Raw genomic sequence first — 52,385 nt, forward strand, 5'->3', positions numbered from 1 at the left:
ACGCCCTTCATCCCCCACCACCCGTCCGGTCGTCCCGAAGGGCAGTCTGCAAGAGCAAGCTTCAGGGGGTCAGAATTGGACGCCGATCCCCCACCTCAGGGGGTCAAAGTTGCACGCCGAAACACAGAAAGGAGAGCGGGTGTTCTTCGTTAAGCCGAAGGATCAGAGCGGCCTGCGCTTCCAGACGCTGCGAGTTGCGGTCGCCGCCCATGGGCCTGGGCGCGATCTTACCGTCCTGTCGAAAGCGCTCATGCCAACGGACTGCGCTGGCCGCCCCAACACCGAAGCGTTTGGCCGCCTGACGCCGCGAGGCGCCCGCCTCAATCGCGGCGATCACACGCTCGCGCAGATCGACCGACAGGGCTGAAGGCATGGCGCTCCTCCATCACAAGCCCATCCAGCGAATCACACGCCAGCCAGATCGCCAACCCCAACCGATTCAACCCGCCAGGGCACGGCTCTAGCCCGGCAGCCGAACTGCAGGAACGAGCTATTAAGGCGGCGCTTGTCTCAGCATCCATCAGAGCGAGGCAGTGATGCGCGTGTTTCAGATCCGTCAGAAGGCGACGGGTGCGATCCTCTGGACGGGCTCTGCATCAGGGCCGATTGCCGCCTTGGACGCCATGGCGCACGAGGCGGGCTACTATGATCACGGCGACCTGCCAGAACACATCAGGGCGGGTGGCTTACACGCCGAAGAAGTCAAAGTCTGACAGACCGCGTCTCGGCCGAACAATGAAGGGACGGAGCACTCGGCTCAGCCCGCGCCGTATCCGCCCTTCCGGTTGTCTGACGACGGGACAGCTGGCCGGTTGTCGTAGCCGCCGCTTTCGGGACCCTGATCATTCTCACCCTCTGGACTACCAGGGGACGTAGGCCCTGCAGCTGCCGTGTCGTCTGAAAGCTTCTCCTGACCCAACGGCTTTCCCGGCGGGACCATTCCGAAGGCCTCCCGTGCCGCGTCGGTGTCCGTTCCCATGCTGGCTCTCCGCGTATCTCGCAGAGACCAAGGCAGTGGATGCAAACGAGGTTCCTAGCGAGCATCCGGCAGGCAGCTAAGACGGACGGCCAGATGCCGACCCAATCGGCGCCTCACCACTGAGATGCTTATGCTGCGCAGATGCCTTATTGCTCAGCTTCACGGCTAGCCATCGCATCATCCCGCCATGCCGATCCGGCGCGAGCACCGCTTCTTCTACCCCATCGACTGGCCGCAGCTGTCGGCAGTGATCCGCTTTCGCCGCGCCAAGGGCCGTTGTGAGAGCTGCGGGCGACCGCATGGGCAGACCGTCTGGCATCTTGGCGATGGCCGCTGGTGGGACGCGCAGGCCGCTTCCTGGCGCGACGGCGTGGGCCGTGTCATCTGCCTCGCGGTCGGGGAGGACGACGTCCTTGGCTCCGTCCGGACGACGCGCGTGGTTCTGGCGGCAGCTCACCGCAATCACGACACGGCCGACAATCGTGACGTGAACCTCATGGCGGTCTGCCAGCGGTGCCACATGAACCACGACCGGCCGGAGCATCAGCGGCGGCGGTGGCGAACCCTGTTTCGGCGGAAAGCGCTCGGTGACCTTTTCAATGGGGTCTACCCACCTTCATCAAGCTCCTGATTGGTTTTGTTGCTCCAATTCCACAATATTCTGGAGAGCTTGCAAAGCATATCGGCGCCCTTCCTCCGTTGTAAGCTCTGCCCAAAGGCGCTGACACTCGTCAGTGCTCGCACATCTTATTTGTGATTGCTCTTTGGAGAAGAACTTCTCTACTGGCATGTTGAGCGCTTCCGCGACTCGCCGAAGCATTGCGTATTCCTCAGAGATAGCTCCCTCCTCCGGTATCGTTGATGGGGCATTGAGTGCTACTCGCGTTCAGCACCTGCATGACTTTGGGTCAAATCAGGCCCCGCGCACAAGTTACAATTCAACCACCTTTCAGGTCCTGCTTCGTACTCTACGTATGGGAATATCTCATGCTGAGTGCCGCGCAGACCAGAATGGTTTCTAAGATGATTTTTGTCACGGATGCCAATGGCGAAGTCACATATGTGAGCCCGGAATGGTGTGCATTCACTGGCCGAGATGCAGCTTCAGCAATAAATGATGGATGGTTGAGCGCCGTACATCCCGATGATCGTGAGATAGCTATTGAGTTTCTTCGTGTTGCTCGCGAAAATCGAAGCGAATATAGCTTCCGTCATCGACTTCGCCGAGAGAATGGTGACTATGCTTGGGTTGCAGGAGGCGCGATCCCATCATTTGGTCCACCTGACCATACTTTCTTGGGTTATCTAGGCTCGCTTACAGAGTTTAGCCCAAGCGGTTCAGAGCCGTTGACTGCCTATGGCAACGTTGGACGCTTCATCCCGCCGCCGGCAAACTCAATGCAATCTGGATCCGCCCTCGAACTCGTCGCCGACCATCTGTTAATGGCCCACGGGCTTATCGAAGAGGATGGCGCCAAAGAGATGTTGCCGGTCTTACGTGAGGCGCTGATGGTTGCTGGCTTGCTGCTCGCACGCAGCATGGTTTCACGAGATCCAGGAGATCGCTTTCACTAAAAAATTGTATCAGCCTCCATACATCCAAAGATCAGTTCCTGCGGTTTCCGACCCTTCTACGACACAATTCGCCACGCGATTATTTTTGTAGGTCAATTCTGTAGTACGGCGTGCAATTTGGCGAAATCTGAGGCACTTATGCGATCAGCGTCGGCCTCTTGGCGAGAGATTGATCGTCAACGCTCGCCGATCTCGGTTGGGTTTGGCTCGGTGACCTCCTCGGCGGGAACGGCAGATACTTCCCCAGCATCAGGCTCCGCCCTCATTCTCCGCTCAGCTTCGAGTTCACGCTTGGCCATGAGCCAGAACTGCGCTTCGAAGCCCTCTGGGCGATGATGCCGTTCCCAAATGTCGTAGGCGCGTTCACGGATCTGGTCATCCGACAGTGCCAACCCGGCATCGCAGTTTGGAACGTGATCCTGGCTCATGTGCTGGTCTTGTTTAATGCGGCCTGCGTCGAGAGCATGAGGGCGTCGTTGCCGACTTCGCCACCCGTATACCCGAGGAGGTGAACCAGTTCGTTGCGTGCACGCCAGACACGGCTTTTCACGGTACCCACTTGGCATTCCATGATCGCGGCGGCAGCGTCATAGCTCAATCCCTCAACGGTTACGAGTATCAGAGCTTCACGCATCGCCGGAGTGAGTTGAGCGAGAGCTGTCTTCACGTCCTGAAGATCGAGGTGCCCGGCTTGCTCAGGTAGCGAGATCAGCCGTGCGGCGTGGACGCCTTCTTCATCCTGCACTTCACGATGCTTGCGATGGTCGCTGTAAAACTGGTTGCGCAGGATGGTGAAGATCCATGCTTCGAAATTCGTCCCTCGCTCAAAGCGTATCCGATGCGTCCATGCCCGGAGAAGAGACGCCTGTACGAGGTCGTCTGCTGTCGTAGGATTGTGGGTCAATGACACAGCAAACCGACGCAAAGCTGGCATCACAGCTAGAATATTTTCGCGGAACTCAGTATCGTTGCGATCTTGGGCTTGACCAAGTGCAGCATCAAGCTTGAATATAAGATCGGCGAAGCGCGCGGTAGTATCAGACTCGATGCTTTCGTTTGAATAGACCCCTGCAAGAAGCGCCCCAATGTGTCGTTGCACTTGTCCGGGAAGAACGGGATCTACACGATCCAGTTCGCCATCAGTAGCATTAGAGGGTTCAGCGGGTTCCGTGGTCATCGTGGAAGCCAAGTAAGATCGTGCGACACAACCGAGGTTTCATCGCGGAGATAAATCGGTTCAGGCGCTCACATACCCGTATGGCGAAGCTACGCCAGTGCGACGAGTCGTGACAGATCTCGGATGGGCACGTGGGCTATTGTACCACGCTGCCTCTCGGCAGTCCTTCAATCCCCATCAGCGTGAGGCCGTCGCGTCGCCTTCCATAGCACAGCGACGGCCTCATGCGCCTGCATTCCGCGCGCCTGCCCGTGAAGGCGAAATCGGGATTGCGGCTCCTCTTTTCGGTACCTGCCGCGTCCCCGTTTTTCCCTGTTCTAAGATCTGAGTAGGAGTCCGGTGCAAGGATTTGCACCCACCCCTGCGATTGCCATGGGCCTTTCCAATTTTGGGGACACCCTTCCGTGCCAGCCGCAGCCACGCCGTCCATTCGGGGCTTACGATCCGCAGCACGTTGGTATCGTTCCGATAGCCCGTGACCCGTCTCTCCTCGACGGTCAGCAGTCCAAGCTTCCTCGCCTCGCGGATTGTGTTCTGGACCGTGCGCTCGGCCACACCCGTCACGGCGGCGAGATGCGGAACGGATAGGCGGCAGTCGCCCTCGCGAGCCGTCTCAGCCGCGACGAGGGACAAGACGGCCTGTTCCGCGACGGTGAAGCGCGCGGCGAGGGCCGGCGGGAGCCGTCCAGAAGCCGCCCAGCGGCGTCTGCGCTCAAGGCTGGCATCGGTGCGCGGCCGGGAGCCCGTGCCCGTCCTGGGCCTGTTCTGGCGATCCAGCGGGGCATCTGTCACGCAAGCGGCAGGGGTTCCCGTTGGGTTCGGGCTCTGTCCGCCGCTGTGTGCGGCCCTCGACAATCGCCGCGCTTCGATCAAGGCGGACAGTGCCTCGGCCTCAGTCTCGGATAGGTGCCCTTCCCCGAACGCCTTCCACATCGCAGACGCGATAGCAGGCAACGCGGCGCGTGGGGCCGCCTCCGCTTGTCGGCGGATCTCCTCAACGAACATCGGTCACGAACCCTCACGGGCCGCGTCTAGGGTCCAGGCACGACTTCCCCGATGCCGGAATTGCCGTTCCGGCTTGACTCCCGAGGGGGAGCTATGGCTTGTGAGGGGTAGTGACACGCTCCTCACAGAGCCCCAGGTTTTCGACAGCCTCGACCTTGCCGGGTCGGGGCTGTTGTCGTTTCAGGGTCTATCTCGCGGCGATGGTCTCCTGATCCGGCTCACGACTCGCCAAGGCGAGCGCAGCCATGACCGCCCATGTCGGCCGGGCGGTGTGGTTAAGTCAACGTTGAGGAGGTGGCCATGACCCCTGCTGAGTACGTCGATGAAATCGTGGTCCCCACCATCGTAGAGTTTTTGCACGAGCCAGCGTCTAGGCGGCGGGCGTATCTTGCGTGCATAGTGACCAATCATGTGAGGGATCACCTATTCACCGCCGGAAAACGCAACGTTGATGACGTGATGCGCGCCAATGCATATCCGCACTTTGCAGTAGTCAAAGCTGTTTGCAATGGAATTAAGCACGTTAAGAGAGATAGATCTTCGCCAATTAAATTTGGCGTCGGCGAAGATGTTGATCCGAGAGAAGTGGCTCTGTCAGACGAGAATGGAAACGTTCTTACTGACGAGAATGGCGATACTCTTACTATATTCAACAGAGGTAGAGGCGTTGAGAATGATGATAGTCACTTCATTCTGACCGATGCAGTTACTCAATCAATAAGAGTATTCAAAGAACAATACCAAGACCTTCTTGTGGCATGTGACTTAACCACCATCGATGCCGCAGGCTGAACAAGTGCGGCCGGGCGCCAACGCGAGGGTGCCAGTCGCGTCAGTCCCGGCCGCGTCCGACCCCTGCCAGAGGGACGGATCTCGAAATCAGGTGCGCTCAGTCAGGAAGCCCAACACGGCGCGCACCTGCTTGACATGGGGCGGCTCGGGGACGCCGGGCAGTAGGGCTCTGATCCGCTCATGCACGGCGAGCCAGCGCCGCACGAGGCGCAACAGGGTCGGCCCGTGAGGCTCGCGGCCTCGCCGCTCGGTGCCGCTGTAGAGCGCGGACAAGCGGAGATCCAAAAGGCGGACCTCGGCCACGAGGAATAGGAACCGGACGGTCTCGCCCAACGACAGGCGGCGCACGGGGCGGGCGGTACTGGTGGGGAGTGTGGTCGGCATCACGCGCGCATCCCGACGAGGGCCAGGACCGCGCAACCGGCAGCGGCCACGACATTGCCAGCGCCGCCCCATGCCAGGGGCGGGAACAGTTGGCGGACCTCTGCCGTCGCGGCGGGTGCGGACTCGGCTTGGGCCTTTTCTTGCGGCGCCTCAATCACGGCGGGGGCTTCCTCGCACGGGCGCGCGATACTGGTTGCAAAACCCTCCGCGTCGTCCGCTTCGCTCTCGGGCGCCAGGGCGGTTTCGGGCTCTGGCAAGGGGATGGTGGGGGCTTCCTCGCGCGCGGCGCGCGGGCGCGGGATAGCGGTTCGAAAATCCCCTAGGTCGCCCAGGCGGACGATCTGCGCGAGCGATGCGGAGGAGTCGGCCGGGCGCGGGGCCGAAGCGGTCTCGATCCCCTGCGGGGTGTCCGAACCGTCGATCCTGTCCAAGGCGGCGATGATCTTGTCCGCCGCATCAAGGGCGGTCTGTGCCGCGTCCTCAAGGTGAGCGCGGAGGGCGAGGCCGGCGAGCGGCGCCGGGGAGGCTGGTTCGGGCGGGCGGGAGCGAGGCGTGAAGGCGACGACGTTGGACATCGGGATATCTCGGAAGGGGAAAGGGGCGCCTGGTCGTGCTGGCCGGGCGAGAGGTTGGGCGAGGCGCGGGCGCTACGGCTCAACCATCGCTAGAAGCTCGCGGGCGAACGCAGCGGTCTGCACGGGGTCGCCGTTGTCGATGGTCAGGCGCGCGAGGGTCACGGCCCGCAGTTCCTGTTCCGATGCATCCGTGAGCGTGCGGCGGCGAAGCTCTCCGGCGGCGGCTTCTAGGGCCGTGTGCAAGGCGAAGGCGGTGTTCTCGACAAGGCGACCGGCGCCGTTGAAGTCCCCGTTGGTCATCTGCCTAGGCTGGCAGGTGAGCGCGGACGCTACAGCGCTGAGAGTGTCGGCCACGTCGTAGATCGCGCACAGTTCAGGGACCGGCAGGGCTTCGAGAGAGATGCCAGCGGCAGCAAGAAGGTCGGCCGGGTGAGGGTCAGGCGCGGCGAACGGGGTGAGGGCGCCGGCCATGGTCGCTTCCACGAGTTGCGCGCCGACGCGCTCCCATGGGTCCATCCCGTCCGTGTTTCCATCCGCCGGGGTGTTCCAACCCGCGAGGCCGATAGGCGCGAGGCACTTAAGGGCCATGCCGAGAAGGGTCTTGGGCTCGGTAGCTTCAAGCTTGTCCATCAACGCGACGGTGCGCCGATAGTAGGGGGTCCATTCCGCCTCAGGCATGTCGCCGGCCATGTGCTCGCGGTCGGCCCTGTTGTTGGCGGCGTAGGCTTCGCAGAACTCGGCCGCCAGTTCGGCAATGTGCGCGTCGGGTCCGAAGTCGATACCGCTGGCCGGGGCAGGCGCAGCCTCGGCGCGGAAGGCTGCGACCTCGTGCAGGACGGTATGCACGATGCGCGTGCCGTCATCGATGTCTCGATGTGGCGTGACCTGGAACCGCTCGAAGTCGTCCAACGCGAGCGCGGCCTTGGCGACGATCTCGGCTAGATGCGTGGACGGCTCGTTGATCGCGCGGGTGATGACGGCGTTCGTCTTTCCGGTTTCGGCGTCGAACTTCTCATCGGACCAGTCCGTCGCCTCCAAGGATCTATCGACCCATGCGCGATGCCGAAGTGCCCAACGGCAGGCGTTAGCAAGGCCGGTCGGCGCAGGGGCGAAGGTGTCCTCGGCGGGAGCGGCCGGGCCGGCGCTCGCGGGTTCGGCTGTGGCCTCACTCTCCGCGTCCGCTTCGAGGCAGGCGGCCGAGGCGGCGACGAGGTAGCGGGTTCGGGCTACGCTAAGTAGCTTGCCCCAACCCTCAAGCGTCTCCTGCGAGGCGTCGAGGTTGCGGAACATGATCTCAGGCGTCGCCGCGTCGGTCTCGCCGGCCTTGCGAATGAAGGCGATCAGTTCGGGTTTCGTCATGCGCAGGGTGCGGTCGGCAACATGCATTGCCATCGCGGGCGAATTGAACCTGTCGGCCCATTCGGTCGGGGTCTTGAGCGGGTCGTCCAGTGCGTAGGCGGGGAAATCGAGGGTGGCGGCGCCCTCAAGGCTAACCGTGTCCTCCGGTTCTGCGGCGGGCACGGCAGCCGGTTCCGGCTTGCGGGTCGTGCTGGCCAGGCGGGCGGACAGGTCGGCGGCGCGGTCGCGGAGGGTGGGGGTAGCGGTCTCAGTCTGGCGACGGAACGGGTTGCGCATGGTAGCGGCCTCGGATCGGTGAGGATGAGAGGCGCGGCAGGACTGACCGCCGCGCAGGTGGCGGCGTCAGGCGTTGGCGGCGTCCTCGGCCTCGATCTCCGCGACAGCCCAGGCGGGCACGGCGCTGTGCCGCTGGTTCATCGAGGCTTGCTCGCGCTCGCTGAAGTCTGGCTCGTCCCCGAAGCCGACAAAGCCGGGCGGGAGCGGGGTGCCGGTGACGGCGAGCGAGGCGCGGATCAGCCCTACGGCGGCGCATTCGTTCATGTCCTTTCCGCCGCACAGCGCGAACTCATGGATGATCGCGGCGGCGAGTGCGGTCGCGCGCAGCCCGTCCAGGGTCTTCGGGGCGGGGAGGTCCGTAACCGCCCTAGCGGTATCCCAAAGCCGGGAGGCGACCAGTTCGGCGGCGCGCTCGGTCTCCGGGTTGTCCCGTGCCGGCCGGGCGTTGTGATCCTCGGCGTAGAGCGTGAGCAGGCGGTCGTAGAGGTCGACGCGCTCGACGGGGACGGGCGCGGCCATGGCGGGCAGGGGCGCGGCGGCAGCGACGACGGCGCCGAGCGCAACGTCGCGACGGCTCAGACTGGCGCGAAGGGTGTCAGCGCGCTCGTGGAGCGACGGGGCGGCTTCGACAGAGTGGCGGAAGAGATTGCGCATTAGAAAGGCCTCACGGTCTCAGGGGTGAGAAGGAGGCGCGGCGGGGTGAGCGCCGCGCGGTGGCGACGGCTCAGACGGTCGGGATGAAGCCGTAGGCGGCGATCCCGCCCACGATGATGAGGACGGCCGTCAGGGCCTCGCCCGTGGCGTTCAGGAAGCGCAGGGCGACGCTGTGCGGGGTGTCGGGACGGACGGGGGCGACGGCCTCCCAAGGCTCGATGGTGCCGGGGGCGTCTTCCTGCGGCAGGGTGAGATACCGGCTGATGGGCTCGTGCCGCTGCGCAGCCTCGCGAGGCGGCAGAGGGCGGCTGAAATCGGGGATGCTGCGGACATGAGTCATCGGTCGCGCTCCGTGATGGGCTCGTGGCGGTGGTCTTGGTGGCGGTCAGAAGGGGCGGGTCGGCGTGCCTACGATGGGTGCCACGGCTGGTGTGGCCGACCCGCTACCGGCTCGCGCTGGATCTTCGTGGCTAGGAAGGCGGATCGGGCAGGGGGTGAACCATGCCGGCCGCGAGCGCCCAACGGGGGTGATCGCCGTCAGGGCCGTAGAGGTCGGGGAACAGGGTCCACAGCCGGTCGTCCATCCGGTTGAGGATGTCGTGCTCAACCTCGCTGGCGGCCTCGCGCAGGGCGTCGTCGCGGAAGCAATCGGCCTCGGCCATCGAGTCGCCGTGGATGTACTGCGCGAGCGCCATCCCGATCACGGCAGCGCCAATCTCGGATTGCGTGGCGGGGGAGAGCAGGTGCCACGCCTCGGCAGGGGTGAACGGCAGGGGCAGGTGCGCCCAGAGCGCGGCGTGGTCGGGCAGGCGGGCGGTATCGTCACCGCGAAGGGTCGGCACGGTATGCCGGTCCTTGGCAACGACGGGCGCCGAAGCGGCAGCGGCGAGCGCGGCGAGAGCAACGCGGCAGGATACGGCGTTCACGCGACCTCTCCCTTGAAGGCGGCGGGGACGACGGCGCCGGGGCGACGGAACACCTTCCGCAGGCGACGCTGGGCGGCGTGGTGGGCCGTGGCAGGCTCGCCGGAGGTCGCGGCGCGGTGGTGGTAGTAGGCAATCAGGGCGGCGGCGGCGGCCTCGGCCGTCGAGGGCGTCAGGGCGTGAAGCTCGAACCGGGCGGCGCTGCGGGCCTGCCGCAGGCCGGCGCGGTAGGGCTTCCAGCCTGCGGGGAAGGGGCGCCCGGCGCGGAGCATGGCGTGAGCGAGGCGCCCGGCCTCACGGTCGGCGGCGTCGGCAGCCTCGGCGCGGCGGATAGCGGCGTAGATCGGCGCGGCGGTCACGGGGACGGCGCGGTAGGTGATGAGCGCGACAGCGGCGGCGAGCGCGGAGCGGCGGGTGAGCGCGGCGGGCATCAGGCGAACTCCCTCGAAAGCAGGTGCGGGAAGCGGGTGCGAAGCTTGCGGGCCTGTCCGAGCGCCCAGGCGTGTCGGTCGCGCATCGAGGCGTCACCGGTCGAAAGCTGGCGGCGATACCAAGCGGCAAGCCGGAGGCACCGGGCGTGATCCTGCCGGGCGTCGAGGAGCTGGCGGGCAGGGGTACGGATGAGGGGATGGGCCATGGCGGGGCGGCTCAGTGAACGATGCCGTTGCGGGCGAGCTTAGCGGACTGCCACGCGGCCTTGAGGCAGACGGCCATAGCAGCGGCCCAAGTGCCTCCGTGACGCTTCTGGTGATCGCGAGCGGCGAGGGTCGCGATGGTCATGATCGCGGCGCGGTCGAACTTGTGAGAGACGGCGAACGTCTCGCCACGGCCGGAGCGGGTGGTGATGTTGAGGGGAAGGTTGCGCGAACGGGCGTAGGCCGAGGCGAGGCCGCGAGCGGCGAGCAGGCCGGGGATCACGGGAGCGCGGTCGGACTTGATAGTCCGCAGGGCGGCGGACCAAGAGAAGGAGCGGGCACGGCTGGAGTGTGACATTGAGAAACCTAACCCTGTGTATTAGACATAGGATGAGGCTGGACCCAAGTGCTGTCAATAGCCCTATGCGACAGACATTGCTTTTGGCTTGGTCTGACGCTAAAATTTGTGGATCCGAAACCGCTAGCGTCTGCGATGCCCGCTCAACTGATCCGCCTGACCCCTCGCCTCTGTCGAGCGGGGCGCGCTTTCCTGGGCTGGCGGCAATCGGATCTCGCGGAGGCGGCGGGCGTGCCGGAGCCAACCGTGAACGCCTTTGAGGCAAAGCCGGAGACGGGGCGCATGATCGCCGCGAATGCGCGGCTGCTGATCGCTGCCTTCGAGGCCGCCGGGCTTGAGTTCATCCCCGAGAACGGGGGCGGCGCCGGGATCCGGTTCCGGGAGCGCAGGGCGCAATGAACAAAGCTGCACGTAACGAGCGCATCAAGATCACGGCCACATGGTTCAACGGCGCGGCTGTTGCTGCGCTTGCGGTCGGGTGTTTTGCGCCGATAGTCGCTTATGTGACCTCCTCAACGCACATCCCCCTTGGGGACCTGAATTTGCTCGTAGCCGCTTGGTTGTTCATGAGCGTGAGCCTACATTTGGCAGCACGGCGCGTTCTGAGGAGGATCGAGGAATGACCGGAGGATTTCTCTCTGCTGCCATTGCTGCCCCGGTAATGCTCGCGGTGGCTGGTGGCTTCGTCTACTGGTTTACGGCCCGCCAAGATCGAGCAGACCGCCAGCAGGCTCGATAGCCTTGGCAGAGGTGACGGGCGCGGCCATTGCTGCTGCTCGATAAGCTGATCTGGCCAATCCACCGCCTAAGGATTTTGCCGGGGTTCAACCGCCGCCTGACGCTTATCTAGATCTAACACAATTCCAAGCGCAGTTGCAGGCGGAAGAAGATGAGCAGTTTCTGAAGACCCTCAGCGATATTCAAACTAAAGTCTTTGAGCGAAACGCTACCTATAACAACGCGCTTTTGGCCGCCGGATATGCCGGAGCATTTACGGTTTGGAGTTTCACAAAGGGGCAGTTGCCCGACAAAGCTTCAATCTTCGTCGCTCTAGCACTGGTTGTTTCTCTCACCACATTCATCACTTTCGAAGTCGTAAAGATGATTGTGGTTGGAAGATATGTCTCAAAGCAGATCAAAGTAGCGAATAGAACGGGTGACCCAACTGAAAAGCGGGCGGCGATCCTGGCCATGGAAAAAGCTCACGGCAAAGTGCTCGTTGGTTTCATGGGATTTTGGGCGTTTTCTCTGGCCATCTCGGTTGCTGGGGCACTGATTGCGGTTGGTTTGCTACTATACAACTTTGTTGCAGTTTTGTTAAAGTGGCCGGGCTGGCCTGCATAGACTTTATCTAGCTCTGATTTTATCTTCAGTGCTCACTTTGCTCCGAATTTATTCACTCGTTTCTCCCGATCAGCTTTCCTCTCTTCGCGTCGCTCTCGCAAAATCGCGGCAAAATCGACGCTCTTTGAACCGGATACGTGTCCTCTAGCCTGTTTTGGGCTGAGTTCAGGAGGGCATTCGACGCGCCGTTGCTGCTCTCGGAACTGTGCCAAATCCGCCGGATCGAACCGCTTGCGGGTTCGTTTCAGACCCATGCCGACTGCAATGTAGGCGATGTCCCCCCGCGCCACGTGGGCGTCGAAGGTGCGGCGGCCGATCCGAAGGAGTTTCGCGGCTTCATCGGCCGTGAGAAGGTCGGATGTCAGCATGGTCGGGAGATCCGGCTTGATGTCTGAGGCCATAGCGAGCGCGATACTGGCACCTGACCGCCCTCCCCTTGAGCCTCGCTGCATTCCTATCACTGAGGCCGCAGCCTATTGCGGCCTCACCCCGAGCGGCTTTAGGCATTGGGTCGCCATTGGGAGACTGCCAGGCGCGCTGCCAGGGACACGTCGATGGGATAGGCGAGCGATAGATGTCGCCCTTGATCGGCTTAGCGGGCTTCCCGTCGCCGGCACACCAGAGACGGGGGAGGACGATCTCGACCAATGGCTGCGCAAGCACCCCGAGTGGGAGGCTCCCGCCAAGGATATCAGCCTTCTGGGACCACCGTGGCGGCGGGTGCCGAAATGAAGACGCCGGTTCGCAAGGCCATGAACCGTCCAGTGGCACTGGCGCAGCTCATCACCGTCGCCAGCCTCGAACGCGACGTGCAGTTCCTCGCCTATGTCGTAGAGAAGTATGGCGAGGTGTATCGGCCGATCCTCAATCGGCTAAATACCGAACTTGAAGTGATGCGCGGGAAGCCGGTCCCGGATGCAGTGCCTATGCCCCGTACTCCCGCCAAGGTGACGCAAGCCGATATCGCTCGCGCGATCCGCGCCATGCGAGCGGCGGGCTACTCGGATGTGCGGGTGGTGTTCAAGGATGGTGCCGTGATTGTAGAGGCGGTGCCCAAGGGTTCGAAGGCAACGCCGGATCCCATGCGGATCATCCCGCTGTGAGGCGCCCGGCGCCGTGGCCGGATCGGTCCGGCCCTATCACCATCGAACGCGTTGAGCGCGCCACCGAGTTCGCGGCTTATGTCGTTGAGAAATATGGCGACCAGTACGCCCCGATCCTCACGCAACTCCGCGTGGACCTTGAAGAAATGCGGCGGGAGCAGCCTTTGGTAGGTCGGAGTGAGCCGAAGCCGCCCCGCCCTCTTCCGGATCGATCTGAGATCACCGACGATATGCCGCTGCAATTGGAGGCCGCCGCGCGGCTCGCCTTCCCTGACGGTACCATGTCGGCGCTAGGATTGCGGAATGCTGCAACCCGGCGCGAGTTGGAGCACGAGAAGCTGGGCGGACGCATCTACACCACCTTGGCATGGATCAGGGAGTGGCGTGAGCGGAACCGCTACCCGGCCCGTCCGCAGGATCAACTCCCGCGATTTCAGGCGGATGCCGAGGCCGAGGGGCGGGCGGATGCCGTCCGTAAGCTGGTCGAGCGGCGGACCAAGAATTTGAAGAAGTAGGCTCCTGCCTGCCGCCTGGGTAATCTCGGCTCGGCCCCTGCCCTTCACCATCGTGTTGGATCGGCCTACCCTGTGGCCGTCCTCCCAAGAGGATGCGCCGGCCCGGTTCACTTGGCACCCCCCCGTTCAGCGGATCGGGTCGGCGGCAACACCTCGAAGTGCTGGCGTACTTGTGATGTGTTGAAATACCGAATTTTGAATGCAGGCTGAAACCTCGACCGGCTCCAATTCGTAACGCGGGGCATGAGCAACCGACCCGACCTCTACAATCCGCTTCTCCGTGCCATCGCGACTGCCCTGGACGTGCCAGTGACAGCGTTTCTCAGCGATCCGCTAGGGGATGAAGGTGGGGACGTGATCGCCTTGCTTCGAGCGTGGGCAGCCATCGGCGATGCTCAGGGCCAACGTCGGGTTCTCAACGCCGCGCTGCGCGAGGCGGATCGCACGTTAGAGGGTGGTTCACCGTCCCGCAGTGGGACCTCGACTGAATAGGGCGACACGTAGCGCTAACCCAAGGGCGTCACCCTTCTCATGAGCCGCGTTGCGTACCGGCCCCCGCTGGTGAGATCGGACGCTCCCCCGCCCCGTGATCAGATCGGGGCGGGGCCGAGCACGAGATTGAACGAGTAAGCCCTATTCGGCCTTGCGGTGGCCGCGTCCGTGTTGCTCCTTCTCGGCGCCGGCTGCAGCTGCGGCTTCCTTCTCAGCCTTCCCCGCCGTCGCCGAGCTAATCGCCTCGTCGCTGGTTGCACCCTGCGGCGCGTTCGACGCCGCCGACTTGGGATGCCCCTTGCCTTCCGTGGGGGCCTCGGCCTTCCCGCCCTCATGGACATCAGGGTGACCGGCACCAACCTTGGCGCTTCCGGCTTCCTGAACTTCGGCCGCCTTCTGCTCTTGAGCACTCATCGTGCTGTGACGCTGACCGTCGCCGTGTTGCCCTTTGGCTGGGTTCGACATCGCAACTTCCTCCATCGTGGTCACGCGCCAACTGCTCGCGCCGCTGACGGTTCGGAGGGAGTGGCCTTGTGCGACGAAAGGCCGAGCGCGCTTGTACATGGGTGGTGAGGTCGCACACGGAAGCGTTACTCCGGCGAATGAAGCAGAATAACGAGGCGCTAACCGTGCGATCCAATCGTGGGATCGAGCCGTTTTGCATGGCGGTTCACCCGGCTGGACACCGGTAGCCCCGCCGTCTGACCTCGGATCGGATCAGGCGGTGGGGCAACTGCGGTGGGCAGCGAGCAGGGGGATCGAATGGCTGATTTTGGCGAGGCGAGGCTTTCCGACGAAGAGCTTGATCGTCGGGCCCGACAGCTATTTGCAGAGGTTCGCGCGGAGCAGCCTGAGGCGAAGGCTGAAAGAGCTCTGGCGACGGCTGGCGAGGTAGCCGGAGAGGTCATCCCAGGGCTGCCTGATTGGCTGCAGGATGCCGACGTTGCAGTTGGGGATGCTGATAGCGCTTAGCTGCAGCTCGCTCCGGGGCGTCAGCCACATTCATCGATGCTTCACCTGTCCAGCCTCCACTAGGCCCGCGACCGGGCTTTCACCCTCACCCGAGCGCCGTCAGAGCAGCGCAGGGCAACCGCGCGGCCTCGTCGGTGCAGTCGCGTTTCCAATTTCATCATCCCCGTGGACTTTCACCGTTTCTCGCCCTTCGGCGGTGAGGAGCCGCGACCGCCCCTCGGGATGCGCGGTACGCGAAACGGTCTGCAGCTCGACAAACTTCATTGCTTCGAGCAGAGGCATGGCGCTCCGGTCAGCCATCAGTCGCAGCCCGCCGCGCGTCGCCGCAAAGGGCCGCGAGCTGCTTGCCGCGCAACAGTGGGATCAAAGGATCTCGTCGGTGAGTGCCTGCACAATTGCGTTGGCGATCTCCGCGCCCTGCTCGCGAGAGACCCGCCCAGTCTGCAAGCGGCGTTCTGGGTCGTTAGCGATGGGGATATACGTGGCGGTCACGCCGAGGCGGTCGATGACCTTTATCGCCTCGGGTGTGAACTGGATGTACAGCGGGAGGGCGAGGCCCAGGCGATCCGACATTCGGCTCATCTCGTCTCCGGCGTCGCCAGGGCTGCAGCAGCCCATACTATCATGCGGCAGTAGGCTTGCTTCATGCCTTTCCTCGCCATGATCGCCTCCATCCATCAGCAGACCTGATCCCGAGCCACGCACTACGAAAAGGCGAACACGGCATTCCCTACAACAACGCAATGAAAGTGGTAAATCTTGTCTGGATCTCGCCGCCTAAGCGTGCAGGCTCAAATTGGAAAGGTTCGGGGACGCTAATCTTGGGATTGATCTGGTCAATATTGAGTATAGCAGACACCCAATATGAACTATGATTGATGCAACTGTTGGTTGAAATACTAATCTAATTATCAATACGATAAAATTTGCGTGAAATTGGCACCTTCCGGCATTCGGTCGCGCAAAATTAATTGAGCTGCCCCAGACTGGCATACAACAAACTACGAATTCGAGGACACGCCAATGTTCGCTTTCGGCAGCGATGACGCGCGCGCCAAGCTCAATGCTCTTGAACAGTCACAGGCAATCATCGAGTTCCAGCCCGACGGCACCATTCTGACTGCCAATGCCAACTTCTTGGCTGCTATGGGCTACACCCTGCCCGAGATACGCGGGCAGCATCACGCGATGTTCGTTGACCCGGCTCAGCGTGACAGCGCTGAGTATCGCACCTTCTGGGATGCCCTGCGCACGGGTACGTTCCAGAACGCCGAGTTCAAGCGGATCGCCAAGGGTGGACGTCCTGTCTGGATCCAGGCGAGCTACAACCCCGTGCGCGACCGTGCCGGACGCATCGTGAAGGTCGTCAAGTTCGCCACCGATGTCACCGCCCAGAAGCTTCGTGGGCTCGACGCTGACGGCCAGATCGCCGCGTTGCACCGCTCGCAGGCGGTCATCGCCTTCGACCCCACCGGCACGATCCTCGACGCCAACGCCAACTTCCTCGACGCTATGGGCTACCGCCTGGACGAGATCCAGGGACAGCATCACAGCCTGTTCGTGGATGCCGCGGAGCGGGCAGGTGATGCCTATCGCACCTTCTGGGCGAAACTCGGCCGGGGTGAGTTCGCGGCCGGCGAGTTCCGGCGCATCGCCCGAGGAGGCCGCGAGGTCTGGATCCAAGCGACCTACAACCCGATCAGCGATGGGGATGGGGTCGTGGTGAAGGTGGTCAAGTTCGCCACCGACATCACCGCACAGGTGCATGAGCGCCAGCGCCGTGTCGAAGCGCAGCACACGATCAGCGGGGATCTCGATGCGATTGGACGGGCGGTCGAGGATGTTTCGCGGCAGGCGGCCGAGGCTGCCGATACGGTGGGTCGTGTCTCGGGCGACATCCAGTCAGTTGCCGCTGGAGCGGAGGAGTTGTCGGCTTCCGTGAGTGAGATCAGCCAGCAGGTCACGAGCGCCGCTCAGATGGCCAGCCAAGCGGTTGAGCAGACCCAGCATACAGGGAGCATCGTTGCTGGACTGAGCAGTCAGGCCGCGCAAATCGGTGAGGTCGTCGCCCTGATCCAGGGCATCGCCTCTCAGACCAACCTCCTTGCGCTGAACGCTACCATCGAGGCGGCGCGGGCGGGCGTGGCAGGCAAGGGTTTCGCGGTCGTTGCGTCCGAGGTGAAGGCGTTGGCCGAGCAGACTGCCAAGGCGACCGATCAGATCCGTGCACAGATCGCCGCGACACAGACCGCGACCGGCCAAGCGGTAGACGCGATCAGTTCGATCCGCGGGACCATTCAAGCGCTGGATCAAATCTCAGCTGCCATCGCGGCGGCCGTGGAGGAACAATCGGCGGTGACACGTGAGATGTCCGGTACGATGCAGGCTGCCTCGCATGGGGTGGCGGGGATCGCGGGCAGCGTGGAGGCGATTGCCCGTGCGAGCGAGGGGGTCGATCAGGCGACGCGGCAAGTGCGTGAGGCGGCTAAGGCGGTAGCGTAAGACCTAAGCCTCATCCACCCCGTAGGCTCTAACGGTCTCGCGTCCGGTTGCCGTAAGGAACCATGCCCTCCCCTCAGGATGGGCGGCGCGGGAAGTAGCCCTCATCTCAACCAGCCCCATCGCATCCAGCAGAGGCATTGCGCCCCGGTAAGCCTTCAGCCGGAGCCCGCCGGGCGTCGAGGCGATGGCGCGGAGCGCGGCCAGTTGCTTGCCCCGGAGCGGTGGGGGCGTCGGGGCAGCATAAGCCTTCGCCGTCATTCACTCTTCCGGAAGGTGTCCACACCCGTCCCCGTTGTCTTGTCGCGCGTCCGGCCGGAGCCGTTGAACTAGCGCCGAAGGTCGGGTCTGTTCGCTGAATGTTCCAAGCCGGATCGGATTACAACGCGCGCTTTCGCACGTCCCTATGGCGGTGGGCCTAAGCTTCATGGCCTATCCACAGACGCTTGCCGATTACCCCTTCGTCATCGTGCGACTGGACTGCGACCTGTGCCCCCGGCGGGGCCGATACAGGCTCGCTCGGCTCGTGGCACGCTTCGGCGCGGACGCGGACCTTGATCGGGTTCGATGCGAGCTAGCGAAGCCGTGCTATCGCCTAGACAACTCAGGCACGGCGATGCGGCCGGGGTGTCGGGTCGATTATCCCGACCTTCGCTATGGCTCGCAGCGGTGGCCTGACCTGCCGCCTGATTAGCCAAGGCTCGATTGCGCGCTAAGTGACCATCAAGCCCGCCACGAACGGGCGGGGAGGACGAACCATGACCCTACGCCTTCGGACCATCGCCACCTGTCTTGCGGCTCTGATCGCCAGCACGGGCGTGGGTCTTGCGCAGGACCATGGAACGCACGGCGCGATCACCCTGCCGGATGCGACGAGCACGACCTACCAGCCGGGACCGCCGGACCTGCCGAAGGGCACGCAAATCAGCATGCTTTCGGGCGATCCGAGTAAGCCCGGCCCCTTTGTCCTACGGGTGAAGTTTCCCGCCAACACGGTGATCGCGCCTCACACCCATTCCGAGGCCGAGACGCTGACGATCCTCTCGGGCTCGATCTATCACGAGCACGGCACAACCATCGATAAGGCGAAAGGCAAGGAGTTGCGCGCGGGCGGCTTCGTGTTCCTGCCTAAGGACATGCCGCATTCGCTCTGGACCACCGAGCAGCCTGCTGAGCTTCAGGTGAACGGCTCCGGGCCCTTCGGGCTGAACTACATCAACCCCGCCGACGACCCGAGCAAGTCGGCTCAGTAGGTCTGACCTGCGTACCAGACGCCTTACTTAAGGTGCCGGCCGTGATGGGCACGCGCCCGCAACGCCTCATCGGGTGAGAAGCGCGCCGCCCGGGTGGCCATGCACCTGTGCTTTCGGGGCTTCGACTGAAACGAGGGACGGATCTGACAGCGTGCTCATTTGTCCGTAGGTGTCGCCAGGATCACGGCGGTGCGCACGATTGTCCTGCGGTAGACCTCCGTGACGCCCCGAACCGCCATCGCCTCTCTCGCCTGCCGGTACGCGTGCACAGCCCTCGCTACGTAAAGGACGTGTCCACTTTCGAACTCGAATGGAGGCGCCTTCGGATCTGCGAGGTAAGCCTGTACCGCAGCCGTGACCTCGTCGTTCGTGATGATCCCTTCATCACGCAACCGGCCAACAGTCCGTGGCGGTTCACTCGACATCACGGCCTCGAACGGTTGACCCGCGGGCAGATCGCTACGAACGAGGCGATCACAAGTAACTCGGTCGTGGTCAGCAACTCATCAAAAATTTTCCACCGTGCCTGCGAGTGGTCCGGTGGTGTTACCGGCCAGCCGAGCGCGATGAGGGTTTCGGCCGCGTCTAGTGCAGCGAGGGCTTCGAGGAGGTCGATTTCTTCCAGATGGCGGAGAGAGGGCGGTCGGGACATGGTGGCATTGCCTGCGCGCACATGGCTCGTGCTCTAGCCCTGAGGTAGCACGGCGCATGTCATTGGGTCTCTAGCCCTCGCCCCTGCCGCCACATCGTTTCGGCGAGACGGGTTGCAATAACTTCAATCGTTAGACGCACAGTGCGCAATAACCCGCTCGGCCAATCGAGCGGCAGTAAGGGGTGGCTCCGGGTGATCGAGCCTCAGCGCGGCCAGGGGCATCTCGGGAAATTCGGCCTCGGACGGATCCTGCACTAGGCCAAGACCACCGCGTACCGTGATCGCACGTATACCCTCGGCCCCGTCATTATTGCTGCCGCTGAGCACGATCCCGACGACGCGCTCGCCGTAGACTTCGGCGGCCGGGATGAAGAGTAGATCGGCCGCTGGACGCGTAAAGTTCACTTTGATCCCCTTGTCCAAACTGATCCAACCTGGGCACAACCGCATGTGGCAATCGAGCGGTTCAATATAGATACGTCCGCGCTGGATCATCTCGCTATGCCGGGCGAAGGCAGCAGGAAGGCTGGTCCTCCGAACAAGTATGTCGGGGAGGATGCTTTGGTTCGCCCCGACGTGCTGAACGATGAATAAGGAGGCGCGGCAGGTAGGCGGCAACGCTGTGACGATCCGTACAAGCGGATCGAGGCCACCCGCGGAGGTGGCAATGACGATGATGGCGCCCATTCCACTGCACCAATCACTACGGCAAGCGCAGACTCGTTTGCAGTCAGCCAGCACCCTTACGAAATTGATCTTAAGGTCTGATCAGTTAAGTTTGGTGACCGCCGCTTGCTGAGGAGCTTATGGGGCTTCGTCTCCATCCCGGAGACGCCAAAGCAGGCGGCGGTGCCAAAGCAACATCGATCTTAAGCGGCGTTCTTCCGGCCCTTCGGTCCTGGCTGCGTATCCTCAGCTCCATTATTGCGTCCACGCTGCTGCCCAAGGCCCGCCGCTTTGGCAAGACTCGAGCGCTTCTCGCTGTAGGAGGGAGCGACCATTGGGTAGTCGGATGGCAGGCCGAACTGCTCGCAATAGCGCTGCGGGGTGAGACCGTGCGAGGTTAGGTGTCGTTTCAAGGTCTTGTAGGCCCTGCCGTCGATGAAGCTGATCAAGCCGTCAGGCTGGACGGACTTCCTGATCTGCGCAGGAGTGGCCTTCGCTACACCCGCCTCTTCAACTTCTCCGTCTGCGCTGGGGCGATTGAGACCGCTGATCGCGGCGTGAACAGTCGCAATCAGCTTCGGCAGGTCAGCGGCAGAGACATGATTGTTGGATACGTAGGCTGCGACAATATCGCCGACCTGCCCAATGATACCAAGGTTAATTTCCGTGTAGTCTTCACTCACTTATAGGATCCTTCATTGCTTCGATGCGTGCGCACATGGCGCAACTCGCGGGCAATGACAACCCGACATATGCGTTTGCATGTGAAAGCTCTCGAACGCTTGATCGTGAACGAGCTATATACCTCGCAAGATCGCCGGGTAGCTCGATTGTCAAAGCTCACCCGACGAGCTGTTTAGCGGCGACAGAAGCGACGTGGGCCATGGTTCAACCGGCAGTCGCTATGAGAACCGCAATGCTCCCCGAAACCGCAAGACGATGCCGCGCCGTTGCGTGATCCGTCGAAGTTAACCGAAAACGAGCGGCCATCGGCTAGGCCAGATCGCCGTCGCCTGTCGAGGAAGCTTACGGGGCTTCGTCTCCATCCTGGGGACGCCAACACAGGCAGCGGCGCACATCACCCCTGAGAAGCACCCGCTGATCCCGGTCGCGTGACGATAGGTTATCGAGTTATGCCGACTTTTCGGTAAACTCGTCATAATCGGGCCCGGCCGCTCGCGCGGTCGGCTCACTGTAAGTTCTGACAGTGACAGGCGACGCGGACGCCCTGCCAGCGCCATCAGGTCAGCGTCGGTCAGGATGAAGTCGCCAATCTGCCAGCGGTCCATATCGGGGCCGTAAGGCGTCACTGGCCAGCCAAGGGCGATCAGGGCTTCGGCCGCGTCCTGCGCGATGAGGTCGGCCGGCTGATCCATGCGGACGGGTATAGCTCAACCGGAGCCGGTCCTGTAGCTCGGCCGCATGGCCTCCGATGTCGCCCCCCTCCCCGATCTCGTCGCCGGCTGGCGGGCCGCGCTCGACAACCTGTCGCCGCACGCCTCGCCCTGCCGCTACCTCGCTCCGGCGAAGTGGGCCGCGATCCGGGAAAGCGGTATCGACTTCTGCGACCGCCTCGGCACGGAGGCTCACCGGCTCGGATGGACGGCGGCCGAACTGTTCACGGTCCACCCGGAGCACGGGACGACGCGGGTTGATGCCTGCGGCGTACTGATAATCGGGCCCGAACCGGCGCGCGGCGTCGAGGCTAGCCTAGTCCGGTTCGAGCGGCCCTCCGGACATCGGAATGGACAAGGCGGGGTGTAGGGCGTGCCGATATGGCAATTTGCTAAGCGACGACCATCAATTTTTAGAGATTTGTCTGTCAGCACCTTATCAAGCGCCGTTGCAGAGGTTCGTTGTCAAGCTGGATCGTAAATGTACGCCCGCAGAACCCTCGTCCCGTTCGTTGTCTTATCTTTCGGACTCGGTGCAATCGCGTCAGCACGCGCAGACATTTCCAGTGCTGTACGGATCGTACTGGAAAAGGGTAGACGCTACGAGCCCGCAGACTTGTTCCTGCATAGGGGTGATACCATCACCCTCATCAACGGTGACGGTAATACCGTCCACCATGCGTTCATCGAGGCGGATCAGTTCGCCTTCGATGCCGGTGACCAGGAGCCGGGAAAGCAAGTCACGCTGACGCTCAGAAAGCCCGGCGACTTCATCATTCAGTGCGGCATCCACCCAAAGATGAAGCTCACGCTCCATGTCCAGTAGGTAATTCGTCTGGCTCGCTGGGTTGGGCGGCGCATCCTGAACGTGTGATCAAACGTCTCACCGCTCATATGACGCTCATTTAACTAGCAGCCTTGTACACCGCAGCCGTGCCACTGCGGCACGTGGAGGTGTGTGCGGTGCCGCTGTTCGACGCTGATCTGCGCGCCCTGATGTCGGCTATCGATAGATCCCGCGGACGGATCGAGTTCGCCCCAGACGGGACCATTCTCACCGCCAACAGCTTGTTCCTCGACCTAGTGGGCTACCGTCTGTCGGAAGTGAAGGGACAACATCACACCCTGTTCGTCCCTGCCGTCGAACGTGACGGCGATGAGTACCGTTCGTTTTGGGCCGCCCTGCGCCGTGGCGAGGCGCAGACGCGCGAGTTCCGGCGCATCGCCAAGGGCGGGCGTGAGGTCTGGATCCAGGCGACCTACAACCCCGTCCTCGATAGGGCCGGGCGGGTCGTCCGCGTGGTCAAGTTCGCCTCCGACGTCACGGACCAAGTCCTGCGCGCCATCGACCACGACGGCCAGCTCGACGCCCTGCACCGCTCCCAGGCGGTCATCGAGTTCGCCCTCGACGGTACGATCCTGACCGCCAACGCCAACTTCCTCGCCGCGGTCGGCTACCGGCTCGACGAGATCCAGGGGCGTCACCACAGCCTGTTCGTGGATCCCGCCGAGCAGGCGGGCGCGGAGTATCGCGGCTTCTGGGACCGCCTCGGCCGGGGCGAGTTCGCCTCCGGCGAGTTCCGGCGCATCGCCAAAGGCGGTCGGGAAATTTGGATCCAGGCGACCTATAACCCCATTCGTGATCGTGACGGCGTTCCAGTAAAAGTCGTGAAGTTCGCCGCTGACATCACGGCACGGAAGCTGCAGACAGCTGATGCGACCGGCCAGCTCGATGCGGTCAACCGGTCCCAGGCAGTGATCGAGTTCGCCCCCGACGGAACTGTGCTCAACGCCAACGCCAACTTTCTCAAGGCGGTCGGTTATCGGATCGAGGAGATCCGGGGACAGCACCATGCCTTGTTCGTCGAGCCCGGCTATGCCCAGACACCGGACTATGCTGCGTTCTGGCAACGCCTGCGCGATGGTGATTTCTCTTCCGGTATGTTCCAGCGCTTCGGGAAGGGCGGCCGCCAAGTTTGGATCCAGGCGAGTTATAACCCAATCTTCGACCCGAACGGCCGCCTGACCAAGATCGTCAAGTATGCCACCGATGTGACCGCCAACATGGAGGCACGTTCAACCGCTATCGAAGCGGCGGAACAAACCCTCGACAATGTTCAGACGGTCACCGATGCAGCTGAGACTATGAATGCCGCTGCGTTGGAAATCTCCAACAGCATGGCGCAATCGAAGTCCATCGTGGACGATATCCACGGGCGTGCTGGTGAAGCGAATGCCGCTACGGAGCGCTTACAAGCTGCTGCTAGCGCGATGGATGGAGTCGGTGCGGTGATCGCTGGTATCACCCGACAGATCAACCTACTGGCCCTGAATGCGACAATTGAAGCGGCCCGAGCTGGTGCTGCAGGTAAAGGTTTCGCGGTCGTTGCGACAGAGGTGAAGGAACTCGCTAGTCAGGCTGCGGCGGCGACAACTCGGATCGGTGGAGAGGTTGCCGGCATGCAAGCCGTCTCGGCCGAGGTAACGGCCAGCCTAACGACCATTACTGCAGCAATCGGAACTATTAGTGCGCACGTCGATGGTGTCAGTGGTGCCATGGATGAACAGACGCGTGCGACGGGAGATATCTTGAACAGCATGCGACAGGCGGCCAGCGGTGTATCAAGCATCAGCCGTAGTCTGGATGACTGGACCGTTGGTATGGAGGAGCGACGCAACCAACGGCGGACCCGCGTACTCTTGCCTGCTAGCATCCATCTACCGGGTCGTAGCCCTCTCGCGTGCTCAATCCGCGACCTTTCGGACGGCGGAGCGCGACTTCATGTAAGGATGTATGCTGAGGTCCCAGAGAGGTTTGATCTGGTTATTGATGCGGATGGGCGGCGATTCAGTTGTGAGGTCCGTCATCGCTCCGCCGCCTCCATCAATGTGCAGTTCCGCTCAGCTATCAAGGGTGGGATCACACGCGTGGCGTGATGGTCTGGTGAGGAAAAGTTCGTCTGGCTTGATCCCTCGGTGTTTCAGGCAACGACCTGACCTTCGGCCTCCGTCGCCAAACGGCTTTGGTTGTGAGTCACAGGTTGAAACGCGCGTAGGAGATCGGCGTCGAGGCGGCCCACCATGCCTTCCATGATGCCATAAGCCCTCACCGGATCCATCGGAGCTTTGTACGGTCGCCGTTCGATCAGAGCCGCGTAGATGTCGGAGATCGTCACGAGGCGGATCAGGTCGGGAATTTGATCGCCTCTGAGCTTATCGGGATAACCAGATCCGTCGAGCATCTCGTGATGGGAGCGCACGACTGCCAGCAACGATGCGTCGAAGCCGCCGCCGGCAAGCATAGCGTACCCTTCCGCCGGGTGCGTGCGCATGACAGCCAATTCCGCCTCGTCGAGCCGACCAGGCTTATTCAGGATTGCGGTTGGGATCTTCGTTTTGCCGACATCGTGCAAGAGGGCGGCCTTCGCGAGATGGTGGCGAGCATTTGGTCCAAGACCAAGTACGCTTGAGAATGCGACAGCCAATCCGGCGACGAGGAGACAGTGCTGGTGGGTCACGTCGTCGAAACGCTGCACCGCTCGGACCCAATCGTGAACGCTCGTCTCTTGAACAGCCTCAACGATGAGATCGGTGCCGGTGTCGGCGATGTCCGGGGTGATGACATGGCCCGAGAAGAAGGTATCCGTCAGAAACAACCTCGCACGAACTGCCTGCCGTTGTGCGGCTACAGGCACTGGATCGCCTTCGGCCATAGTTGAGAGTTTAGCAGCGATGAGGCGGGCGACGGCGTTCGCGGCAAGGGTATCGGTGGCGCCAAGGATCCGAGCCTGTGCCTCAGCCCGCGCCGCGTTGCCATGTACGAGAAAGAGATATGGCACGCCCTCGCCTCGGCTTTGGTCGAGGGTACGCCGCAGGAGAACCAGGGCCTCGGAGTGTAAGCCTTCGATGTCGCTGACGATGAGGTTGGCGCCCTTGGGTGGCCCGGCGTCTTCGTAGAGATTATAGATCTGACACGCACCGAACATCCCTAAGTCGCGCGCTAAGCGCCTCCCGCGGTGAAGGTCGTCGGTGATCAAAAGAAGCATGCTCATTAGATCGCCGTCGCGGCAGGGGGCCTCGCCCACCCGCGAAGGTTGGCAACGCCGAGGTTTACAAGTGATCTAAACCGCACGGTGAATCAGCGAGTGTCAGCCGATATAGTGACGCATGCGGCGGCCCCATCATTGAGGCTCGCCCGGCTCTGCGCATCCCGGCCGTGCCACGGCGGGTGAGCGCTATACAGGCGCTAACTCTATGTTAACCATGCGGCCACGACTCTAAGGACGTAGCTGCGGGCTGGCGCAACTACGTCATTACGTAAGCACGCAATGAGGCACTGATGCACGTCGTCGTAGTCGCAAGTCAGAAGGGGGGAGCCGGCAAGACCTCCCTGATGCGCAGCCTTGCAGTCGCGACCCACCAAGCCGGGCACGCAACTGCCTTACTCGACACCGACCCTCAGGGCTCGCTTACCAGCTGGTGGAACCGACGCGAAGATCAGCAGCCGGCTCTCGTGCGGATCGAGGTTGCAGATTTTGCGACAGGCGCCGAGCGACTGGCTGCTGCCGGGATCGAGTACCTATTCGTGGACACGCCCCCATCGGTCCGGCCCGAACTACGCAGCCTGCTGGGCCATGCTAGCCTCGCTATCGTGCCGGTTCGTCCCTCCCCCGACGACCTTGATGCGGTAGGCGACACCCTCGCGCTGATCGAGGACGCGGGCTGCCCGTTTGTTTTCGTGCTGACGCAGGCGAAGCCGCGGACGCGCCTGCAGATGCAGGCCGTGATGGCGCTGGCGAAGCACGGTAAGCTCGCCCCCACTGTCATCCACGACCGAACGGATTTTCCGACCGCCGCGATCACCGGACGTGCGGTGACCGAGTTCGAGCCCGAGACAACAGCAGCGCGAGAAGTTAAGGAAGTGCTTGAGTACGTACTGACGCAACTGCGTAAGGACGCAAGCAAGGCTAAGGTAGCACGATGAACGCGTCAAACAAGCCACCCATGTCCCTCGATGGCCTCATCCAGACGAAGGGCGCTCCGCGACCGTCCGAGGTGCCGCAGCGAGGGGAAGGGCAGGCACCTGCGACGCCTATCCCCGACCGCACTGCTCCAGTTTCATCGGCGCCGTCTGCTCGTCCAGCATCCGATGCGGAGCCGCGAACTAAATCCCTAACCCTCCGGCTATCCGAGCTTCGCTACCAACGGCTCCGGCGGTTTGCATTCGAGCGCGACGCCAGCCACCAGGAGGTGATCGAGGCAGCGCTAATGGCGTACCTTGAGGAAGAGGAAGGCTAACTGACGGCCGAACCCAACAAGGTGCGTGCCTACGTCAATACGTGCTTACGTACTGAAGTAGGCAGCTACGGATTTGCGAATTTGATAGCTTGCCTGCATTCTACGAACGCAAGACAAGAACGCTTATCTTGCATCGGAGGTCACATGGCCCTGTCCCATCGCTTTTCCGTACTCGGGCGCTCGTTCGAGGCTCGCGTTCATCCGCATGGCAAGGGGCCGGGCGTGGTTTGGGTCGCGGACGTGTTCGAGAGCGAGATGCAACGGGCATTCAACCTCCCCCTATGCAGCGATCTAGATCTGATACCTGACGAAAAACGCGACGAGGCGTTGACCGAGCTTGAAGGCGTGATCGAAAGCCGATGTCGGCGCGGGGTCATCTAGCCGTGACCGGAACCGCCCTCGTCCCGATCCACGAACCGACCGGCCCCGCGCTGCTCCCGGCCCAGGCCGACGACGACGCGCACATGATCCGGCTATGGCTTGCCCGCTCGTCCAGCCCGAACACCCGGCGGAACTACGAGCGCGAGGCGGCGCGCTTCCTGGCACATGTCGGCAAGCCGCTCGGCGCGGTGCGGATGGGCGATCTGCAGGAATACGTCGCCAGTCGGAAGGGATCGTCAGCTACGGTCGCTCTGACGGCGGCGGCGCTCAAGAGCCTGTTCGCCTTCGCGCAAGAGGTCGGTTTCCTGCGGTTCAACATCGGCGCGGCCGTGAAGGTGCCGCCGATCAAGAACACGCTGGCCGAACGCATCATGGCGGAAGCCGACGCGCTGCTGATGATCCGGCAGGAACGGGCCCTCCGGAACCGGGTGCTGCTGACCGTGCTCTACGGCGGCGGCCTGCGCATTTCCGAGGTCTGCGGCCTGCGTTGGCGGGATCTCACGCCACGCGACGAGGCGGGGCAGGCGACGGTGTTCGGAAAAGGCGGCAAGACGCGGGTCGTCTTGCTCTCGGCCGCGACGTGGAAGGTGCTTACGGTCCTGCGGGGCGATGCAAGCGCCAAGTTGGCAGGCGCATCCGCCGACGCGCCCGTGTTCCTTTCCCGGAAGGGCGGGGCGCTTGATCCAAGCGCGGTACATCGGATCGTGAAGGCGGCAGCGGCTCGCGCCGGCTTGCCCGTCGAGGTCTCGGCGCATTGGCTCCGGCACGCCCACGCCTCGCATGCCCTGGATCGGGGCGCGCCAATCCATTTGGTGCAGGCGACCTTGGGGCACGCTTCGGTTGCGACGACAGGCCGGTATCTACACGCCCGGCCGTCCGAAAGCTCGGCCAAGTTCCTAGGGGTATGACGATGACGACAACGGTACGGGTCGATCTGTACGGCACGGAAGTCGATTTGTCGGTATATCAGAAGTCGAAGTCGGTTTGGATCGCCCGTGGCGACTACAAAGGGCAATCCATTGAAGGGAAGGGCCGCAGCCCAGCCACGGCCGCAGCGAGTTGGCGGGAGCGCGCCCGATACTCGCAACCGCATGAGCTGTGACGCCTCATATTCTCAAAGGGCACAGCGGGAGCGGGTTTTCTCAGGTCAAGCCGCGAAGTGACTGGTCCGGCACTTCAGTTGACGGTGGAAGCGTGCCGTACTGGCTTCCCGCAGGCAACGTCGAGCAGCAGTGCTTCGTGCTCAACCAAGGCAGCGCCGACCTGCAGGGCCCCCGCGTAGTCGCGATGCTCAAGACGTTCATCAAGGACGACGAACAGCATCCCGAACGATTTGGTGCTAGCCATCAGGGCGTTCCCGATCTGCACGATATCGTTGTCGTAGGGATCGTGATCGCCATCCTGCAGTGCGCGCTCAAGCAAGGCGTAGAGGGCCATACACGGGGTATGAGACTCTGCCACTGGGAACTTCAGCTGCGGCACACCCATGAAAGCCTCCTGTCGCGACGGCCGAGGCTTGCCGAACATGGTTAACGGAAAACTAATAAAATACGGCCGGGGGTTCGATCCCCGGCCGCGTAGCTCAGTAGCTTCGGTCTCGCTTAGCGGAGCAGCTGAAGGATGCCCTGGTTCGCAGTGTTCGCGAGCGAGAGCGCCGAGATGCCGAGTGACTGACGGGTTGAGAGAGCCTGAGAGTTGGCCGCCTCGGCGTTCATATCAGCGTTCGTCAGGTTGTCAGCACCAGTGGTCAGAACGTTAGTGATATTTTTCGTGAAATCCTGACGAGTCTGCACAGTGGACAAGCTAGACCCGAGGTTGGAGCTCAGGGATTTGAGCGAAACCAGCGCGGACTTCAAGTTATCTGACATTGTTGAGAGATCAGAGTCGTTCTGAATGTTGAAGGTCGTGGCGGTCGTCGTAGTGCCGGCCTGAGTGATTCCCAAATTAGAAGCCGTGAGCGTCGAACCCTGCACGTCAAGCTTGGATGCTCCGGCGCCGCTCTTCTCGTTGAAAGCGATCGTAAGCTTATCACCGTTCAGCAGATTAGTACCGTTGTAGCCAGCATCCTTCGCCAGCTGGTTGATCTGAGTGGTCAGATCGTTGAACTGGGAGATCAGGTTCGACCGCACAGTCGAGTTACCAGTTGCGGTGATACCAGTGGTTGCATCCAAAAGTGCGAACCCGAACTTGGTATTGGAGTTCGCAGTACCAGAAAGCGCATTGGTCGTCGCCGCAGAAGCAGAGGCGCCGCTTCCGATACCGATCTTCAGAGTGTCAGATCCGATACCTGTAACCGTCAACTTACCATTATCACCGACCGAAGCCGTTGCGATACCGGACTTGTTGATCTCGTTGACGACATCACGGACTGTCGAAGCATTAGTCAAACTGGTCGAGGTGAAGGTTTTGCTACCAGCTGTGATCGAGATACCGATAGTATCTGTGGCGGTGGCGGAGATGCCAAGGTTCGCGTCGGTGATGACGCCGCCGCTAATGCTGGCGTCCGCAGCGGCTGCGCCGCCAAGTTTCGTATCCAGGGTGAGATCTTTGGCCGACTTCGATCCCAGCGATCCACCGGTTGCGATTGCGATGTACGAGCTACCCGTCTCGGTGGGGCGGTTGGTAGCCGCGTCCGATTGAGCCTGAGTGACCGTCGACTGCAGCTGCTTCACGAGCGACGTGATCGAGTCGATGCCTTTCGAGGCAGCCTGAATGCTCTGAATTCCGTTCGAAATGCCGTCCATCAAGCTCGACAGGGTGCTTGCACGATCATTCAGGGCGGAAGCCGTGAAAAAGTTGACCGGGCTGTCGAGTGCCGAGTTGATCTTCTTGCCGGTCGAAAGACGGTTCTGGTTGATCGCGGTCAGCGCGGACGTGTCCTGCAGCGACAGAAGGTTCTGACGGGTCGCAGCCGACAAGGTGACGTCGTAATTGGACATAGTAGGCAATCCATTTTCGGATTTGAGACCGCTTGTTGCGGCTCGCCTAAAAAACACGCGACGCGTTGCAAATTGCTAAAAACGATCCGCTAAAGTCCGCTGGATCTACGAATTTTGCTGCAGCTGAAATACTTCGTTGACGAAGGGTTAACAGGTTCTGCCGCACGTTCGGCTTAAAGTGGAATATGAGCGTTCGCTATGCCCCTTCGCATCACTCTCAAGCCGTTAGAGCGCCTGATCATCAATGGCGCAGCTATCCGTAACGGTGATCGGAGCTGCAGCTTCGTCGTCGAAACGCAGTGCCGCTTTCTTCGTGAGAGTGAGATTGTCTATGAGAGCGAAGCCGATACGCCGTGCAAGCAGCTCTGCCTCACAGTGCAGGTGATCCATCTTGCAGAGGATACAACGGAGACGGAGAACTTGTTTTACGCCCAAGCCTCTGCGGTACTGGCGTACATGCCGAGTTCAGCTCCCTATCTGCTCGAAATGCAGAGGGCGATTGAAGAGAAGCAAACTTATGCCGCGATCAAAGCTGGCAAGTTGTTGATCATGCATGAAGCAGAGGTACTGGCTGAACGCGGTGCATCCAACGCAGCGTAGCACGCCCTATCAATGCGAACGGTAAGGGGAAATCACGCTCCAATCCATACCGTTCAGTAAACGAGGCTGTCAGCTGACTTCAGCAAACATGGCCAGGGCTTCCTCACGCATCACGTAGCCACGCCCCCAGATGGTCTCGATGTAGTTCTTGCCCTGGCTTGCCTTCGCCAGCTTCTTGCGCAGCTTGCAGATGAAGACGTCAATGATCTTTATGTCCGGCTCGTCCATGCCGCCGTAGAGATGGGTGAGGAACATCTCTTTGGTGATGGTCGAGCCCTTCCGAAGGGCAAGGAGTTCCAGCATCTGGTACTCCTTGGCCGTGAGCGGTACGATCAGGCCTAACGCTTCAACGATCTTCTGGTCCAAATTGACGATCAGATCACCGATGGTGACAAGCGACTCGGCGTGTCCCTGTGACCGGCGAACGATGGCGTGAATGCGCGCGACCAGCTCGTCCTTGTGGAACGGCTTGGTGAGATAGTCGTCGGCACCGAAGCCGAGGCCCTTCACCTTGTCCTCAATGCTGCTCATGCCGGAGAGCACGAGGACTGGGGTCCTTACCTTCGCAATCCTGAGCTTGCGGAGTACCTCGTAGCCCGACATGTCAGGCAGGTTTAGGTCGAGGAGGATGATGTCGTAATCGTATAGCTTCCCGAGGTCGATCCCCTCTTCCCCGAGATCCGTCGTGTACGTGTTAAAGCTTTCAGACTTCAGCATCAATTCGATGCTCTGCGCGACCGTCGTATCGTCTTCAATCAGTAGGACGCGCATGAAGTCACCTCAATTCGAGGCGGTCATAAATCATCAACCATACCAGTCGGTTAACAAGTCGCTTTGCACGTCACCGTCAGTAATGAGCCATGTTGCCCATTTCCGGCGATTGAGTGGCTTGGCCGTCCTTCCGCTGACAACAGCCGAAGCTGATCATCCCTTTTTTACACCTAAGGTTTAAGATGCCGTGCTCATGCGAGGTACAATGCGCATCCACGTCTACCTTATCGGTGCAATCGTTATTATTGCGGGTAGAGCGATTGGATCAGCAACCGGTCTCGACATTGGTCGGTCATCAACGCTTTGGCATTCCCTCATATTCGGTGTGGTAGTAATTCTCATCCGCCAAATCATCAGGCGATGGACGCCACGCCTTACATACGCTTCTACTATCTTTGAGACTTCGGCGATATTTCTGCTGTCGTGGGAGCCTATTCTCGTTATATGCTACTCTGCGCAGACTCCAAGTTTACCGCTTTGTGACGATTTATATCGATCTTTAGATTTGCTCCTCGGATTTGATGGAGCGGCCGTGATCGAATGGATGAGTCACTATCCAGCCTTATGTTGGTTTATGGGTATCGCGTATAATATGTTTTTTCCGTCGATGTTCATCGTAATGTTGTTCGGCGGGTGGTTCGGATCTGCTTATAAAATCGCCGAGCGTGCAGCAATATCGATTATCTTCGCTTTTCTGATCACTGCTGGTCTGTCTAGCCTATTTCCTGCTTACGGTTATGGTGCATATATCACCCCTGATTTAATTAGGACCGTCGCTATTGGAGCAACACCGATTGCGCAACTAGATGCTTTGCGTGATGGTTCGATGCGTATCCTCGACAGCTCGGAAGGCGGCGGGATTATAACTTTTCCCTCGATGCATTGGGGCCTTGCGATCATTCTCCTTGGCACCACGTCCCGTCTTCGCTGGTTGTTTTTCATGATGGTTCCGATATCCCTCGGCCTCATGGCAACTGCTCTGGTTCAGGGCGCTCACTACCTTGCCGATGCGATTGCCGGCGCCATGGTCGGTGGCTTGTCGATAATCATCGCCGATGGGTTCCTTAGCCTACCTGCCATCGCAACGTTGGAGCGTGCCCTATCTGAAGCCGGTGGTCGGACTGCAAAGGCTGGTTCTGTGGCGATGTCTTCGAAGGGCTTCGGGCTGCTGGTGTCCCGAACGCGTCAACGATTGTCGGCCTGACCTATTTGTTTCGTGTGTGAGGTGCTTGCTCTTTTGGGCAACGGTCTGCCGTCCGTCCACCGTTACGAACAGAAGTCAGTTGAGGGCCAACGAACGTCTGCTTCGGGAAAACGCCCATGGCAGTTCGGACGACAGGCCCGGATCGGGGGCGCACCTTCAGTGTTCCGTTTAATCTGCAGTGACGTGCGCGACAGCCCATTCCCCCGCCGTCATCGCCGGCCGGTTGAGGCACAGCACGCCATGCCGAACCGTAGCGTGCCCCTGCTCTATCCACTGCCGCAAGTTCGCCAGGGCGTCGGCCGCTTCAAGGTCGCCGGCCGGGTCGCCTAGCGCCCGATCCGTGAGGATGTGCGTCGGTGCAGCGACGGAACGAGCGGCCTCGATATGGGCGAGGCGGCGTTCAAGGTCGATGAGCTTCACGACAGACTCCTGATGCGTGGGCTATGCCGGGCGGTCCATTCGGCAACGGTCATCCGCTCGGCGTGCAGGATGAGGGTGGAGCCAGCACGGCGCGCCCTGCCAGCGGCAGTCCAGGCGCGCCAATCCTGAATAGCCTCGGCCAGGACGGCAGGCGGGTGGTTGGCCAGGTTGCAGATCGCGGTGATGCGGCCGGCGCCTTGGCGACCTTCCAGGCGGGTGAGGCGCTGGGCGAGGGAGGCGAGGTTCATGCGAATAGCCCCTCCCCAGGCACGTACCGCTTGAGCCACGCCTGAAACCGGGCCTGATGGGCGGGATAGGCGATGCGCGGTGAGGTCTCGCCAGCTTGGCAGCTAGGACAGCCGCACGGGCGCATGAGGCCATCGCCGGGGGCAGACCAATGGATCTTCGGCGTCGGGTTCTCACGGACAGCCAGGAACCGTAGGTCGCCAACTCGATCTCGGCTCGTGCGGCGGATGATGCGAACCCGAACGTCCGTGTCATCGAGGTGGGATAGATCCTCGCCCCGTTCCGCAGCCGCCTCACGCTCGTTCCGCACGGCTTCGGCCTCGTTGGCCTCATATAGGATCTCAAGCTCGCGGTCGCTGAGATCATCCTCGTGCTTGCGGCCGAAAATGACCCAGCGGGACAGCGGCACCGGCCCCGCGTCGGGCCAGACCAGTGCAACGGCCTCGTCCTTCTCGGTGACAGCGCCCGTTCGCTTGGCGCGTTCGAGGGTGGCCTCGGCTTCGGCGGTAGTGTGGCCCCAGGCTAGATAGACGGTTGGCTCATCCGACCGGCGGCCCTCAATCTCACGGAGACGGCGTTCCAGGCTAGCGAGGTTCATAGGCTCGGCTCCTCCAAGCGGGCCAGACGGGCGGACAGGTCGGCGGCGGTGATCGCTTCGATGTGAGCCGATACCGCCTTGCCGATGTCGGCGGCCTCTGAGGGCGTGATCTCGCCCAATGCTACGGCGCGCAGCATGGCCTCCGTCGCCTTGGGTAGATCGGCCGCTGAGTTGATCGCCGGCAGGTCGAAGGTGATGCTGCGGTCCCTGCGCGGGGACAGCAAGCGGTCCAGGCACAGCTTCATCGCCGGGCCGTCACCGTCGAGCGCCATCTCAATGGCCTTGCGAGATAGCTTCTCCGCCTCGCCTTCGAAAATTTGCTCCAAGGCCAAGGTCGAGCGGTTGCGGGAGCCTTTGGGGCGACCGGCAGGGTTTCCCGACTGGCCTTCAGTGAACGGCTTGCCTTGGCCGCGCATGGTCAAATCCCGACTGCTTGGCTGGCTGTAGACAACAGCAAATGAACAGCCAGTACGGATGATATATAGCAGCAGCTAAGAGATTTCACGAGTGCGCTCCTCTTGCTGTGCGGTAGTCGGTATCCGCAGACCTTTCGCAGCTTCTGAAGGGCGAAAGCGCACTTTACCCACGTCACCACGAACTTCGGAACGTGCTGGCGATTGGCTGAGCGATAGGAGAGCCTCATGGCCAATGACCAAGCCGCCAGCACCCATCGGTCCGCGAAGGAACGTGAGGCCGGGGAACGGACTGGCGAAAAGCACCTGGATAAGCAGGGGCACCCCACCTCGGCCGAGCAACGCGACGCGGCCAACCACACAAAGACGACAGTCACTAAAAACCCGGAGCCAAGCCCGCAGAAGATCAAAAAGGCGACGGGCAAGGAGTAGGGGCGGTGGACTACGGAGCCGAGTGCCGCGCGTCGTCGTGGAACGAGAAGCCGAGGTTTGAGAAGCTACAGCTTGGCCGATCAAACCTGGGTGAATTTCTAAATTTCGTCGAGACGACGCCTACGAAGCGCATATGTACCCAAGACTGCGCTCCGGCATTGGACTCGTACATGAGCAACGAAGCCCATGTGGGCGGTAAGGCAGACGCGCCTGAGATGTCAGCAACAAGCAATCTCTTTGCCTTGGCCGCGACTGTCACGACGATGCAGCGTCTTTTGGGTCGTCGCGAAACCGATGGCGGCCTCGTCCCCGCCGAGGCTCAGATGATCGGGTTGGCGGTTGATCGTGCCCGCGTGGAGGTGCACGAGGTCGCTGCACTGCTGGCCGGTCTCCCGGAGAACCCGGCAGGCACACAACGCGATGGTATCGCGACCCTGCTTAAGGCGACCGACGATCTCGAAGTCATCCTTGATGCCCTCGCCGATGCCGTAGGCAGAATGACGAAATGAGGTGTGCAAGCTCATGCTGCCCGCTCACGCATGTCGTTGAAGAACGGGCCTAGCTCCTCGTCACTGTCGCCCCAGGTCTCGCCGGTCGTGAGGGCGAATAACTCCATCGTGCCAACGTCTTTGCGGATGATGCACCATCCCGTCAGGCCCTCGTGAAGTGGGGCCGGCCATTGCTGCAACTCAGCGGGCGACTGCTTGCGGAGGCGATACTGCCTGTCAGGGTGGATCCTGAACCACACGGCATCGAGGTCGTTCAGGGGCATAGTGTAGGGCTCCGGTTAGGCTGCGGATCGGGCGAGGGCGCTGAAGGACGCCAGGATGCTCCGGCGGTCATACGAAGCGAGGTGGCCAGCGTCGGCTCAGGGGCGGCGGGGTCTGCCTCGGCTTGGCGAGCAGGCGCGCGAGGTTGGGATCGGGCTTGTGGGGCATGCTCAGTCCTTTCGCGGAGAGGATCGGTTAGAAGCTGCCATGCAGATCACCACCGAACTTTCGATCCCGGGGTGTGCCGATGAGGTGTGGGCGGTGCTGGTCGACTTGTCGTCGTACCCGCGATGGAACCCATTCATCCGCAAGGTAGACGGCGAGCTGGCCGAAGGTGCTGCCTGGAAAGCAGAGCTAACCTTAGAAGGCAGGGTCTTCTTCAGCGTCCCGACGATCATCACGGAACTGGAGTACGGCACGCGACTGACATGGCGCGGCGGCTTGCCGAGGCTGATGACCGGCACGCATAGCTTCGGCGTGACGGAGGCGTTGGGCGTCGTGACGCTGGAACAGGTTGAGACGTTCTCCGGCGCGCTTGTGCCGATAATTTTGCCTCTGCTGAGACCGCTACTGACCCGGCGCTTCGTCACGATGAACGACGCGCTGATGTCGGAGGTCGTGAGACGCAGGGTTTCGGTGCAGGCGTGAATGCGGTGTCTATGGCTGCGTCGAGCGTGGCACTCGGCGGGGTCGAAGTTGCGGGAGAACGAGCCCCAAATGTCGGCGGCGGCGATCATCGGCCGAACTCCCAGATAGGCACACCCTGCGGCTGGCCGGGCTTCTCGCGGTAGGTGAGGTGGCCGAAGCTTACCTCCGTCGCCCTGATGGCGCGGACGGCCCCGGCGCTCGGCAGGACGAGGGCGCCGCAGGTATCGACCCGAACGATGCCGGCGACGGGATGCACTCCGAACAGTCGGGCGGCAGTCCAGCCCAACGCCTCGGCCTGCGGGCCGAACCTGTCGAGGAAGTCGAGAGCTTGGCTACGGATGCACTCCCATTCGTCGCCTCGATATCCGGGACACGGAATGGCGGCCGGGCTCAAAGCAACGATACCTGCGCGCCATAGGGCCAAGCCATCCTCACGCGGGATAGCGGTGAGCGAGGGGCGCAGAACTAGCGGCGCGCTCTCGGCCTGCTGACACTCGGCGCGGGCTTGGGCCTCGGCGGCAAGGCGCGTGAGCCCACAGTCATATTCGAGGAAGGCGGCGCGCTCCTCGAAATCGGGGAGAGCGGCGGCGAGGGAGCCCGGCAGAGCGGCGCGATTTCCGGTTTCTGTCTTTTTTTCCGGTTTTTCTAGAGAGGAACCGGAAAGCCATCCCATTGCCGGTGCAGGCTTTTCCGGTGTTTCCGGTGTTTCCGGCGCCTCTGCGGGCACATTTCGCGCGCGCCCACCCGCGCCCGCGCCCGTGCGCGCCTGGATGGTTTTTTCTGCGGACGAATTGTTAACCCTATCCGAGCGACCGGAAACCCCGGAAATGCCGGAAAAGTATTTTTTATCAATAGTTTGACGTTCCGGTTTGCCTTTCCCGCAAACCGGAAATGCCGGAAATGCGCCCCCGGAAAGTTCCTCTGTGGCTTCCTGAAACAGCGCGGCAAGGTCGATCATGCGCGCCCCCCTAAGTAGACGCCAAAGGATGTTTCGGCCTCTAGCGAACGGCCAAAGGCTTTCCGGGATAGGGCGTAGGCTTTCAGCTTTCCGACCTTCGGGACGTAGGAAACATAAAAGCAGTCTGGCCCGTGAGACTTGGCGATAAAGCCCTGTGCCTTGAGCGCCCGCCCGATCTCGATTTCTTTCAGGCTCTTGCCTGCGGCCTCAATGATCCGCTGCGCGGGGATGTAGACAGCTTCGTCGTCGTACCAGCCCAAGGCGTCGCGCATCGACACTCGGCCATTGTCATCCGGCACGGTCGGGTGAATGCTCGAACCCCACCGCTCCGCGATCCAAGCCCGCAGGTTCATCGTCGCCTGCTGCTCGGGGTCCAGTGCGACGGCATCGGACGAGTCCGCGAACCGCGCCCATGCCCATTGCACGGCACGAGCTACGTCGATTTCGGCGGGCAGGATGCCGAGGCGCTGAGCGAGGCGCCCGGCGGTGTTGAGGATCGCGAAAGGCAGGGCCGCACGGACGTGCTTGCCGTCCGCGTCACGGCCAGCGATGGCGCGAGCCGATGTATCAATGCCCTGGCGGATCTCTCGCGCCTGCCGGTGCGTCCCGGCGGCAATCATCGCCTCAACGAACGCGGGGCCAGCGTGCCCATGGTTCCGGTCTACCGTAGCGATCAAGTCCAGAACGCCTTGATCTACGGCGCGGTTGATGCCCGAAATGTCGATATCAGGGATGCGGACGGCCATGCCGCCCGCCCATTCCCCGCCGTCGCCGCGAACCTTCTCCTCAAGGCTCTTTTCGGCCGAGAACATGACGAAGGTAGACCATGTGTAGGAAGTCCGCCGCTGCGCGTCGCCGTTCATGCGACCTTTGCCAACGCCTGACGCCAGAGAGTAGATGATCCGGCCGAGTTCCTTGCCGTTGACGTGGCCTAGCTCGTCCATCGCGAGCACGGTCCCGTTGGATCGGGCGGCCATCAACTCGACGGCGTTCGCGGTCGCCCTGGCGCTCTGCAAGAGGCTATCCCGCACGTCGAGGGCGGCGCGGGACCACGCAGAAACGGCGAGGCGCTGGGCGGTGGTCTTGCCGCCCGATGTCATGCCCGACAGGTTGATGCCGCAGGTGTCGAGCCCGCACAGCGACAGGACCGGGGCGCAGAAGCCAGCGATGGCGCCGATGATCCAATGCTCGCACCGGGGGGCCGTGCAAGCTGCCGCCACGGCCTTCTGCCACGCCTCCAAGGTGCCACCGCGCGCGACGCTGGCGCCGATCCGCGCATTGACCGAGAGTTCGGGTGCGTCCTCGGCTTTAGGGCCGATAATCTGACCATCGGGGCAAACAAAGAACGGGTCCGCGCCCTCCTCCCCGAAATGCCAGCCCGGCCGACGAACGACGGCGATTTCCCGCTGCGGGTCGGCCGCCTTGAGCGCTTTGACGGCGACGTGCTCTCCATCGCCCTCGGTGCGCAGCCCGGCGGCGTAGAGCATGGCGCGGGTCTCGGCCGCCGCCTGACGCGCGAAGGTCGCACGATCCACGTCGAGGTTGCGGCGCCGCCCGCCCATGTCCTGCGCCACGATCCGCAGCCCGTAGGCATCGTCATCGTCTGCGAACCTCAGGCGGGCCAACACGCCGAACGGCGAGGCGACCGGCACCATCTGCACGTCGTCGCCAACCTTCACGGCCTGATGCACCCACACCCGGCCGCTCTTGGTGCGCTGATACCCGAGCGTCATCCCCTCCATGGCGGGCAGGGGGTAATCCGCCACAACCCGTTGAAGCTCGTCCTGGGCGTCGGAACGGCTCCGCTCCTCCTCGATTTCCTCGACCGTGGGGGCGTAGGTCATGGCGGCGAGGATGCCGGCACGCACTGCCTCCGATCCGCGCACGTTGTGCACGTCGAGCCAGTCCGTTGCGCTGCCGGGCTCGCCGGCTAGGGCGTAAGCGACGGCGACGGTTTCGTGATGCCGGATGCCGAACCGCCGGGCGGCTTGCTCGCCCCGTCGCGTGGGGTTGGGTCGGCTGATCTTCACGGCTTCGTCGCGGTCGGCGGCGACGGTGACGCGCTTTGTCTCGGGCCAAGGCACGAACGCCTCGATGCCGTTCGCATTGACCCCGGCTGCGACGTAGGCCGCGCCGGTCTCGATCTCCGGCCGGAAGGCGTAGGCCACGGAGGCGGCGGTCTCGATCCCCTCCGCGATAATGCACCAGGCCGCGCGGCGAGCGTCGCCCCAGATCACGACACGCCCGGCGGTGCTTTCCTCTCCCGTGCGCTTGGCCGACTTCTTCGGGTCTCGGGCCGTACCGTTGTCTGCGAGGCCGAGTTCCGCTTTTCCGGCACCGCTAGAGGCGACGTAGATCCGATGGGCGTGTCTGCGGCCTTCGGCGTCGGTCTGGCCCCATACGGTGCAGGGGTAATCCCCGACATGCACGGGCTTGCCGGTGCCTTTGCCCTTCGGCGGGTCGAAGTAGCCGAGCGCCCGCAGCCCGACCGTGGGCGTCGCCGGCATCGGCACCGCGTCGGCGGGGATGCCGAGCCGGTGCGCGAGGTAAGCGCGGGGCAGGCTATCGTCACGGCGCTCGGCCGGCGCCCGCATAAGGCTATCGGCGTCCGTTGCCTGCCCACCGCCCGCGCCTGACTTCTCGCGGATCAGATCGGCGCGGCCAACGATCTCCATGCAGCGGATCTTGGATGCCTCGAAGTCTAGGCCCTCGACCTTGCCGGCGATGTCAAACACGCTGTCGGTCTTGCGCTCCGTACAGGTGCAGATCCCCCGCCCCTTCGAATTGAGACGCCAGTCCTTCGCGCCTCCGTGGTTCGGGTAGGGGCAGTCAATGTGCTCTTTCTGACCCGCGCGCCAATGGATGCCGAGAGCGTTGACGATCTCGACTTCATGGCCTTCCACAGCCTGCTGCGCGTCTTTGGTGCGGACGTATCGGGTGGGTTCGGCCGTCATTCTGTCGGCCCTCCTTCCTGCATGGCAGACAGGGCGCAGCGACGATGTTCCGCCACGAGGCGACGGCCCTCCGCGCACGAATGGCGGTGCAGGGCGATTTCAAGGATGCCGTTTCGGGCGTCCTGTAGGGCACGCTCGATGGCGTACAGGTCTTCGAGATCGGCTTCCGCGAGCGCGGCCGGAATGCCGGCCACGGTGCCGATGATCGCGCGAGCTAGGGGCATCCCGCGCCCCCATCGTACAGCGGGCCGCCTGGGCGCCGCGCGGCAGCTTCCAGGGCGTGCTCCTTTACGCGAACCCAAGGGGTGCGGTCGGCGTAGAACCGCCACGCCCCGGCCGCGACTTCCTCGGTCTCGTCCTCGCCGGAAGCGGTGACGGGGCCGGGGATGAACATTCGGATACGGGCACCCGGCGCAACGCTCTTGATGAGGGTAAAGAGCGCGAGGTCAGGGGGCAGGTCGATCTCCCCGCCGACAATGCCGTAGCTTTCGATTTCGGCTTGCGATGACCGCCGAACGCGGTGGCGCCGCTCGGGGCGACGCTCGAAAAAGGCCCGGTCGCTGGCGACCATCTTGTCTACGTCGGCCGCAAGGATTTGGAGCCGGCGGCGTGCCGTGAAGGAAAGCGAACTCTCGCTCATGCACGCCCCCGTTCGTTCGAGGGGCGCAAGCTCGTGGCAGCTTCAAGGGCGGCCATGATCGTGCGGGCCGCGCAGCCCAGACTGTGGACCGTCGCGGCGGTGTCGCCGGTCGCGGCCAACGAGGCGGCAGCGGTGGCGTAGGATGCGGCGAGGCTGCACCTTTCGCGAATAGCGTCGTGCGCGAGGCCGGGGGCGATGGAATGGGGCGCCGTCATGCGCGCGCGCCCCAGCGGTCAACAGAGGCGAAGGCCATCTGCCCGATCTCGCGAGCCAAGGCATCGCTGACGGCCACGCGGGACAGAACCCGGCGGGCGCGGAGCGCGTCGAGGCTCAGTGGTTCACCGGAAAGGGCGGGGACGGGTTTTGATTGCCGCCGGGCGGCAGGTGGATTATAAGACAGGGGCAACATTCAAACTTTCATTCGGCCCCGGCGAGCGCCCTGCTTGTGCGGGGCCGACTTTTGTCTGCTCTCGGGATGGGGCCTTGGTCGCGCCGGCCGCTTCGGCGCCGGAAAAGGCGGCCTGCGGGGTGCTCCCCGCAGAAGGCGGGTCAGATCAGGCGGCGGGCCTATCGAGCGTGATGCCGAGGAATTTTGCGGCGCCTTCGGGGGTCAGCAGAAGCTTTCGCCCTTCTCGAACGGCTGGAACCTTCCCGGCCGCGATGCGCGCATAGATGCCGCTGGGCGACCAGTTGCTCCCCCATGCTGTAGGGCGGATCTCGACGTTGATGCCCGCACGAGCGTCCGCCTCTACCTCTGCGCGAACTTCATTCTTGGGCCGGGAAAAGGGATCCGGTCGGCGGCTCATGCCTGCACTCCGTTGTCATGCCACGACATCACACTCTATGTGTACGGTAAGGACATGACAGATGCAATAGGGCGTGCTAACCCCTGCACACCATGGACAGGAGAGAGTGATGGCGCGCCGAGTGAAGGCAGGAGAGGACAGGAGAAATCCGGTCAATACTCGGATCAGGGACACTCTCCGAGAGCGCCTTGAGGAAGCCGCTAAGCTTTCAGATCGCACACTAAGTCATGAGATTGAGGAGCGATTAGAGCGGTCTTTCGATCAACATGACGAATTACTAACGCGCTTCGGAAACTACAAAAATATATCCATTGTGACGGCCATAGTATCAGCCTGGAACGTCATTGAGATTGTCTCGAAAGAGACATGGACGGCTAACGCCGAAAGCGTGCTTATGGCTCGCGATGCTGCCTCTCGCGTCCTAGAGCTTGTGAAGCCTGACGACGGTAGCCGCGTCGATACTTCTGAGCCTGTTTTTACGAACGCTCTTGCCGCTCTCGGGGAAGTGTCCACTAGATATCAGGATCGGGATACTATTACTGCGATGGCCGCTAGTGTCGCTGTAGCTCTACGGCGCGGAGACCCTACGGACGAGGCATTTCAGGTTTTGGTAGATGCTGCGATGCGGTTCTATCCGCCGCTGAATGGCAAAGAGCCGGCAGCGCCAGAGCAGGCCGCCACAGCTGGGAAGTCATCAAAGGCGCGTTGAGCGGCGAGGTAAGCGCAAATATTTTTCTTATTTATGGACACGAAGAATAAGGCGGACGGCAAGTAAGAACAAATTTGTGACACAAGCGCCTCATGCGTGTTCTACTCCCTGAGTGCTTTACTCGGGGAGTTTCGACGTGCGCGCCGCCCATGACGACTTTCTGACCCTTCGCCTCCCGGCCGCGCTGCGCCGGGATCTCGACGCCGCTGCACGTGCTGGTGGCACTCACCTGTCTGTCGTGACGCGCACCGCGCTGGCCGTGGGGCTCGCCGCGATCCGCACAAACGGTCCCGACCGCGATCCGCCGACTTCGCCCGGCGCTGCCGCTATGCGAGCGGCAGCATGAAAAACCGCCGCTTCTTTTTTATGGTCAGCCTGGGTTTAGTTGGGCTTGTCGCCGCCTTGCGCAGGCGTCGCCAGCATCTCCATACCGTTGATGGCCTCTCGGAGCGCGTGAAAAGCTGTCCCGTTCCCACGCAGGTGAACGACTACTTTTCGCCGCTGCTTGACCCCGCCCTGTCCGTCTTCGTCCTGAAGGATAGCAGACAGGGTTATCCGGCCGATGCCACCCATGATCCCGTAGAGCGGGGCTTCATCGAACATGATGATGGGAGCCGTAGCGGATCCCTCCAGTTCGATGTCCGGTTGCTCGGTAGTGTCAGCCATCAATACGCCTCCGCTGGTTCTCTTGCGCAGGCCTTTGTAGCGCGCGCGGCTGCCTCTACCCCAGCCGGCAACCGTAGCATTGCCATCCCGAGGGCCGCGTGATGGCGGCGGACGACGATCAGACGCTCGGTGAAATCCTCGGCGTAAACGAGGTCGCACCGGCGACGTGGCAGGAGCTTGTCGGCGGGATCCTCCTCGACGCAGCGGCGAAGAAGCCGGAGGCCGCGTCCGCGCCGGTACAGATCGCGGTGAACGATCCGCTTGCCTGGGTGGATGAGCAGATCCGCGCTGCGACCGGTCGGCAGGTCGGCACCTTGCCGGTGTGGGTGCGCTTCTACCGCCCGGCTCAGAACATCGGCGCTCTGTTCGTTCTCTCTGCCCCGCACCCCCTTGATGGCGCCGACCTCGTGATGGTCGCCAACCGGGGAATGGTTACGCGAGGGCTGATCCGCGATGTGTGCCGCTGGGCCTTCTACGCGACCAACCTGACCCGCGTCGTCGTTCGCATCCCCGTCGAGCGCGCCGATCTTCAGGACTACGCCCGCCGGGCCGGCTTCGCGTTCGAGGGCGTCGCACGAGATCTCTACGGCGTCGGCGCTGATGGCCAGGTCTGGGCCATGTCGGCGGCCCGCTGCCGCTGGCTCCCGAAGCCGCCGCTCGCAATCCCTCCTGACGTGTCGCCGCCCTTTAGCCTGAAGGTCCACTGACCATGAGCTTCCTCGACTTTTTCACCGGGGGCGCCGGGCAGACGGCAGCCAAGAACAACGCCGCCGCGATCAACACCGGCCTACAGCAGGGCGGCAACGCGCTGCTCACGTCCTACGGGCAGGGGCAGAACTACCTCCTCGGCTCGGACCAGGGGCCGGGCGCCTTTCAATACGCCACGGGCGGATATGACCGGGCGCGCGGCGATGTCGCGAGCCAGTACGGGCAGACGCAGAATTACTTGGGGCAGGCGACCTCGGCCTATCAGCCTCTCGTCAGTAACGGTCTTAGCGCGCTCGGCAGCTACTACGACGCCATCGGCGCGAACGGTGCGGAAGGATCACAGCGCGCAACGGCGGCTTTTCAGGCAGCGCCCGGCTACGATTATACGATGGATAGCGCGCTGGGCGCCGTTCAACGCTCTGCCGCCGCTCGTGGTGGTCTCGCTGGTGGGAACGCTACTGCGGACATCTTGAAGACTGCGACGGGTTTAGCCAATCAGGGGTTCCAGCAGTACGTTGATAACCTGAAAGGCGGCGTCGGCACCTACACGACTGGAGTGCAGGGTTTGGCGAACGGCCTGACCACTCAGGGCGGAGCCAGCCAAAGCTACGGCAACGCCTTGTCGGCTCTCGGTACGGGGCAGGGCAACATGCAGGCCAGCATCCTCGGGCAGGGTGCGGCTCTGCAACAAAGTCTCGGCAACCAGTTCAACGCCCTCATCAACAATTCGACGGGTGCCCTCGTGAGCAACAACAACGCTCTTGCCGCGTCCCAGACGAAAGCCAGCGAGAACGCCCTCGGTGCCATCGTCGGGCTCGGCAAGTCCGCGCTCGACTTCAACCCCTTTAAGGGCCTGTAGGGAGGGCGCTAAATGTCGTTTGGGGAAACTTTCAGCGCCTTTGCTAGTCTCGGAGATGCCTACCGCCAAGGGAGGCAGCGGGACGCTCTGGCTGCGCTTGGCGCGCAGGTTCAGGCCGGCGATTATACCGGAGCGGCACGGGGCGCGTTTGAAGCCGGTGATCCGGGGGCGGCTCTCGGTCTGTTGAAGTTGGGCCAGCAGGCGCAGGCCGCAAAGGAAGCCAACACCGCCTTTGGCGCTCTTGGCGCCTTCATGGGTGGCGGCTCTGGCAACGGGGCGGAAGCCCTGGGCGTGCCGCGTCAGGCTTCGGGCTCCCCGTCCGTGCCGTCGTTCCTCGACAGTTCGAGCCCGAGCGGCGGTTACGTCGCGAACCTCTTCAGGCGTGAGAGCAACAACAACGATTTCGCCCAGGCGCCGACCTCCTCGGCCCGTGGCGCCGGGCAGTTCACGCGGGGGACGTGGAACGATCTCGCCTCCAAGCGGCCGGAGCTTGGGCTCACGCCTGTCGGCAGCGGCCAGGACGGGCGCACGGATCGCGCTCAGATGGTGCGGGCCACGAACGCCCTCACGGCACAGAACGAAGGCGTCCTTACTCAATCCGGCCTGCCGGTGACGGATGCCAGCCGCTACGCTTTGCACTTCCTCGGAGCCGGTGGTGGTCGGCGCCTCGTCGCCGGAGTGATGCGCAACCCCGATGCGCCCGCTGCGAGCTACGCGAACCCCGATCAGGTCGCGGCCAACCGCAATGTGTTCTTCAACCGCGACGGGTCGCCGAAAACCGGCGCGCAGGTGATGGCAGATTTCGGCCGCTCGTTCGGCGGCGGCGGCGCCTCGACAGTGCGGCAAGCGCAGGCCGCTCCGGCGCCCGGCCCGGTGGCCTACGCTGACGATGAGGCGGGCGTGCAGGCCCTTGAGACGCGGATGGGGATGACGCCTCCGGCTTCGCGGCAGGTGGCCTATGCCGGTGACGAGGCGCAGACGCAGGCCCTTGAGGCGCGCATGGGTATGATGCCGCCCGCCTCGCCCTCGCGGCAGGTGGCGAGTGCCGACCCGCAGGCAGATCTCCCGGCGCCGGGTGCGCAGGAGGCGGCCTTCTATGTCCCGCCGGGCGGCGCCGTCGCGAACCCCGCGCCGGGTCTCTCCGGGGCTGGTACGGCGAGCGCGCGGCCCGTGCCGGTGATGTCTCTGCCGTCCTCCTCCTCGAACGCTCCGGCGCCGGTTGGTAGCTCTGGCGGGCGGGTCATGCAGATGCCGGGCGAGGGGCAGGCATCCGACGATGCCGCCCCGGATCGGGCTCAGATGTCGGCGCAGGCCCCCGTGCATATCGCACAGGCGGGCTTGCCGCAGTCGGCGGCGGCAGCGGTCGGTGCCAGTCCTGCCGGATCGCAGCAGCGTATCGGGGTTCTGTTCCGTCTCGCGGCCATGCCGGGGCTTTCAGAGGGGCAGGCGGGCGTCGTCAAGATGCTGCTCGCGAACGAGATTGACCAGACGAAGCTTCCCGATACCGCGAAGCAATACCTGTTCGCGAAGTCGGCGGCCGGCGGTGGGTTCGATGGGACCTATGCCGAGTTCGCCGGCAAATCGAGGGACGAGGGCGCGAAGATCCAAGCGCAGATGAAGGCGCGCGAGGACTGGCTCGTCGCTCGCGGGATGGATCCGAGGGACCCCGGCAACCAAGCCTGGATCATGGGCGGGAAGACGACGACGGGCCACGTTCTCAAGCCGGGCGACATTCTCGCAGGTCCGAGCGGGCAGACGTTGGCGCAGAACGCCAGCGCGGCCAGTTCCATGCCGGATGAGACGGCCAACTTCCTCGCGGAGCGCGTGCTGGCCGGCGATACCAGGGCGCTCGTCGGTCTCGGTCGCGGTGCGCAAGGTGCCGAAAACCTCGCGAAAATTCAGGGGCTCGTGGCGCAGAAGGCGCGCGAACAGGGCCTTGATCCGACCGACATCCAACAGCGGGCGGCGGATGCGATGGGGTTGGGCGCACAGGCCCGGTCCCTCGGCACGTCGGCGGGCCGGATGGCGGCGGCGGCTTACGAGGCGCAGGGCGCTATTCAGTTGGGCTTGGATGCGTCGGCCGCCGTCCCGCGCACGTCGTTCGTGCCGCTGAACCGCGCCTATCAGATGGTGCAGGCCAACACGGGCGACCCGGCGCTCAAGCAGTTCGTCGCGGCGAACAACACGATCATCAACACCTTCGCCCGCGCGATCAGCCCGACCGGCTCTCCGACCGTCTCCGACAAGGAGCACGCTCGCGAGATGCTGAGCACGGCCGACAGTCCCGAAGCCTATGCCGCTGTCCTTCAGCAGATGCAGAAGGAAATCGACATGGCGCATAAGGCGCCTGAGCAGGCCCGGCGGGGGCTCGAAGCCGAGCGGCAGGCGGCCAAGCGTGCCAACGGTCAGCAGCCGGAGCGGTACACAGCGAACCCGATGTCTCCCTCGCCGGCCCAGCCCCGGCCTCAACCGGCTCCCCAGCAGTACCGCGAGGGGCAGACCGCCAGCGGCCCCGATGGACAGAAGGTCATTTTCAGCCGGGGTCAGTGGGTTCCCCTAAACCCCGCGCCGTCCACCACGGCTTCCCCGACTGCCGGAGGTGCCTTGTGAGCGAATTGCCCCCTGGTTTCGTCCTCGATGATGCCCCGGTCCCTGCCGCGTCGCCTCAGGCCAGTGCGCTGCCGGCCGGCTTCACCTTGGACGAGGCCCCCGCCCCGCAGACCGCTGCCGCCGATCCTCAGAAGGGCGGATGGGCCAACCTGCATTGGCCTACCATGCCCTCTTTCCACTCCGTGCTGAACGGCATCGAGAGCGGCGGCCAGGACATCAGGCGGACGCTGACTGAACCAAGCCCGCACGGGCCGAGCCTCGTCGGCATGCTGAAGGATGCCGGCCGGGCAGGGCAGGGGGCGCTGACCCTCACTCGTGAAGCCTTGGACGGCACCCTCGACCCGACCAGCGACGATGCGGTGAAGCGGGCGACCGAATTCGCCATGCTCACGAGCCCGATGAGCGCGGGTTCGGCTGCTGCGCGAGGCGGGGTGACGGCGGCTAGGGCCGTTGCTCCGCATGTCGCGGAAGCGGAGGCGTTGGGCGTGCCTCTGACTGCCGGCCAGCGATTTGCTGATCCGGCACTACTGGCTCGCGAGGACGCCATGATGGGCGGCGCGATGGGCGAGAGAGCACAGAGGATCGCGCAGGATTTTCGCACGGGGCAACGGCAAGCGATCACCGATGCCGCGACCACCATCGAGGGTGCGGCAGGACGTGGGCAGTCCGCCTTGGAGAGGAACCAGGATGCCGGCCAGGTCGTCATGGACCGCGTGCAGGATCTCGCCCAGACAGCCCGCAACGACTATCGAAGCCGCTACGATACCGCCTTCGCGCAGGAAGGCGCGCTCGACCCAGCCGTGTTCACGGGCCGCGCTTCGTCGGCGGCGACTGCCCCAGCCGATGCCTATGCCTCGCCGATCTCGCGGCGGATCACGGACGCCTTGGTCAGCGCCCCTGAACCTCACATCATCGATCCGGTTCTAACCCCGGTGGCGCATCGAGCCCTCGGCACCCTCGACAACATCGACAATCTGCGGCTCGGCAGCATCGGACAGCCCGGCGCGGGCGATACGGTCGCGGGCATCAACCTGCGCGGCGTGGATCAGGCCCGCCGGCAGCTCGCGGCGCACGCTCGCGCGGCAGCGGGCAATCCCGCTGATCAGAGGGCCATGCGCGGCGTCATCGACCAGTTCGATAACCAGATCCAGACGGCGATGGAGAACGGCATGTTCTCCGGCTCCGACGAGGCCCTGACCGCGCTCCGCGACGCCCGGCAGGCCTATGCCTCATACCGCCGAACGTTCACACAGCAGGGCGGCCGGGATGATGTCGGCCGGGTCATGGACGAGATTATTAGTCGCGACGCCACGCCGGAGCAGATCGCCAACCGGTTGTATGGCGGCGCGAAGGTCGGGCAGAACGCGACATCGGTTCGCGTCGCAGATCGTCTGAGGGACGTGCTCGGTCCTGAAAGCCCCGAATGGGCTGCGATCCGTCAGGGCGCTTGGCAGCGCGTGCTGGGGCCGATGGAACAGGGACCGCAGCGTGCAGCCGCGCGGATTGGGGAGTTTCTGAACGGCGACGGCCGATCCCTCGCTCAACGCCTCTTCACGGAAGACGAGCGCGGGAACATGCAGTCCCTTGCGAACGTGATCCGCGCCACGGCCTCACGCGCCGGCACGGCGAACGCCTCGCAGTCGGGCAACCGGCTTGCATCGCTGATGCGCAAATCACTGACCGCCATCGGCGCATCGCTTGGCGCGGCTTCTTCTCACTCGCTGGTTGGCTCTGGCATCGGCGCCCTTGCTGGCCGTAGCGCGGAGGGGCTTGGGGGCGCCTACAATGCGGGGCAGGCACGACAGCTTTTCGCCGGTCAGGTTCCTGTCACGATTGGGGAGCGCCTTCAACAGGTCGGCCGCCCCGTCGTCACGGCAGGGCAGCGGCGGGTGGCGCCTATCGTGCGGCAGTACATCCCTGTTCAGGATCAGTCCGCTCAGTAGTCCCGTGTTGCGTCGGGGGAGATCCCTGAGAGGGCGAGCAGACCACCGATGCCGAGCAGGAAAGCCCCGACGATGAGCACACGGGGTACGCCCTGCATCATGAGGAAAGCGCCCGACAGGGCGATGGGCGTACCGACGAGAATGCAGAGTAGCCGACGCCACCAAGGCATGAGCCCGTCTCCCTTGTCGTTCGAGGGCCTAGCATGTGCGAGGATCGGTCTCGCGTCGATAGCCTCTAGGATCGACAGGATCGGCTCAGGACGGGAGAAGCATGGCGGCCTGCTGAGGATCACTGGCGCACATGGTGCCACGGTGTGCTCACCGTATGCTGCGGCGTGCTGACAGGGCGAACCACAAGGTGAAAAGCGCCTGCCGGTCGCAAAATAAATTTGCCCGGCAGGCGCCGAGTGGCCGTTCTGCCTTTCATCGTCTCGGCCAAGGATGGGGCTTCACTCACGGGAGCCCGCCGATGCCGAACGATAAGCCCGCCTTCTCGACCATCCAGGAAGTCCGCAAGCGCCGCCATGCCGAGGTGTCAGCCGAGAGCGCCGCTAAGCGGAAGGGAAGGAATGCGCCTCGCCGCGATGATGTCGCGCGGATCGCCCTGTTCGTGACGCTGACACAGTACCGGGGGTCGAACCATGACACAGCCCGCGCCCTAATTCGGAAGGCACTGATGAGCCTCCTGACCGATGCCGGCTACTGCCCCGAGGAGGCCGGTGCCGTGTTCGATGCAATGGTCCAGCGGGTTGGCTCTGACCTCGATAGCTACTTCATGAAACGCGGCATTGGCCGGGAAATCCGCAACTCCTGGCGCGCTCGCAACGGCCTCGACCAGATCCTGTCAGCCGCTGAGGAGGAGTAACGGGGGAGTATGGGGGTAAGGGGTCAGCTGCTGATCGAAAAGTCCGTTACTTCCGCCTCTGGCAGTGGCATCTGTTCGGTATGACGACGCCCGACCGAGACAGTTGCGAGGTGCTGATCGACGGAGCTTGGACGCTCGTTTCGGTAGCTGAGGCGCACACCCATCACCGTGTCGCGAAGAAGCGCTGTCCGGACTGCCATGGACAGGTTCGCACCCACGGAACCTACGTAGCACAGCAACGGGTCGCCATGGCTCATCTCCGAAGCCACGATGGCTGCCCGAGGATCGTGCAGCGGTATACTGGTACACTGAGGCCGCATCCGGAAGCACTGACTTAAGAGGCCCCTGTCGCACCTGCGGGTGGACTCGTTCAGCAGCTTTTTCGCACCCTGCCACCGACGCAATCATACCCACCGCACGATCTTTCGGCAGAGCGGTGCGTGGACCTACGGCGCCCTTACCTCGCGAGGCAGTGGCGCACCGCTTCGTTCCAGCGCGATGTGAAGGGTCATGTGCAACACGTTGCACCGTGCCCAGGGTCAATGAGGCCCATCGCCAGAGTTAACCGGCGGTTGACCAAGTCCGTCCAATTGCTCGGATCGCCCCTGATCCTCCGACCGACTGCCGGGTTCTCCCGGTAACCCCGTCGAGAGGCATCGCCATGCTGATCCTGAACCCCCTCACTGGCCAAACCGTCGAGATCAGCATTCCCCGGCCAGGCTCTAAATCGGCGTGATCTGACTTCGCCCGGTGGATACTCGGCAAGCAGCGCCCGTGCATGACGACCTGGCCGGCCACGCGTGTGGCTGCCTATCCATCATCACTCACACCGAGCATACGCCTCGCCCCGTCCTGAACCCAGGCCCGACCATGTCTCCTGCCGCTCTCGACAAGCCTGCCGACCTGACCCTCTGGCCGACCAATCCCCCTGCACGGGTCGCCACCGGACGTAGCTTCTCCACCCTGCGAGAGGCGCTGACGGAAGCCGCAACGGCGATCAACATCGGGTATGCGCAGCCTTGGATCATCACCGAAGACGGCGATATCCTGGCCCCAAATTGGATCAAGGCGAACACCGACGAACGTCATCTGCAGTAGCTGGGCGAAGGCCAATCTCGGGGATCGGGAAACCGCCATCGCTACCTTGGTGTGGCAGGCGTCTACCGCTTCCGCTCAACTCGGGACAGCCGGATCGAATGATGAAGCTCGTTGCCATCATGGCGGTGATGACCCTGTGTGCGACTTCCGCGTCTGCACATTCTGATCGGCGAGAGCAGGGATGCGGCCTCGCTGAGCCGGAGACGACCGGATCGCTTCCAGCTGATCCACGCAGCCTGCGCCTGACCTCTGAGAAGCCAGACGTGGCAGATGCCGGCTCACTCGATGAGCCATGGCAACAGCAGGCGGATGAAGAGGCCGAACTTCGCCGCGAGCGCCTGGTCACGTGCGGCGGCGATTGATCCTGATGCGTATGGCTACCCAACCGCCGGCAGAGACTGCGTCACGCTAGAGTCGTGCCCTTTCAGGTTGGCTCGTAGGCATCGTATCCAGCAGCGGTAAGGTAGTTTCGGCACTCATCGGGCCGGACGGCGGCGAACGCGTCCTCGATGGCGATGGTCAGGTCGGCGGCGGTCCGTGCTGCCGCCGTTCGGAGGAGGGCTTTGACCTTGGCAAAGACCTGCTCGATCGGATTGAAGTCGGGACTGTAGGGCGGAAGGTAGAGAACCCGTGCGCCGACCGCCTCGATGGCCTCGCGCACCCCGGCGACCTTGTGGGCGTTCAGATTGTCGAGGATGACGGTGTCACCGCGCCTCAGCACCGGAGCCAGGGTGTCGGTCACGTAGGCGCGGAAGCGCATACCATTCGTGGCTCCATCGAAGACGCTCCTGGCGATCAGTCCCGTGGCGCGCAGGGCGGCGGTGATGGTGGTGGTCTTGTAGTGGCCGTGGGGCACGGCGATCCGGCAGCGCTGACCACACGGAGCACGACCATAGCGGCGGACCATCTTCGTCGTGGCGGCCGTTTCGTCGAGGAAAACCAAGCGATCCGGATCGAGGTCGGGTTGGCGATCGAACCAGTCCTCGCGCGCGGCCCTCACGTCCGGCCGCTCCTGCTCGGCCGCGTGGACAGCCCCTTTTTACGGGTGATCCCATGCCGGGCGAAGAAGCGTGACAGGCTACTCGTGCTGGCCCGGACGCCGCGTTCCGACAGCCTGGCGCGCAGTTCCCGCAGAAAGGATGTCAAACAGCGTTGAATTTTGACCCTGGATCGGCGTCGAACTTTGACCCCTCTGACGTGTGTGCCTCGACGCCCCCTGATCAGACCGGCGTAGCGGGTCGGGGTAGCGCAGCCGGGCTGATCAGGG

Annotated in this window: 62 protein-coding genes and 4 pseudogenes; 28 read left to right on the top strand and 38 right to left on the bottom strand. The window is 63.2% G+C overall.

Going from position 1 to position 52,385, the window contains the following annotated elements; all coding sequences use genetic code 11:
- Positions 1 to 124 precede the first annotated feature (124 nt).
- Positions 125 to 373 (bottom strand): annotated as a pseudogene (locus tag AAHF99_RS24795) (helix-turn-helix domain-containing protein); the annotation flags it as partial.
- Positions 374 to 536: 163 nt separating this feature from the next.
- Here AAHF99_RS24795 and AAHF99_RS24800 point away from each other — a divergent pair.
- From AAHF99_RS24800 to AAHF99_RS24810, 3 genes are all read left to right on the top strand, one after another.
- Positions 537 to 713 (top strand): hypothetical protein, encoded by a 177-nt coding sequence (locus AAHF99_RS24800; protein WP_342167021.1) that lies wholly within the window; start codon positions 537 to 539, stop codon positions 711 to 713.
- A 453-nt stretch (positions 714 to 1,166) separates the two neighbouring features.
- Positions 1,167 to 1,610 (top strand): hypothetical protein, encoded by a 444-nt coding sequence (locus AAHF99_RS24805; protein WP_342167022.1) that lies wholly within the window; start codon positions 1,167 to 1,169, stop codon positions 1,608 to 1,610.
- A gap of 356 nt (positions 1,611 to 1,966) precedes the next feature.
- Entirely contained in the window at positions 1,967 to 2,554 is a 588-nt protein-coding gene (locus AAHF99_RS24810) for a PAS domain-containing protein (protein ID WP_342167023.1), read from the top strand.
- 176 nt (positions 2,555 to 2,730) lie between these two features.
- On the opposite strand, the gene AAHF99_RS24815 is transcribed toward AAHF99_RS24810, so the two are convergent.
- From AAHF99_RS24815 to AAHF99_RS27225, 3 genes are all read right to left on the bottom strand, one after another.
- On the bottom strand, positions 2,731 to 2,982 hold the full coding sequence (locus AAHF99_RS24815; RefSeq protein ID WP_342167024.1) for a DUF2934 domain-containing protein: 252 nt from the start codon (positions 2,980 to 2,982) through the stop codon (positions 2,731 to 2,733).
- Positions 2,979 to 3,731 carry a sigma-70 family RNA polymerase sigma factor gene (locus AAHF99_RS24820; RefSeq protein WP_342167025.1) on the bottom strand — a complete coding sequence of 251 codons (753 nt, stop codon included), beginning with the start codon at positions 3,729 to 3,731 and terminating at the stop codon, positions 2,979 to 2,981. The genes AAHF99_RS24815 and AAHF99_RS24820 overlap by 4 nt, the downstream gene beginning before the upstream one ends.
- Before the next feature lie 222 nt (positions 3,732 to 3,953).
- Positions 3,954 to 4,736, bottom strand: a complete 783-nt coding sequence (locus AAHF99_RS27225) for a helix-turn-helix domain-containing protein (RefSeq protein ID WP_412759948.1) — start codon at positions 4,734 to 4,736, stop codon at positions 3,954 to 3,956.
- 300 nt (positions 4,737 to 5,036) lie between these two features.
- Here AAHF99_RS27225 and AAHF99_RS24825 point away from each other — a divergent pair, with 300 nt between their 5' ends.
- Positions 5,037 to 5,528 carry a hypothetical protein gene (locus AAHF99_RS24825; RefSeq protein ID WP_342167026.1) on the top strand — a complete coding sequence of 164 codons (492 nt, stop codon included), beginning with the start codon at positions 5,037 to 5,039 and terminating at the stop codon, positions 5,526 to 5,528.
- 87 nt (positions 5,529 to 5,615) lie between these two features.
- Here AAHF99_RS24825 and AAHF99_RS24830 read toward each other — a convergent pair whose 3' ends face one another.
- From AAHF99_RS24830 to AAHF99_RS24870, 9 genes are all read right to left on the bottom strand, one after another.
- Positions 5,616 to 5,912 carry a hypothetical protein gene (locus tag AAHF99_RS24830; RefSeq protein WP_342167027.1) on the bottom strand — a complete coding sequence of 99 codons (297 nt, stop codon included), beginning with the start codon at positions 5,910 to 5,912 and terminating at the stop codon, positions 5,616 to 5,618.
- Positions 5,912 to 6,487 carry a hypothetical protein gene (locus tag AAHF99_RS24835; RefSeq protein WP_342167028.1) on the bottom strand — a complete coding sequence of 192 codons (576 nt, stop codon included), beginning with the start codon at positions 6,485 to 6,487 and terminating at the stop codon, positions 5,912 to 5,914. The genes AAHF99_RS24830 and AAHF99_RS24835 overlap by 1 nt, the downstream gene beginning before the upstream one ends.
- A 72-nt stretch (positions 6,488 to 6,559) precedes the next feature.
- Complete coding sequence (locus AAHF99_RS24840) at positions 6,560 to 8,122, bottom strand: hypothetical protein (RefSeq protein ID WP_342167029.1); 1,563 nt, start codon at positions 8,120 to 8,122, stop codon at positions 6,560 to 6,562.
- A 66-nt stretch (positions 8,123 to 8,188) separates the two neighbouring features.
- Positions 8,189 to 8,776 carry a hypothetical protein gene (locus tag AAHF99_RS24845; RefSeq protein WP_342167030.1) on the bottom strand — a complete coding sequence of 196 codons (588 nt, stop codon included), beginning with the start codon at positions 8,774 to 8,776 and terminating at the stop codon, positions 8,189 to 8,191.
- A 70-nt stretch (positions 8,777 to 8,846) separates the two neighbouring features.
- The gene (locus AAHF99_RS24850) at positions 8,847 to 9,116 is read right to left on the bottom strand and encodes a hypothetical protein (RefSeq protein WP_342167031.1); all 270 of its coding nucleotides are present in this window, start codon (positions 9,114 to 9,116) and stop codon (positions 8,847 to 8,849) included.
- A gap of 130 nt (positions 9,117 to 9,246) precedes the next feature.
- Positions 9,247 to 9,702 (bottom strand): hypothetical protein, encoded by a 456-nt coding sequence (locus AAHF99_RS24855; RefSeq protein ID WP_342167032.1) that lies wholly within the window; start codon positions 9,700 to 9,702, stop codon positions 9,247 to 9,249.
- Positions 9,699 to 10,130, bottom strand: coding sequence for a penicillin-binding protein (locus AAHF99_RS24860; RefSeq protein WP_342167033.1), 432 nt, complete (start codon positions 10,128 to 10,130; stop codon positions 9,699 to 9,701). Before AAHF99_RS24860 ends, AAHF99_RS24855 begins: the two co-directional genes overlap by 4 nt.
- Positions 10,130 to 10,336 carry a hypothetical protein gene (locus AAHF99_RS24865; protein WP_342167034.1) on the bottom strand — a complete coding sequence of 69 codons (207 nt, stop codon included), beginning with the start codon at positions 10,334 to 10,336 and terminating at the stop codon, positions 10,130 to 10,132. The genes AAHF99_RS24860 and AAHF99_RS24865 overlap by 1 nt, the downstream gene beginning before the upstream one ends.
- 11 nt (positions 10,337 to 10,347) lie before the next feature.
- The gene (locus tag AAHF99_RS24870) at positions 10,348 to 10,692 is read right to left on the bottom strand and encodes a hypothetical protein (RefSeq protein ID WP_342167035.1); all 345 of its coding nucleotides are present in this window, start codon (positions 10,690 to 10,692) and stop codon (positions 10,348 to 10,350) included.
- Between the two features lie 873 nt (positions 10,693 to 11,565).
- Between AAHF99_RS24870 and AAHF99_RS24875 the strand changes: the two genes are divergently transcribed.
- Positions 11,566 to 12,036, top strand: a complete 471-nt coding sequence (locus tag AAHF99_RS24875) for a hypothetical protein (protein WP_342167036.1) — start codon at positions 11,566 to 11,568, stop codon at positions 12,034 to 12,036.
- A gap of 32 nt (positions 12,037 to 12,068) precedes the next feature.
- Here the strand turns inward: AAHF99_RS24875 and AAHF99_RS24880 are convergent, their stop codons facing one another.
- Positions 12,069 to 12,404, bottom strand: a complete 336-nt coding sequence (locus tag AAHF99_RS24880) for a helix-turn-helix domain-containing protein (RefSeq protein ID WP_342167037.1) — start codon at positions 12,402 to 12,404, stop codon at positions 12,069 to 12,071.
- Positions 12,405 to 12,746: 342 nt separating this feature from the next.
- On the opposite strand from AAHF99_RS24880, the gene AAHF99_RS24885 reads away from it, so the two are divergent.
- Both AAHF99_RS24885 and AAHF99_RS24890 read left to right on the top strand, forming a co-directional pair.
- A complete protein-coding gene (locus AAHF99_RS24885; protein ID WP_342167038.1) occupies positions 12,747 to 13,139 on the top strand; it encodes a hypothetical protein in 393 nt (130 codons plus the stop codon).
- The gene (locus AAHF99_RS24890) at positions 13,136 to 13,654 is read left to right on the top strand and encodes a hypothetical protein (RefSeq protein ID WP_342167039.1); all 519 of its coding nucleotides are present in this window, start codon (positions 13,136 to 13,138) and stop codon (positions 13,652 to 13,654) included. Before AAHF99_RS24885 ends, AAHF99_RS24890 begins: the two co-directional genes overlap by 4 nt.
- A gap of 633 nt (positions 13,655 to 14,287) precedes the next feature.
- Here AAHF99_RS24890 and AAHF99_RS24895 read toward each other — a convergent pair.
- Positions 14,288 to 14,626: a hypothetical protein gene (locus tag AAHF99_RS24895; protein ID WP_342167080.1), complete on the bottom strand. Its 339-nt coding sequence runs from the start codon at positions 14,624 to 14,626 to the stop codon at positions 14,288 to 14,290.
- 855 nt (positions 14,627 to 15,481) lie between these two features.
- The gene (locus AAHF99_RS24900) at positions 15,482 to 15,691 is read right to left on the bottom strand and encodes a hypothetical protein (protein ID WP_342167040.1); all 210 of its coding nucleotides are present in this window, start codon (positions 15,689 to 15,691) and stop codon (positions 15,482 to 15,484) included.
- Positions 15,692 to 16,141: 450 nt separating this feature from the next.
- Between AAHF99_RS24900 and AAHF99_RS24905 the strand changes: the two genes are divergently transcribed.
- The gene (locus tag AAHF99_RS24905; protein ID WP_342167041.1) at positions 16,142 to 17,620 is read left to right on the top strand and encodes a methyl-accepting chemotaxis protein; all 1,479 of its coding nucleotides are present in this window, start codon (positions 16,142 to 16,144) and stop codon (positions 17,618 to 17,620) included.
- Between the two features lie 755 nt (positions 17,621 to 18,375).
- On the top strand, positions 18,376 to 18,870 hold the full coding sequence (locus AAHF99_RS24910; RefSeq protein WP_342167042.1) for a cupin domain-containing protein: 495 nt from the start codon (positions 18,376 to 18,378) through the stop codon (positions 18,868 to 18,870).
- A gap of 424 nt (positions 18,871 to 19,294) precedes the next feature.
- Here the strand turns inward: AAHF99_RS24910 and AAHF99_RS24915 are convergent, their stop codons facing one another.
- The 3 genes from AAHF99_RS24915 to AAHF99_RS24925 form a co-directional block, all read right to left on the bottom strand.
- On the bottom strand, positions 19,295 to 19,522 hold the full coding sequence (locus AAHF99_RS24915; RefSeq protein WP_342167043.1) for a hypothetical protein: 228 nt from the start codon (positions 19,520 to 19,522) through the stop codon (positions 19,295 to 19,297).
- Positions 19,523 to 19,645: 123 nt separating this feature from the next.
- The gene (locus AAHF99_RS24920; protein WP_342167044.1) at positions 19,646 to 20,209 is read right to left on the bottom strand and encodes a chemotaxis protein CheB; all 564 of its coding nucleotides are present in this window, start codon (positions 20,207 to 20,209) and stop codon (positions 19,646 to 19,648) included.
- 182 nt (positions 20,210 to 20,391) lie between these two features.
- Positions 20,392 to 20,871 (bottom strand): Ros/MucR family transcriptional regulator, encoded by a 480-nt coding sequence (locus AAHF99_RS24925; RefSeq protein ID WP_342167045.1) that lies wholly within the window; start codon positions 20,869 to 20,871, stop codon positions 20,392 to 20,394.
- Between the two features lie 739 nt (positions 20,872 to 21,610).
- On the opposite strand from AAHF99_RS24925, the gene AAHF99_RS24930 reads away from it, so the two are divergent.
- Positions 21,611 to 21,952 (top strand): hypothetical protein, encoded by a 342-nt coding sequence (locus AAHF99_RS24930; RefSeq protein ID WP_342167046.1) that lies wholly within the window; start codon positions 21,611 to 21,613, stop codon positions 21,950 to 21,952.
- 174 nt (positions 21,953 to 22,126) lie between these two features.
- Here AAHF99_RS24930 and AAHF99_RS24935 read toward each other — a convergent pair whose 3' ends face one another.
- A complete protein-coding gene (locus AAHF99_RS24935; protein WP_342167047.1) occupies positions 22,127 to 22,399 on the bottom strand; it encodes a hypothetical protein in 273 nt (90 codons plus the stop codon).
- A gap of 146 nt (positions 22,400 to 22,545) precedes the next feature.
- Between AAHF99_RS24935 and AAHF99_RS24940 the strand changes: the two genes are divergently transcribed.
- Positions 22,546 to 24,519, top strand: coding sequence for a methyl-accepting chemotaxis protein (locus AAHF99_RS24940; protein ID WP_412759949.1), 1,974 nt, complete (start codon positions 22,546 to 22,548; stop codon positions 24,517 to 24,519).
- 44 nt (positions 24,520 to 24,563) lie between these two features.
- On the opposite strand, the gene AAHF99_RS24945 is transcribed toward AAHF99_RS24940, so the two are convergent.
- Positions 24,564 to 25,628, bottom strand: a complete 1,065-nt coding sequence (locus AAHF99_RS24945; RefSeq protein WP_342167048.1) for an HD-GYP domain-containing protein — start codon at positions 25,626 to 25,628, stop codon at positions 24,564 to 24,566.
- Between the two features lie 293 nt (positions 25,629 to 25,921).
- Here AAHF99_RS24945 and AAHF99_RS24950 point away from each other — a divergent pair, with 293 nt between their 5' ends.
- The 4 genes and pseudogenes from AAHF99_RS24950 to AAHF99_RS24965 all read left to right on the top strand — a co-directional run.
- Complete coding sequence (locus AAHF99_RS24950; RefSeq protein WP_342167049.1) at positions 25,922 to 26,566, top strand: ParA family protein; 645 nt, start codon at positions 25,922 to 25,924, stop codon at positions 26,564 to 26,566.
- Between the two features lie 458 nt (positions 26,567 to 27,024).
- On the top strand, positions 27,025 to 27,261 hold the full coding sequence (locus tag AAHF99_RS24955) for a hypothetical protein (RefSeq protein WP_342167050.1): 237 nt from the start codon (positions 27,025 to 27,027) through the stop codon (positions 27,259 to 27,261).
- Positions 27,262 to 27,344: 83 nt separating this feature from the next.
- Positions 27,345 to 27,539, top strand: a pseudogene (locus tag AAHF99_RS24960) (site-specific integrase); the annotation flags it as partial.
- A 57-nt stretch (positions 27,540 to 27,596) separates the two neighbouring features.
- Positions 27,597 to 28,127: pseudogene (locus AAHF99_RS24965) on the top strand (tyrosine-type recombinase/integrase); the annotation flags it as partial.
- Between the two features lie 310 nt (positions 28,128 to 28,437).
- On the opposite strand, the gene AAHF99_RS24970 reads toward AAHF99_RS24965, so the two are convergent.
- Together AAHF99_RS24970 and AAHF99_RS24975 are read right to left on the bottom strand one after the other, a co-directional pair.
- Positions 28,438 to 28,749 carry a hypothetical protein gene (locus AAHF99_RS24970; protein ID WP_342167051.1) on the bottom strand — a complete coding sequence of 104 codons (312 nt, stop codon included), beginning with the start codon at positions 28,747 to 28,749 and terminating at the stop codon, positions 28,438 to 28,440.
- Between the two features lie 113 nt (positions 28,750 to 28,862).
- Positions 28,863 to 30,200 (bottom strand): flagellin N-terminal helical domain-containing protein, encoded by a 1,338-nt coding sequence (locus tag AAHF99_RS24975; RefSeq protein WP_342167052.1) that lies wholly within the window; start codon positions 30,198 to 30,200, stop codon positions 28,863 to 28,865.
- 198 nt (positions 30,201 to 30,398) lie between these two features.
- Here AAHF99_RS24975 and AAHF99_RS24980 point away from each other — a divergent pair, with 198 nt between their 5' ends.
- Positions 30,399 to 30,800 (top strand): flagellar biosynthesis repressor FlbT, encoded by a 402-nt coding sequence (locus tag AAHF99_RS24980; RefSeq protein ID WP_342167053.1) that lies wholly within the window; start codon positions 30,399 to 30,401, stop codon positions 30,798 to 30,800.
- Between the two features lie 69 nt (positions 30,801 to 30,869).
- Here the strand turns inward: AAHF99_RS24980 and ctrA are convergent, their stop codons facing one another.
- A complete protein-coding gene (gene ctrA, locus AAHF99_RS24985; protein WP_342167054.1) occupies positions 30,870 to 31,571 on the bottom strand; it encodes a response regulator transcription factor CtrA in 702 nt (233 codons plus the stop codon).
- Between the two features lie 205 nt (positions 31,572 to 31,776).
- On the opposite strand from ctrA, the gene AAHF99_RS24990 reads away from it, so the two are divergent.
- A complete protein-coding gene (locus AAHF99_RS24990; RefSeq protein ID WP_342167055.1) occupies positions 31,777 to 32,775 on the top strand; it encodes a phosphatase PAP2 family protein in 999 nt (332 codons plus the stop codon).
- A 168-nt stretch (positions 32,776 to 32,943) separates the two neighbouring features.
- Here AAHF99_RS24990 and AAHF99_RS24995 read toward each other — a convergent pair whose 3' ends face one another.
- The 4 genes from AAHF99_RS24995 to AAHF99_RS25010 are packed head-to-tail and all read right to left on the bottom strand — an operon-like array spanning position 32,944 to position 34,455.
- Entirely contained in the window at positions 32,944 to 33,195 is a 252-nt protein-coding gene (locus AAHF99_RS24995; RefSeq protein ID WP_342167056.1) for a hypothetical protein, read from the bottom strand.
- Positions 33,192 to 33,443, bottom strand: a complete 252-nt coding sequence (locus tag AAHF99_RS25000; protein ID WP_342167057.1) for a hypothetical protein — start codon at positions 33,441 to 33,443, stop codon at positions 33,192 to 33,194. The genes AAHF99_RS24995 and AAHF99_RS25000 overlap by 4 nt, the downstream gene beginning before the upstream one ends.
- Positions 33,440 to 34,039 carry a hypothetical protein gene (locus AAHF99_RS25005; RefSeq protein ID WP_342167058.1) on the bottom strand — a complete coding sequence of 200 codons (600 nt, stop codon included), beginning with the start codon at positions 34,037 to 34,039 and terminating at the stop codon, positions 33,440 to 33,442. The genes AAHF99_RS25000 and AAHF99_RS25005 overlap by 4 nt, the downstream gene beginning before the upstream one ends.
- Positions 34,036 to 34,455, bottom strand: coding sequence for a DUF5681 domain-containing protein (locus AAHF99_RS25010; protein ID WP_342167059.1), 420 nt, complete (start codon positions 34,453 to 34,455; stop codon positions 34,036 to 34,038). The genes AAHF99_RS25005 and AAHF99_RS25010 overlap by 4 nt, the downstream gene beginning before the upstream one ends.
- Positions 34,456 to 34,680: 225 nt before the next feature.
- Here AAHF99_RS25010 and AAHF99_RS25015 point away from each other — a divergent pair, with 225 nt between their 5' ends.
- Both AAHF99_RS25015 and AAHF99_RS25020 read left to right on the top strand, forming a co-directional pair.
- On the top strand, positions 34,681 to 34,884 hold the full coding sequence (locus AAHF99_RS25015; protein WP_342167060.1) for a hypothetical protein: 204 nt from the start codon (positions 34,681 to 34,683) through the stop codon (positions 34,882 to 34,884).
- A gap of 170 nt (positions 34,885 to 35,054) precedes the next feature.
- Complete coding sequence (locus tag AAHF99_RS25020; RefSeq protein WP_342167061.1) at positions 35,055 to 35,393, top strand: hypothetical protein; 339 nt, start codon at positions 35,055 to 35,057, stop codon at positions 35,391 to 35,393.
- Between the two features lie 11 nt (positions 35,394 to 35,404).
- Here the strand turns inward: AAHF99_RS25020 and AAHF99_RS25025 are convergent, their stop codons facing one another.
- On the bottom strand, positions 35,405 to 35,656 hold the full coding sequence (locus tag AAHF99_RS25025) for a hypothetical protein (protein ID WP_342167062.1): 252 nt from the start codon (positions 35,654 to 35,656) through the stop codon (positions 35,405 to 35,407).
- 205 nt (positions 35,657 to 35,861) lie between these two features.
- Here AAHF99_RS25025 and AAHF99_RS25030 point away from each other — a divergent pair, with 205 nt between their 5' ends.
- Positions 35,862 to 36,302, top strand: coding sequence for an SRPBCC domain-containing protein (locus tag AAHF99_RS25030; protein WP_342167063.1), 441 nt, complete (start codon positions 35,862 to 35,864; stop codon positions 36,300 to 36,302).
- Positions 36,303 to 36,387: 85 nt separating this feature from the next.
- Here the strand turns inward: AAHF99_RS25030 and AAHF99_RS25035 are convergent, their stop codons facing one another.
- The 6 genes from AAHF99_RS25035 to AAHF99_RS25060 form a co-directional block, all read right to left on the bottom strand.
- The gene (locus AAHF99_RS25035; RefSeq protein WP_342167064.1) at positions 36,388 to 37,260 is read right to left on the bottom strand and encodes a hypothetical protein; all 873 of its coding nucleotides are present in this window, start codon (positions 37,258 to 37,260) and stop codon (positions 36,388 to 36,390) included.
- Positions 37,257 to 40,214, bottom strand: coding sequence for a DUF927 domain-containing protein (locus tag AAHF99_RS25040; protein ID WP_342167065.1), 2,958 nt, complete (start codon positions 40,212 to 40,214; stop codon positions 37,257 to 37,259). Before AAHF99_RS25040 ends, AAHF99_RS25035 begins: the two co-directional genes overlap by 4 nt.
- The gene (locus AAHF99_RS25045) at positions 40,211 to 40,408 is read right to left on the bottom strand and encodes a hypothetical protein (RefSeq protein ID WP_342167066.1); all 198 of its coding nucleotides are present in this window, start codon (positions 40,406 to 40,408) and stop codon (positions 40,211 to 40,213) included. The genes AAHF99_RS25040 and AAHF99_RS25045 overlap by 4 nt, the downstream gene beginning before the upstream one ends.
- Positions 40,409 to 40,428: 20 nt before the next feature.
- Positions 40,429 to 40,854, bottom strand: a complete 426-nt coding sequence (locus AAHF99_RS25050; RefSeq protein WP_342167067.1) for a hypothetical protein — start codon at positions 40,852 to 40,854, stop codon at positions 40,429 to 40,431.
- A complete protein-coding gene (locus tag AAHF99_RS25055) occupies positions 40,851 to 41,069 on the bottom strand; it encodes a hypothetical protein (protein WP_342167068.1) in 219 nt (72 codons plus the stop codon). Before AAHF99_RS25055 ends, AAHF99_RS25050 begins: the two co-directional genes overlap by 4 nt.
- A 339-nt stretch (positions 41,070 to 41,408) precedes the next feature.
- Positions 41,409 to 41,660: a hypothetical protein gene (locus tag AAHF99_RS25060; protein WP_342167069.1), complete on the bottom strand. Its 252-nt coding sequence runs from the start codon at positions 41,658 to 41,660 to the stop codon at positions 41,409 to 41,411.
- A 109-nt stretch (positions 41,661 to 41,769) separates the two neighbouring features.
- Here AAHF99_RS25060 and AAHF99_RS25065 point away from each other — a divergent pair, with 109 nt between their 5' ends.
- The gene (locus tag AAHF99_RS25065) at positions 41,770 to 42,369 is read left to right on the top strand and encodes a hypothetical protein (RefSeq protein WP_342167070.1); all 600 of its coding nucleotides are present in this window, start codon (positions 41,770 to 41,772) and stop codon (positions 42,367 to 42,369) included.
- A gap of 381 nt (positions 42,370 to 42,750) precedes the next feature.
- On the opposite strand, the gene AAHF99_RS25070 is transcribed toward AAHF99_RS25065, so the two are convergent.
- Positions 42,751 to 43,035 (bottom strand): hypothetical protein, encoded by a 285-nt coding sequence (locus AAHF99_RS25070; protein ID WP_342167071.1) that lies wholly within the window; start codon positions 43,033 to 43,035, stop codon positions 42,751 to 42,753.
- Between the two features lie 101 nt (positions 43,036 to 43,136).
- On the opposite strand from AAHF99_RS25070, the gene AAHF99_RS25075 reads away from it, so the two are divergent.
- From AAHF99_RS25075 to AAHF99_RS25090, 4 genes are read left to right on the top strand one after another with little or no spacing between them, the layout of a single operon-like run.
- On the top strand, positions 43,137 to 43,742 hold the full coding sequence (locus AAHF99_RS25075; RefSeq protein ID WP_342167072.1) for a hypothetical protein: 606 nt from the start codon (positions 43,137 to 43,139) through the stop codon (positions 43,740 to 43,742).
- Between the two features lie 2 nt (positions 43,743 to 43,744).
- Positions 43,745 to 44,602, top strand: coding sequence for a hypothetical protein (locus tag AAHF99_RS25080; protein ID WP_342167073.1), 858 nt, complete (start codon positions 43,745 to 43,747; stop codon positions 44,600 to 44,602).
- 12 nt (positions 44,603 to 44,614) lie between these two features.
- Positions 44,615 to 47,212, top strand: a complete 2,598-nt coding sequence (locus AAHF99_RS25085) for a hypothetical protein (protein ID WP_342167074.1) — start codon at positions 44,615 to 44,617, stop codon at positions 47,210 to 47,212.
- Entirely contained in the window at positions 47,209 to 49,155 is a 1,947-nt protein-coding gene (locus tag AAHF99_RS25090) for a hypothetical protein (protein ID WP_342167075.1), read from the top strand. Before AAHF99_RS25085 ends, AAHF99_RS25090 begins: the two co-directional genes overlap by 4 nt.
- Here AAHF99_RS25090 and AAHF99_RS25095 read toward each other — a convergent pair.
- Positions 49,149 to 49,325, bottom strand: a complete 177-nt coding sequence (locus AAHF99_RS25095) for a hypothetical protein (RefSeq protein ID WP_342167076.1) — start codon at positions 49,323 to 49,325, stop codon at positions 49,149 to 49,151. The genes AAHF99_RS25090 and AAHF99_RS25095 overlap by 7 nt on opposite strands.
- Positions 49,326 to 49,624: 299 nt before the next feature.
- On the opposite strand from AAHF99_RS25095, the gene AAHF99_RS25100 reads away from it, so the two are divergent.
- The 3 genes from AAHF99_RS25100 (at position 49,625) to AAHF99_RS25110 (ending at position 51,480) form a co-directional block, all read left to right on the top strand.
- Positions 49,625 to 50,020: a hypothetical protein gene (locus AAHF99_RS25100; protein WP_342167077.1), complete on the top strand. Its 396-nt coding sequence runs from the start codon at positions 49,625 to 49,627 to the stop codon at positions 50,018 to 50,020.
- Between the two features lie 774 nt (positions 50,021 to 50,794).
- Entirely contained in the window at positions 50,795 to 51,118 is a 324-nt protein-coding gene (locus tag AAHF99_RS25105; protein ID WP_342167078.1) for a hypothetical protein, read from the top strand.
- A gap of 101 nt (positions 51,119 to 51,219) precedes the next feature.
- On the top strand, positions 51,220 to 51,480 hold the full coding sequence (locus AAHF99_RS25110) for a hypothetical protein (RefSeq protein ID WP_342167079.1): 261 nt from the start codon (positions 51,220 to 51,222) through the stop codon (positions 51,478 to 51,480).
- A 62-nt stretch (positions 51,481 to 51,542) separates the two neighbouring features.
- Here the strand turns inward: AAHF99_RS25110 and AAHF99_RS25115 are convergent.
- A pseudogene (locus AAHF99_RS25115) lies at positions 51,543 to 52,255 on the bottom strand (IS630 family transposase); the annotation flags it as partial.
- Positions 52,256 to 52,385: the final 130 nt, after the last annotated feature.

Origin of the sequence: Methylobacterium litchii (genome assembly GCF_038442315.1) — a bacterium.
Taxonomy (GTDB): Bacteria; Pseudomonadota; Alphaproteobacteria; order Rhizobiales; family Beijerinckiaceae; genus Methylobacterium; species Methylobacterium litchii.

Bases quoted from the DNA above. Each gene is read 5' to 3' on its own strand.
- AAHF99_RS24910 (WP_342167042.1), top strand. From the start codon at position 18,376: ATGACCCTACGCCTTCGGACCATCGCCACCTGTCTTGCGGCTCTGATC.
- AAHF99_RS25080 (WP_342167073.1), top strand. From the start codon at position 43,745: ATGAGCTTCCTCGACTTTTTCACCGGGGGCGCCGGGCAGACGGCAGCC.
- AAHF99_RS25025 (WP_342167062.1), bottom strand. From the start codon at position 35,656: ATGCCCCTGAACGACCTCGATGCCGTGTGGTTCAGGATCCACCCTGAC.
- AAHF99_RS24865 (WP_342167034.1), bottom strand. From the start codon at position 10,336: ATGGCCCATCCCCTCATCCGTACCCCTGCCCGCCAGCTCCTCGACGCC.
- AAHF99_RS25075 (WP_342167072.1), top strand. From the start codon at position 43,137: ATGGCGGCGGACGACGATCAGACGCTCGGTGAAATCCTCGGCGTAAAC.
- AAHF99_RS25070 (WP_342167071.1), bottom strand. From the start codon at position 43,035: ATGGCTGACACTACCGAGCAACCGGACATCGAACTGGAGGGATCCGCT.
- AAHF99_RS24895 (WP_342167080.1), bottom strand. From the start codon at position 14,626: ATGGAGGAAGTTGCGATGTCGAACCCAGCCAAAGGGCAACACGGCGAC.
- AAHF99_RS24850 (WP_342167031.1), bottom strand. From the start codon at position 9,116: ATGACTCATGTCCGCAGCATCCCCGATTTCAGCCGCCCTCTGCCGCCT.
- AAHF99_RS24800 (WP_342167021.1), top strand. From the start codon at position 537: ATGCGCGTGTTTCAGATCCGTCAGAAGGCGACGGGTGCGATCCTCTGG.
- AAHF99_RS24970 (WP_342167051.1), bottom strand. From the start codon at position 28,749: ATGGGTGTGCCGCAGCTGAAGTTCCCAGTGGCAGAGTCTCATACCCCG.
- AAHF99_RS25050 (WP_342167067.1), bottom strand. From the start codon at position 40,854: ATGAGCGAGAGTTCGCTTTCCTTCACGGCACGCCGCCGGCTCCAAATC.
- AAHF99_RS24820 (WP_342167025.1), bottom strand. From the start codon at position 3,731: ATGACCACGGAACCCGCTGAACCCTCTAATGCTACTGATGGCGAACTG.
- ctrA (WP_342167054.1), bottom strand. From the start codon at position 31,571: ATGCGCGTCCTACTGATTGAAGACGATACGACGGTCGCGCAGAGCATC.
- AAHF99_RS24900 (WP_342167040.1), bottom strand. From the start codon at position 15,691: ATGTCGGATCGCCTGGGCCTCGCCCTCCCGCTGTACATCCAGTTCACA.
- AAHF99_RS24935 (WP_342167047.1), bottom strand. From the start codon at position 22,399: ATGGAGCGTGAGCTTCATCTTTGGGTGGATGCCGCACTGAATGATGAA.
- AAHF99_RS24870 (WP_342167035.1), bottom strand. From the start codon at position 10,692: ATGTCACACTCCAGCCGTGCCCGCTCCTTCTCTTGGTCCGCCGCCCTG.
- AAHF99_RS24975 (WP_342167052.1), bottom strand. From the start codon at position 30,200: ATGTCCAATTACGACGTCACCTTGTCGGCTGCGACCCGTCAGAACCTT.
- AAHF99_RS24840 (WP_342167029.1), bottom strand. From the start codon at position 8,122: ATGCGCAACCCGTTCCGTCGCCAGACTGAGACCGCTACCCCCACCCTC.
- AAHF99_RS24950 (WP_342167049.1), top strand. From the start codon at position 25,922: ATGCACGTCGTCGTAGTCGCAAGTCAGAAGGGGGGAGCCGGCAAGACC.
- AAHF99_RS25040 (WP_342167065.1), bottom strand. From the start codon at position 40,214: ATGACGGCCGAACCCACCCGATACGTCCGCACCAAAGACGCGCAGCAG.
- AAHF99_RS24825 (WP_342167026.1), top strand. From the start codon at position 5,037: ATGACCCCTGCTGAGTACGTCGATGAAATCGTGGTCCCCACCATCGTA.
- AAHF99_RS24805 (WP_342167022.1), top strand. From the start codon at position 1,167: ATGCCGATCCGGCGCGAGCACCGCTTCTTCTACCCCATCGACTGGCCG.
- AAHF99_RS24955 (WP_342167050.1), top strand. From the start codon at position 27,025: ATGGCCCTGTCCCATCGCTTTTCCGTACTCGGGCGCTCGTTCGAGGCT.
- AAHF99_RS25065 (WP_342167070.1), top strand. From the start codon at position 41,770: ATGGCGCGCCGAGTGAAGGCAGGAGAGGACAGGAGAAATCCGGTCAAT.
- AAHF99_RS25110 (WP_342167079.1), top strand. From the start codon at position 51,220: ATGAAGCTCGTTGCCATCATGGCGGTGATGACCCTGTGTGCGACTTCC.
- AAHF99_RS25000 (WP_342167057.1), bottom strand. From the start codon at position 33,443: ATGAACCTCGCCTCCCTCGCCCAGCGCCTCACCCGCCTGGAAGGTCGC.
- AAHF99_RS25015 (WP_342167060.1), top strand. From the start codon at position 34,681: ATGGCCAATGACCAAGCCGCCAGCACCCATCGGTCCGCGAAGGAACGT.
- AAHF99_RS24830 (WP_342167027.1), bottom strand. From the start codon at position 5,912: ATGCCGACCACACTCCCCACCAGTACCGCCCGCCCCGTGCGCCGCCTG.
- AAHF99_RS24920 (WP_342167044.1), bottom strand. From the start codon at position 20,209: ATGGGCGCCATCATCGTCATTGCCACCTCCGCGGGTGGCCTCGATCCG.
- AAHF99_RS25085 (WP_342167074.1), top strand. From the start codon at position 44,615: ATGTCGTTTGGGGAAACTTTCAGCGCCTTTGCTAGTCTCGGAGATGCC.
- AAHF99_RS25095 (WP_342167076.1), bottom strand. From the start codon at position 49,325: ATGCCTTGGTGGCGTCGGCTACTCTGCATTCTCGTCGGTACGCCCATC.
- AAHF99_RS24815 (WP_342167024.1), bottom strand. From the start codon at position 2,982: ATGAGCCAGGATCACGTTCCAAACTGCGATGCCGGGTTGGCACTGTCG.
- AAHF99_RS25060 (WP_342167069.1), bottom strand. From the start codon at position 41,660: ATGAGCCGCCGACCGGATCCCTTTTCCCGGCCCAAGAATGAAGTTCGC.
- AAHF99_RS24810 (WP_342167023.1), top strand. From the start codon at position 1,967: ATGCTGAGTGCCGCGCAGACCAGAATGGTTTCTAAGATGATTTTTGTC.
- AAHF99_RS24880 (WP_342167037.1), bottom strand. From the start codon at position 12,404: ATGCTGACATCCGACCTTCTCACGGCCGATGAAGCCGCGAAACTCCTT.
- AAHF99_RS25020 (WP_342167061.1), top strand. From the start codon at position 35,055: ATGAGCAACGAAGCCCATGTGGGCGGTAAGGCAGACGCGCCTGAGATG.
- AAHF99_RS24845 (WP_342167030.1), bottom strand. From the start codon at position 8,776: ATGCGCAATCTCTTCCGCCACTCTGTCGAAGCCGCCCCGTCGCTCCAC.
- AAHF99_RS24905 (WP_342167041.1), top strand. From the start codon at position 16,142: ATGTTCGCTTTCGGCAGCGATGACGCGCGCGCCAAGCTCAATGCTCTT.
- AAHF99_RS25030 (WP_342167063.1), top strand. From the start codon at position 35,862: ATGCAGATCACCACCGAACTTTCGATCCCGGGGTGTGCCGATGAGGTG.
- AAHF99_RS25100 (WP_342167077.1), top strand. From the start codon at position 49,625: ATGCCGAACGATAAGCCCGCCTTCTCGACCATCCAGGAAGTCCGCAAG.
- AAHF99_RS24930 (WP_342167046.1), top strand. From the start codon at position 21,611: ATGGCCTCCGATGTCGCCCCCCTCCCCGATCTCGTCGCCGGCTGGCGG.
- AAHF99_RS24915 (WP_342167043.1), bottom strand. From the start codon at position 19,522: ATGTCCCGACCGCCCTCTCTCCGCCATCTGGAAGAAATCGACCTCCTC.
- AAHF99_RS27225 (WP_412759948.1), bottom strand. From the start codon at position 4,736: ATGTTCGTTGAGGAGATCCGCCGACAAGCGGAGGCGGCCCCACGCGCC.
- AAHF99_RS24835 (WP_342167028.1), bottom strand. From the start codon at position 6,487: ATGTCCAACGTCGTCGCCTTCACGCCTCGCTCCCGCCCGCCCGAACCA.
- AAHF99_RS24980 (WP_342167053.1), top strand. From the start codon at position 30,399: ATGCCCCTTCGCATCACTCTCAAGCCGTTAGAGCGCCTGATCATCAAT.
- AAHF99_RS25055 (WP_342167068.1), bottom strand. From the start codon at position 41,069: ATGACGGCGCCCCATTCCATCGCCCCCGGCCTCGCGCACGACGCTATT.
- AAHF99_RS24990 (WP_342167055.1), top strand. From the start codon at position 31,777: ATGCGCATCCACGTCTACCTTATCGGTGCAATCGTTATTATTGCGGGT.
- AAHF99_RS25005 (WP_342167058.1), bottom strand. From the start codon at position 34,039: ATGAACCTCGCTAGCCTGGAACGCCGTCTCCGTGAGATTGAGGGCCGC.
- AAHF99_RS25035 (WP_342167064.1), bottom strand. From the start codon at position 37,260: ATGATCGACCTTGCCGCGCTGTTTCAGGAAGCCACAGAGGAACTTTCC.
- AAHF99_RS24860 (WP_342167033.1), bottom strand. From the start codon at position 10,130: ATGCCCGCCGCGCTCACCCGCCGCTCCGCGCTCGCCGCCGCTGTCGCG.
- AAHF99_RS24945 (WP_342167048.1), bottom strand. From the start codon at position 25,628: ATGCTTCTTTTGATCACCGACGACCTTCACCGCGGGAGGCGCTTAGCG.
- AAHF99_RS25010 (WP_342167059.1), bottom strand. From the start codon at position 34,455: ATGCGCGGCCAAGGCAAGCCGTTCACTGAAGGCCAGTCGGGAAACCCT.